Raw genomic sequence first — 41,494 nt, forward strand, 5'->3', positions numbered from 1 at the left:
CCCCAGCTCCGGCGGAAGCGCCGGCCGCGGAACCGGCGCCCGTCGTGGACCCGGCACCGGCAGCCCCCGACTCCGCCTCGACCACCGACCCGGCCACCGAGTCCGTCGCGCCCCCCGCGGTCGAAGACCCTGCGACCGCCGACGTGGCGGCCGAGGATCCGGCAGCGGCGCAGCCGGCCGCGCCCGAGGCATCCCTCACCGTCACCGCGCTGGCCGCCGCCACCCCGTGGTCGATCTCGATCGCGGGCGCTGTCACCGTCACGGTCGACGGCACGGACCTCGTGATCGGCGCGGAGCGGCGCGCCCTCGACACGATCAGCGCCCTCGCGATCGTCGGCTCGGGCGGCGACGACACCGTCGTGTTCTCCGCGGCGGCGCTGGCGGCGCTCGCCGGCATCGGGATCACGTTCGACGGTGGCGCGGGAAGCGACACCGTCACCGGTCCCGTGGGCAGTGTGCAGTGGACCCTCACCGGCCCCGGAGCCGGCGTGCTCTCGGCCGGTGCCGCCTCGGTCGCCTTCACCGGCGTGGAGCGCCTGCAGGGCGCCGGCACCGACAGCCTCGCGGGCGGCGCCGCCGACACGCAGTGGGTCATCGACGGGCCGGGCACCGGATTCACGGGTGACATCTCGTTCAGCGGCATCGACACCGTGGTCGGCGGCTCGGGTGCCGACGCGTTCGCGATGCGCAGCACCGGGTCGATCGGCTCGATCGCGGGCGGCGGCGGCGCGAACACGCTCGTCGGCCCCGACGCCGCGAACACCTGGACCGTCTCGGGAGCGGATGCCGGAACCCTCGGCACGACGTCGTTCACCGGTATCGGCACCCTCGTAGGCGGCAACGCCGACGACACCTTCAAGGTCTTGGCGGGCGGCGCGCTCTCGGGCGGCGTCGAAGGCGGTGCGGTCGCGGACGCTGCGGCGGCGCCCGTCGACGTGCTCGACTTCTCGGCGCGCGGCGGCCAGATCGTCGTCATCCTCGCCGGCGGCGCGGTCGACATCGCGACCGCGTTCTCCGCCGCCACCGCGGGCGCACCCGCGGCCGGGACGGTGCGGCTCAACACCCCGGATCAGAACCAGGCGACCCAGGTCGTCATCAGCACCACGGACGCGGCGGGGGCGTCGGTCGCGGCATCCATCGATCGCATCGACACCTCGCAGAGCGGCGGCCAGCTGCTGATCTCGAGTGCGGACGACCCGTCGGCCTGGATCCTGTTCCGGCTGCTCGGGATCTCGGCGCCGGGCCTGCCGGGCGAGTCGCGCACCGTGAGCGTGCAGGTCATCGCGGCCAGTGCCGCGTCGCCGTTCGCCGGAGGCATCGACGTGACGCTGTCGTACGTCCCGCCCGTCAACGTGGTCGTCGGCTTCGGCACCTTCTCGGGCATCGACAGGCTGGTGGGTTCCGCGAGCAGCTCCGACTCGATCCGCGGTCCTCCCGACGCGAGCGTGCGCTGGACGATCGACGGCGCGAACTCCGGCACGGTCGCCGGTATCGCCTTCTCGTCCATCGAGAACCTCGTGGGCACCGCGAACAACGCCGACGTGTTCGACGTCGTCGGCACCGGCTCCATCGGATCGGTGGCCGGCGGCAGCGGCGGCACCGACATCCTCGTCATCTCCTGCGTCGTCCTGTGCGGCAGCATCAGCGGCGCGCTCTACAACATCAGCGGAACGGATGCTGCGGGAACCGCGTCGCTCTACGGCCGGGTGATCGCCTACACCGGCCTCGACCAGCAGACCCCCTTCCTCACCGTCGGCGGCGACACGGTGCGCATCACCGGCACCGCGTCGAACGACACCATCACCATCTCGGCTCACCCCACCGATCCGAACCGGATGCGCGTCGACTACGGCTCGCACGGCTGGTACGACCCGATCACCCAGGTCGTGACCACCGTGATCGAGTTCGCGGTGCCGAGCACGTCGCTCGTGGTCGAGGGCCTCGACGGCGCCGACACCATCGTCGTCACCGGCCTCGCGGCCGGCTGGGTGAGCGAAGCCACGTTCATCGTCTACGGCAACCGCCGGCTCAGCGACGACATGCCGATCTTCGTCGACGACCCCGAGGCCGACAGCGTCACCTTCACGGGGGACGTCTGGACCAACGACGGCGTGATGGAGATCTACGCCGCGCACATCACGGTGAACGCGAACGTCGCGATCGACACCGGGGCCGGCTGGGTCACCTTCCGCGCCCGGCAGATCGGCAGCGCGTTCGCCGAGAATCTCTCACCCGTCTTCGCGACCGACCGGAACGTGTCGATCACCGTCGGCGACGGCGCGACCATCCACGCGACGGGCATCTTCTTCATCGCGCAGGCCGAGGACCGCAGCCTCGCCGAGTATCTCGGCGTCGCGCGCGAGGTCGGCAGCTACGTGCTCGACCCGCTCACAGGCCTCCTCGGCAGCATCATCGCCCTCCCGGTCAAGCTGCTCCTCAAGAAGTCCACCGCCACGATCACGATCGGCGTCGGCGCCCAGCTCATCGGCGACGACACCGTCGGCATGTACGCCACGGCGGCGGCCGTCGCGAACGGCACCGCACGCGGCAGCCTCGTGAGCGCCGGCTTCGTGCAGGCCACGGCGACCGCCACGGTGATCATCAAGAAGGACGCGCTCATCACGAGCACCGCCGCGATCGTCATCACCGCCACCGCCAACGCCGGCGCCTCGATCAGTGCCTCGACCGAACGTGAGATCAAGAGTCTCGCGAACCCGGGCGGCACGCAGGTGGCCATCGCCGTCGCAGTGAGCAACGCGGTGGCGAACGCGCACATCGACGTCGCCGCGGGCGCCGTCATCGAGGCAGGGAAGACGGCCAACCTCGTCGCCGGCGGCACGGTCGAGTCCGAGGCCGAGGCCGAATCGGGCATGTACGCCGACGGGTCGGCCGGGCTCGCCTTCAGCATCGAGCTGTCGAAGGCGGATGTCACGACGGTCGTGAACGGCACGGTGATCGCGCACATGACCCCGTGCGAAGACCTCACCGGAACGCTCACCGGGTGCTCGACCGTGAAGATCGAGATCGACCCCCTCGTCGCGAACATCACGGACGTCGGCTACGTCGACTACGCGTACGACCGCATCCACGTCGGCATGCACGGCCTCGTCACCGAGGACACCGTCACCTACAGTCCGCGCCGCGGCAGCAACATCGGCGGGCTCGTCGGGGGACGCACGTACTTCGTCGTGTGGATGGCCGACGACCCGACCACCCTCGACCTCAACGAATCGGAATTCATCGCGCTGGCCTCGTCGGAGCAGGCCGCGGTGCGCGCCGCGACCTGCAGCGCCGCCGGCGACGACCACGCCGCGTACCTGGCTTACCTCGTGTGCCTGCAGCAGTTCACCGTGGACCTCACACAGGCCGGGTTCCCCGCGACGACGAACAACACGCGCGACTTCAGCGCGGCCGACGTCGACGCCGCGGCCAACACGGTGACGCTGCACTGGACCGGCGGTGTGTTCAACACGTTCGAGCTCGGCCAGGCGGTGGTGTACCACCAGAAGGGCGACGCGAAGATCGACGGCCTCGTCGACGGCGCCACCTACTACGTCGTCGCGAGCACCAACCAGACCAACCTGCAGGGCAACACGCGCTTCACCGACGCGCAGGTGATCGGGCTCGCCGAGACCGAGAACGAAGCCCGCGCCGGCGTGCTCATCGACATCGGCCCGGCGCAGGCGGGCGGCTACCACTTCGCCGCCAAGCACGTGCTCGACACCGGGTTCGCGACGGGCGTCGGCATCCTCGCCAAGCTCGAGGCGAAGGACTCCTCGAGCGCTGCCGCCGGCCTCGCCGACGCCGGCCACCCGGTGACGTGGTGGGCCCGGCTCAAAGAGTCCTTCGCGGGCAACGCCGTCAACCAGCTGTTCGATGCCGCGGCGTTCGCGTTCGGGGCGCACGCCCCCGCTGCCGGGCTGGGGTCTCCGCCGCCACTGGCTGTCGCCGGGGCGCTGGCCGTCATCGACGCAGACCACCACGTCGAGACGACGATCGGGTCCACCGCCGTCGTGAAGTCGGGCGAAGACCTCGAGATCAAGGCCACGATCGCGCAGGGCTACACGATCAGCGCCAACAGCAGCATCGAGCCTCAGACGGACGCGGCCGGCGGCCTGGCCGGCTCGAGCGCCGACACGGCCATCAGCGTCGCGGTGTCGGTCGGAAACTTCGACAACACGGCGATCGCCACCGTGAAGACGGGGGCGAAGGTCGACGGGCTGCGCGCCACGCGCGTGATCTCCGACGTGAGCTACCCGTTCCTGGTGCGGTTCGACGAGTACATCCCGCTGTCGTGGAGCGAGTTCATCGACCGCCTGCGCAGCGAGGGTCCCGACGCGGTGCTCAAGTACCTCAACACCACCCTCGGCCTCCAGGGCATGTTCAACGCGTGGACGACGTCCACCGCGACCGCCGACAAGATCGCGCTCGCCGGCTCGCTCGCTGTGCTGGTGCTCACCAACATCTCGACGGCGACCGTGCAGGGCGGCGCCTGGATCAACCAGGACGAGAAGTGGCGCTCGACCGACGCCGCCGACCCCGAGGCGATCAACGCGACGCACATCAACAACACCGGCGAGCAGACGGTGTCGGTCGAGGCGACGAACTACCAGCAGCTGCTGTCGATGACCGGCAACTTCTCGCTTCCCGACCTCGATCTCGACACCGCCGACGTGAAGATCAAGGAACGGCTCGAGACGCCGTCCGTGAGCGGGGGCGGCGAGAAGGGCGGCGCGGGAGGCGCGTTCCTCATCTTCGTGCAGGACAACACCACCCACGCGATCGTGCAGGACGGCGCCCGCATCTTCAGCGGCACCGACGGCGGCTTCAACATGAAGGCCGAAGAGGCGCTGTTCCACATCGACCTCGTGCAGTCCGGCAGCAACGGGGGCGCGTTCACGATCTCGGGCTCGGTCGCCTACATCGGCCAGCGCAGCGACACGCTGGTGCAGCTCGGTGCGAACGCCATCGTGACGGGTCGCGACGTGCGCCTGTACGCGGGTGACCTGATGACCCAGGTCACGTGGGTCGGCGCCGTCGCATTCGGCACCGGGCTCGGTGTCGGGTTCTCCCTGGCGATCAACGACCTGCACCGCACGACCAAGGCCGTGATCGGGAATCCGGATGCCTCGGCCACCAGCACCGCGACGGCCCGGCCGAACGCGAACATCACGGTGACCGGCGTCGTCGACGTGCTGGCGAAGCTCGACGGCGACCTGTGGGCCTTCACGGTGGCGGGTGCCTTCTCCGGACCCGCGGCGCCACAGCCCACGCCGCCCGCGGGCGCATCGCCCAAGGCGCTGCAGCTCCTCGGCGGCAGCGCCCAGCCGGCGACGCAGTCGCAGGCCGCCGTCGCTGCGGCGATCGCGGTGAACGTCGTGGTCGACACCACGCAGGCGTCGATCGCCGACGCGGGCCATCTCACCGCGGGAAGCATCACCGTCACCGCGCTCGACGACTTCTGGCAGCGGGCGATCACCGGAGGCGCCGCGCTCGTGGCGGGCGCGAAGACGAATGCCGCGGCGCTCGCCGGCGCGCTCAGCGTGAACCTCATCGATGCGACGACCCGGGCCTTCATCGTCGCCACCGACCTCACCACGACCGACGGATCGCTCGTCGTGCAGGCAGCCCGCACCGGTGACCTGATCAGCGTCTCGGCCGGCATGGCCGCCGCGGCCGGCACCCAGTCGGTCTCGGTCGCAGGCTCGTTCTCGTTCAACACCGTCTACGGCACCACCGAGGCTGTCGTGCAGAACGTGCGCGGGGTCATCGCATCCGACGTGGTGGTGGCCGGTCGCGACGGCACGCGCATCGTCGCCGTCGGCGGCGGCATCGGGTTCGGCGGCGCGGTGGGCATCGGCCTGGGCATCGCGCTCAACCTGCTCGGCACCGAGGCGCGACCCCTCATCTCGAGCGCGCGCATCTCGGGCTCGACGCTCACGATCGGCGGCAAGGTGCTGTCGGTCACGGCGAAGAGCCTCAACGACGACACCGGTCAGCGCATCTACGCGATCGGCGCCGGGGTCGGCCTCGCCGCCGACGCCCAGGCGCACATCGGGGGCGCCTTCCACTTCGCGGTCAACCTCCTCGTCTACCGCACGATCGCCGAGATCACCCGCAGCACGATCCTCCGAGCGACGAGTTCCACGAACACGCTCGACGTCACGGTCGCTGCCACCGACGACTCCGGCATCGTCGCCCTGGGCGGCGCGATCGCGGTCACGACAGGCAGCGCGATCGGCGCCGCCGTCGGGTACAACGAGATCCAGGGAGACGTCGAAGCGCGACTCGACGACGTCGACCTCACCACGGACGGCAAGGTCACGGTCGAGTCGACCTCGAAGGCCGAGATCGGCGGTGTCGCGGTCGGCGTCACCGCCTCGGCGTCCACCGGCAACAGCATCGCCGCGTCGGGCTCGCTCCTCATCAACATCATCGACAACCGGATCATCGCCGAGATCGTCGACACCGTGTCGTCGTCGCCGATCGGCGCCTCGGTCATCGACGCTCAGGGCCCGGTGTCGGTGACCGCGACCGATGCCTCGGTGATCGCGTCGCTGTCGGGCGGCGTCGCTCTGGCCACCAGCGGCCCCGCCGTCGGCGCCGCCATCAGCTACAACCTCATCTCGAACGTGATCTCGGCCCGCATCGACGGGGTGTCGGTGTTCGCGCGGGGTGCGGCATCCGACATCACGGTCGCCGCGCGCTCGACGGCCACGCTCGTCGCGATCGCGGTGGGTGGCGCGCTCGCCGGTGACAACGGGTTCGCGATCGGCGGGTCCGTCACCGTCAACTCGATCGCCAACACCCTCACCGCGGTCGTCGCGCACAGCCCCGCGGTGCAGGCCGGGCGCGACGTGCTCGTCACGGCCGCCGAGTCGGTGACCCTCGTCGTCGTCGCCGGCGGCGTCGGCATCGCGTTCGGCGGCGTCGCGGTCGGCGCATCGTTCGCGTACAACTTCATCGGCGGCAGCTTCGACCCGGCCAACCCCGACCACACCAACAGCGACACCGCCACCGTCGACGGCGAGCTCGACCAGATCATCGCTGCGATCGACGACGCGCAGGTCTCGGCCGGCCGCAACATCGTCGTGACGGCGGGCTACCTGCCGGCGAACACCGGGGTGCCCGGCGCGGTGTCCCTCGACACCGGCACGGGCAGCGCGCTCGTCATCGGCATCCCGGGCGACCCCAGCACCGAGGGCAGCCCGGCGTTCACCGCCACCATCGTCAGCGTCACGGTGGGCGCCGCGGGAGGCAACGACCTCGCTGTCGGCGGCTCGATCTCGATCAACGTGATCATGCACGACATCGTGGCGCGCATCACCGGCAGCCGCCCCGTCAGCGCGGGCGGCAGCATCCTGGTCGCCGCAGCGGACGACCTCACCGCCGTGGCCGTCGCGGGCGGCATCGCTGTCGGCGACAACGCCGCCGGGGTGGCGGTGCCGCTGCAGATCGACGTGAGCACCGTGCACGCCTACATCGGCGACGGCGCGGTCGTGGACGCCCGCGGCAACGCGGCCCTCACGGTGCCGGACGGCCGGGGCCAGACGGTGCTCCGGCGCGGTGTCGCGGTGGTCGCCACGGCGACCGAGGATGTCGTCACCGTGGGCATCGGGCTCGCGGGCGCCGGCGAGGTCGCCGGTGCCGGCGGCGGAGCGGTCACCGTGATCGACCGCGAGACCCACGCGTGGATCGGCGCGCGCGCCCGCATCAACACGACGGCCGGCGCCGAGAACAACGCGCAGGACGTCTTCGTCCTCGCCTCCGACCGCACCGTGCACGTCACGGCGGCCGGCGCGGCGGCGGGGTCCGGCAGCGTCGGCATCGGCGCGGGTCTCACCGTCGGCGTGCTCGCCAAAGACACACAGGCGTGGATCGGCGCGGGCGCCGAGGTGCAGGCGCAGGGCGATGTGCGGGTGATCGCCGTCTCGACCGAGCTCGTCGTGGGAGTCGCGATCGCGGGGGCCGTGAGCGGCGACGTCGCGGTCGCGGGAACGGTCGGGGTGTACGTCATCGACGTCACCACGAAGGCCACGATCGCCGGGACCCCGGCAGCGGTGACCCCGACGACGGTGCGGGCCGACGGGAGCGTGCAGGTCGCCGCATCCTCCGCCCTGCGGGTCGAGGTGGTGTCGGGCAACCTCGCGATCGGCATCGAGATCGGCGGAGTCGGGGGCGCGCTGGTCGTGCCGGTCGTGACGAAGACGACGGAGGCCGTGATCGGTGCGCGCGCGGTGGTCGTCGGCCGGGCTCTCCGCCCCGGCATCACGGTCGAGGACGGACTGTCGGAGCTGCTCGCGGCGAACGCCTGCAACGGGGGCACGCGCGACCCGCACCAGGTGACGGCGCCGTGCCTCACCGACCAGGACGTCGGGTACGACCAATCCCAGCACGGCGGCGACACCTCGCAGAACCCGCTCACCTCGCCGCAGCTCACCCAGGACCGCACCGTCACGGAGAACGCGCGCACCGGCTTCACCGGCGTCGCCGTCACCGCGCTGAGCCGCGACGACATCGGCATGTACGGCATCGGGGCGTCGGGCGGCCTCTTCTTCGGCGTCCAGATCTCCGCCCTCGTGCACGTCCTGAACGCCACGACGAACGCCGAGGTCGACGACCTCGCGCAGCTCTCGTCCGGTGACGACGTGCTCATCATCGCCGCCGACGACTACCAGCTGCTCGGCATCGCCGGCGGAGCGTCGGGCGGCGGGGTCGCTGCGACCCCCGGCATCCAGGTGGCCGTCGTCACCGCCCAGACCACCGCACGCATCGGCAAGAACGCGGTGGTGACCGCGGCAGGCGACGTGATCGTGCGCGCCGACGCGAACGAGGAGACGCTCGTCATCGTCGTGGCCATGGGGGTCGGCGCGGTCGGCTTCGGCGGCGCGGTGGGCGTGCTCGTCATCGACTCCACGACGTGGGCTTCGATCGACGACGGGGCCGCCGTCACGGCGGGCGGCAGCGTGCTGGTCGCCGCGTTCGACGCCACCGACATCGACCTCATCACGATCGGCGCCGGCATCGGCGCGGGCGGAGCCGGCGCCGGAGCGGGCGTCGGTGTGACGGTGCTCACCAAGTCGACGCGGGCCTGGATCGGCGCCGCCACCGTCGACGCCTCCGGCAACGGCGCGGCCGTCGACGTCCACGACGGCACGCTCGCCGGCGACGGGGCCTTCGGCCACACCACCGCGACCGGCGTGATCGTCACCGCCGTCAGCCGCGAGGATGTCGTGTCGGTCGCGGTCGCCGCCGGCGCCGGCTTCTCCGCCGGCATCGCCGGAGCGGTGACCGTCGAGGTGATCAACGCCGACACGCGGGCGTACATCGCCGGCGGCGCGCGCATCAACACCGCCACCCCGAACGCCTCCGCCACGCAGGACGTGCGCGTCGTCGCCGTCGACGACCTCACGGTGCTCGTCATCGCCGGCGGACTCGCGATCGGCATGATCGGGCTCGCAGGCGGCGTCGACGTCGGCGTCGTGAACAGCGACACCACCGCGTGGATCGCCGGCAGCGACGTGCGGGCCCGGCGCGACATCGCCGTGGCCGCCCTCGCCGACCGCTACATCCGCACCTTCGCGCTGAGCGCCGCAGGCGGTGCGGCCGCGCTCGGTGCGGCGATCTCGGTGTGGGTCATCGCCGGCGACCTCGTGGGCACGTACAGCTACGCCGACCAGGACGAGAACGGCAACGCGACCAACCCGACCTACGACGCACTGGGCGCCCAGGGCGCGGGCAAGACGCTGACGAACGCCGACACGCTCATCGGCGGCGGCTCCGCCTCGACCGAGATCGGCAAGGTCGGCGGCGCCGGTCACGGCCGCGCGAACGCGGGAGTGCTGCAGGATGCCGCGACCTCGGCCAACGGCTCGCTCGGCGCTGCATCCCCCGCGGGCGTGATCGCCGGGTCGCGCACGGCACCTCCCCAGGAGGCCGGCATCCCGGCCGGGACGGCGGCGTTCGTCGGTCGGGGCGCCACGCTCAGCGCCGGCCACGACATCCGCATCGACGCCCGCAGCCGCCTCGACTTCACGCAGGTGACCGGCGGCTTCGGGTTCGGCGCCTTCGGCGGGGGCGTCTCGGTGTCGGTGGCGACGGTGAACGAGAACGTCTCGGCCTTCGTCGGCTCGGGGGCGACCCTCACCGCCGGCCACGACGTCGCGATCGCCGCGAATCTGCGCGACGAGCTGGACGTGCTCGCGATCACGACGGGCCTCTCTCTCCTCGTCGGGATCGGCGTGACCGTCGCGGTCGTCTACGACGGCGGCACCGCGGCCGCGTACCTCGAAGACGGGGCCGTCACCGGCGCGACGATCCTCGCCGGCGGGGCCGTGACCCTCACCGCGGTCAAGCAGTTCCTGCTCACGATCTCGGCCTATGCGATCGGCAGCTCCTTCATCGTCGGCGTCGGCGCGGGTGCGGGCATCGTCGTCGTCACCGACGGCGGCGGCGCCACCGCCGCCCTCGGAACGAACTCGCGCGTGGGCCAGCCCGGCAGCCCCGTCGGATCGGTGTCGCTCTCGGCGACCCACACGGCGAGCGTCCACGAGTTCGCGAACGCCTCGGTCAACGTGCTCGCGCTCGGAAACGGCGGCGCCGGCGTGGGCATCGCCGCCGGCGTGCTCGTCATCACGATCGGTGCATCTGCCGCCTCGGTCGCGTCGGCGGAGGTGCGTCGCGGCACGCTGATCTATGCGACCGGCACGGTGCGGGTCGCTTCGACGTTCACCCCGACGGTCGTCGCGCACGCCGCGGGCGGCGCCGGTGGCCTGGTGATCGCCGTCGGCGCGGTCGTCGTGCACATCGCGATCGCGGGGCTCGTGCTCGCGGCCGTCCGCGACGCGGTGCGGATCGAGGCGGGTTCGCTCGAGATCGCAGCATCCGACACCGTCGATGCGACCGCAGAGCTCGTCGCCGTCGCGATCGGCCTCTTCGGCGGATCCGGCGCCCGCATCGACGTCGACGTCGACGTCCACACGCGTGCCTTCGTCGGATCGACCGCCGGCGTCACCACGACCCTCGCGACGGGCGGCTCGATCTCACTCCTGGCCACCTCCTCCCGCACGCTCTCGGCCTACTCGCACGGCGGTGCCGGCGGCGCGGCAGCGGTCAGCTTCCTGATCGCGAGTGCGAACCAGACGGGATCGACCGAAGCCGGGATCCTGGGCAACACCGCCATCCTGCGCGCTCTCGGGGTGTCCGTCACGGCCGACCTGCTCTCGGCGACGAGCACCGCGACCGTCGTCGTCGGCTCGGGCGGTCTCATCGGAGTGCGCGGCACCGAGGCCGCCGCCACCACCAAGCCGGTCGTGAAGGCGTGGATCGGCGACGGCGTCGTGATCGGCGACGTCAGCGTCCCGTCGGCGCCGGTGCCGATCACCGGCGGCGTCACCGTCACCGCCCGCGCGCGCGCCGAGGCCGACGCGACCGGCAACGCCTACGGCGGCGGCGGGGTCGATGTCGGCGTCCCGTACGCTCACGCGGCGATCGGTCCGGATCTCGACGCGTACATCGGCACCGCGGGGGCCACCGCGCGCACGGTGATCCACGCCGGCGGCACGGTGCGCGTGGAGGCGGTGCTCAAGGACGACGGCGGTTCGGCGCAGCCGGTGTCCGACCAGATCGCAGCGGTCAGCGCGTCGAGCGACACGGTGACCTTCACCTACCCGGGCATCGGCGAGGGCACCGTCGTCACCTATCAGGCGACCGGGGGCGGCATCCTCGGCCTCCACAAGGGCGCGCGCTACACAGTCATCGACACGGGCGTGGCCGGGCAGATCCGCCTCGGCGCCATCTTCAACGCATCGACCGTCGATCCCGCCACCGAGATCATCACGTTCGGATCGGCCCACGGGTTCGTGAGCGGCGACTGCGTCGTCTACGACGCGCGCGGCGGCGCGTCGATCATCGCGAGCGCGGGCGCCGCCACCGGCACGTGCGCACAGCCGGGAAGCACCACGTTCTACGTGCGCAGGATCGACGATTACCGCATCAAGCTCATGACGACCTCCGCGGCGGCGACGGCCTCGACCGAGACGCCGCTCGCCCCCGCCGTCACGGACGGGCGTCTGCAGGACGGCACGCTGAGCGCCCTGCCCAACGGAACCGCGGTCGAGTACCGGGCGCCGTACGTCGCCGACTTCATCGCCGGGGCGGTCGATGTCACGCTGCACCTCGTCGACAAGCCCGAGGGCGGCGGCCAGGTCTGGGTGCCCGAGACCACGACGGTGAACGGCAAGACCGTCGTGGCGCACAGCAACGGCGCGAACAACATCTTCCTGGGCACCGAGCTGACCGGCACCCTGCACTCCGGCGACGCGCTCGTCTACTACGGCACCGGCATCGCGGGCCTGGTGAACGGACGCACGTATTACGTCATCGTGCAGGCGAACGGCCTCATCCAGCTCGCCGACACCTTCTGCCACGCCGTCGGGTGCACGAACGACCCGGCCCAGGCGCTCGCCATCTCGCCCGGTTCCGACGAGAGCGTCACGGCCTCGCTGCAGAGGGCGCTGCCCGGCCTCCGCGACGGGTACACCTATTACACGGTCGGGCGCGCAGCCGACGGCACGAGCGTGGCGCTGGCCGCCACGATCGGCGGAAGCGCCATCGCCCTCGGCGACGCGGCCGCCGGCGTCCACCGGTTCGGCCTCGTGCAGGTCGACCTGAAGGCCGGTTCCGGCAGCCAGGTGATCTACGCGCGGCTCACGAGCCCGTCGCTGCCGGCCGGCACCCACACGCTCGGCGGCCCGGGCGGCGAGGTGCTCGCAGACCTCGCGCCCGCCGCCGGCGACGGCGCGACCGGCGCGACCGTGAACGGCGGATCGGCCGGCATCATCGTCGGCATCGACGTGCCGAGCGCGCGTGTCGATGGAACCCCCACGGTGAACGCGGCCCTCGGCACCGTGACGGTGCGCGCGGGGCAGTCCGTCCAGGTCGTCGCGTCGAGCCGCACCCGGTCGGTCGCGTACGCGAACAGTGCGGGCGGCGGCGGGGTCGCCGTCGGCGAGGCGCACGCCGACACCGTGTTCGACACCGCCACCACCGACGTCGCGATCGGCGGGGGTTCGGACATCGCCGCCGGCGCGGACGTGCTCCTGTCGGCAGCATCCGACCACCGCATCTCTGCCACCGCCTCGTCGAAGGGCGGCGGCGCGATCTCGGCGAAGATCGCCGAGACGACCGCCCGCATCGACAACGACACAACCGCGACGATCGGCGCGAACGCCGTGATCGCCGCCGGCCACCACGTCATCGTGCGCACCGACCTCGCCACGAACGGGCGGACACTGTCCGACACCGAGTCCTGGGGGATCGGGGCCGGTGCGGATTCCGACAACACCAACGACGACCGGGGGGTGAGGATCGGATCGAGAACGGATGCCTCGACCTCGCGCGTCGTCGTCGGCACGGGCGTGCGCCTGACCGGCGAGACGGTGAACCTCGACGCGTTCGTGTCGCGCATCCTCGCGAATGCGACTGCGAAGGCACTGGGCGTCAACCCGATCCTGCTCGGCGTCGCGACGGCGTTCGCCAACGCGGAGGTCGACGTCTTCCTCACCGTCGCGGTCGAGATCGCCGGCGGCGGCACGATCATCCGCGGCGACCGCGGCGTCGACCTCAAGGCGCACACCGCGAACATCGTCATCGAGCGCAACGCGATGCGGCTCGCCGTCGCCCTCATCCCGCCGCAGCGCGCCGAGAACAACGGCGAGGGCCGCATCGACACCACCGTCGACACCGCAAAGGGCGCGCTCGTCATCGCGGGAGCCCGCCGCACCGACCCGGCGTCGGGGCTGGATGCGGCGTCCGATCCGGGTCAGGTCGCGCTGTACGTGCTCTCGACCAACGCGAGCGTGACCTACCCCGACATGCCCACGGACTCCGACCGCTACCGCGACGACGGCGGCTCGCCGTTCATGCAGGCGCGCCGCATCTCCTGGGATGCCGACGTCATCGTGCTGGGCGGGCTCAACGGAGCGCCCCTGCTCGTCGTCGGCGCCGACGGCAGGGTCGTCGCGGTCAACGCGATCACCATCAACGGCGGGCGCGCCCCCGTCATCGGCGAAGAGGTCGACCCCGATGGCGACGGCGCCTACGTCATCGATCCGATCCGCAACGACGGCTACGCGAACGTGCTCTTCGAGGCGCAGTGCACACCGACCGACCAGGTGTCGTGCGCGATCGACAACGGCGACGGGTACGCCTCGAGCGTCGACGGCCGGGCGAGCGACCCGTGGCCGACGTTCGAGTTCCGCGACACGCTCGAGTCGGTGACGATCGTGGACCGCTCCGGCAAGCGGGTCACCGTGAGCGGCATCGACGTCGTCAACACGTTCGGCTCGTGGCCCCGTGTCGTGCTGCGCTCGTCGGGCGGCCCGCTCGACTCGCACGTGACACTCGAGTTCGACCTGCGCCACGCGGCCGCCCCGAGTGTCGTCGACATCGAGAAGCGCGGCGACGACGACGTGCTGCTGAACGGCCGCATCAACAACCCGGTCGGCCTCACGCGCATCGTGAACCTGTTCGGCGACATCCTGGCGTCGTCGCCGAGCACGATCATCGTGACCAACCTGCTCGACATCGAGGCGACGCAGGGCTCGATCGGGTCGGCAGAGCGCCGCCTCGCCGTCGACCTGGTGCGCTTCACCGCCCGCCTGCGGCTCGACGCCCCCACCGCCTCGGGCCCGCGCGATCCGCGCCTGGCCGCCGTCGCCGGCGTCGACGCGCACCTGAGCCTGCGGGGCGTCGACCGCACCGTGCCCGCGGCCGGTCAGCCCGCGGTGACGGTGATCGAGGTCACCCTCGACCTGGTGCGCGCCGGCCGCGACGTCGACCTCGAGCTGCGCACCGGCATCCGCCAGGGCGCCTCCGCCCGCACCGCCGACGTGAACGTGGTCGTGCCCGGCGAGCAGTCGATCTGGTCGGTGCCGCGCCCGCACCGCCACCACTTCCGCGGGGTGAACGACGTCAACGGCGCCTACGACCCCGCCCGCGCCGGCGTCTCCGCCTTCGTCGATCCGGCGATCGACCCCGCAGGCGCCGACGTCGAGATCGACAGCGTCTACCGCCTGCTCGCGCGCAACGCTCCGCGCCCGCGCACCGAGGTCACGGTGGGCGGCTCGAGTGACACCATGTTCCTCGCCGAGATCGTCGGCGGCTGGTTCGTGATCTTCGCCGCCGCCCCGCTCCCGGCGGGTGCGCCCGGCGTGGTGGCGGGCGATCACCTCCGCATCCGCGACACCGAGGCGCTCGCGAACGGACCCGACGCCGTGGACGGCGGGACCGCGCCGCAGATCGACGTCGTCGGCTTCATCGATCTCACGGCGCCGTCCGCGGCAGGCACGGGCTCCGGCTGGGTCGACGTCGACATCGACGGATCCGTCACGCTCGAGGAGGTCCAGGACGACTTCCGCATCGGCCTCATCCGCTCGCGCACGTCCGACGTCGCCCTCGTCGCCGCGGTGAGCATGCTCGACGGCGACCCGGGCGACGCGGCCACCAACCCGGCCGACCCGCGCGACGTCGAGGGCGTGAACATCACGCTCACCGCGAGGACCGGCTCGATCGGCACCGAGAGCGACTTCCTCGAGATCAACCTGCTCGACACCGTGGGCCTCGCGCGCACGCCGGTGAGCGGCATCCTGAACGCCACGGCCGCTCTGGGCGTGCACCTGTTCGAGACCATCGGCGACCTGCGCGTCGGACTCGTCACCTCGAACCAGCTCGACACGACCAAGGTCACCGACGTGGCTCTCGTCACGGGCGCCGGCTCGATTCTGGACGGACAGACGGATGCTGCCGCCGACGTGGTCGCCGAGCGCATCGACCTGCGGGCGACCGGTGGCGGCATCGGCGCGCTCCTGGACGACCTCGACGTGAACACGTCGTCGATCACCGGTGCGGGCGGGCGCCTCTACGCCTCCGCCGATGCGAGCGTGTTCGTCACCGAGACCGACGGCGATCTGCGCCTGCTCGCGGCGACGTCGCGGACCGGCGACGTGCGCGTCACGGTCCCCGACACGAACGGCGTGAGGGGACCCCCGTCGACGGGCACGCAGAACCTCATCCTCCTCGTCAGCGGCACGAGCCTGGTCAGCCAGGCGCAGCCTCGAAGCACGACCCCCGGCGCCGCCGACACCGCGACCACGACGCGCAGCGGCATCTGGGCCAAGGTCGACATCTCCCTCTGGGTGGGCGACGACCTGCTCGCCCCCGCGGGCTCCGACATCGTCGCCGGCCGCACCATCTACATCCACGGCGACGCCGACCGCGGACCCGCCACCCCGACGGCCGCCGATCCCGACCCGCTGGGGACGCCTGTCGCCGCGAACGCCGACACGCACGCGAGCGCGGCCACGGCACCTGCCGGCTTCGGCACGACGATGACGTTCGCCGGACGCCTGGGCGGCGTCTTCGACCTCGACGGCGGAGCCGACCGCACGAACGGGGCGCTGATCTTCGGCCACATCGACGCCGACCACTTCGACTTCATGTCGACGCTCCTCGGCACCGCCGTGCACGTCTACGGCAGCCAGAACCTGTCGGCGACCGACCGCACCATCTGCGCTCCCGCAGTGCTCCAGGTCGGGTGCGGCGACGGCGAGGACGCGTTCCGCGTGCTGGCGCTGCGCACCCCCGACGACCCGGCCGCGCACACCCTCACGCTCGACGGGCAGCAGGGCACCGACTCCTACCGCGTCGAGACGACGACGGATGCCTCGCGCACCTACATCGTCAACCTCCTCGACTCGGGCGCACCGAACGACGGCGCGGACGTCGCGACGATCGTCGGCACCGACGGCGCGGACGTCTTCCTCCTGCGCCGGGTGACCTCGATCCCCGGCGAGAACGCCCACAGCCCCGCGTTCGTCGCCCTCGTGCACGGCACCGTCGAGGGCCTGCGCTCCTCGCCCGCTCTCGGCACCGGCGTCGAGCGGATCACCTACGACGCCGCGCTCAACGGCCGGCTCAGCGTCGAGTCGGGACTCGGCGACGACTTCTTCGCCGTCGACGACACCGCGACGACCATCACCCTCGACGCGGGCGCCGGCGACGACGAGTTCCAGCTCGGCCAGCTGTACGGCACCCCGCGAGACGCCTCCGCCGGCCTCGCGCCCGCCGATGTCTTCCCGCTCCTCATCCCGACGACGCGCGGCTACCTGAGCCCCGGCGTGAGCGCGCCGCTCGTCGCCCTCGGTGGCGCCGGCGACGACCGGTTCACGGTCCACGCGAACCGCGCCGAGCTGCGCCTCGAGGGCGAGGTCGGCAACGACCTCTTCGTGGTCCGCGCCTTCGCGCTCGCGCGGACGGATGCCGCGGGGCACATCCTGATGGCGAACGGCACAGCGGTCCCGGCGATCGGGCTCTCGACGGGTCGTCCGCTCGACATCCGCACCGGCGGGGGTGACGACGAGGTGCAGTACACGATGAACGCGCCGGTGTCGGTCGACGGCGGAGCGGGCTACGACAAGCTCGTGATCCTCGGCACCGAGTTCCCCGACGACATCGTGATCACGGCATCCGCGATCTACGGCGCGGGCGTGAGCGTCCGGTACACGACCGTGGAGTCGGTCGAGATCGACGGCCTCGAGGGCGCGGACGAGTTCTTCGTGCAGTCGACCGCCGGGGGCGTCTCGTACCGCGTGATCGGCGGCCTCGGCAGCGACCGCATCAACATCGCGGGCGACATCTCGACCGACATCGTGGTGCGCGACATCGAGGGGGCGAGCGGATCGGTCGACCACCTCGTCACGTCGGGCGACATCCGGTATGACGGGATCGTCGCGCCGGGCATCGATCTGCACGTCGCGGGCGTGAACGAGGGGCTCGTGGTCATCACCGAGTCCGGCGGCGGCACCTCCGTCGCCGAGGGCGGTGGCGTGGGCTCGTTCGACTCGTACACCGTGAAGCTCTCGCGTCAGCCGGTCGGCAAGGTGTACGTCACGGTCTCGGCCGCCTCGCCCGGCGTCGCCGAGCGTCTCGGCGTGACCCCCGGCGACTCCGTGTGGCTCTGCGCCGGCACCGCCGCGCAGTGCGACGACGCGTTCGCCGACTTCCGCCGGCACCTCGTCGAGATGGGCGGCGTCATCGACCCCGCGCAGCGCGCGGTCGTCCTCGTCTTCGACGGCTCGGACTGGAACGTGCCGCAGACCATCCACGTCTACGCCGTCGACGACCTGCGCGGCGAGGGCGACCGCGTGGTCGCCATCAGCCACACGACGATCGCGACGGACGCCGCCGACATCGCCGCGGGGTTCGACGGTGCGATCGTCCGCAACGTCGAGGCGCTCGTGCGCGACAACGACGTGCCCGGGGTCGTCATCGTCGAGGTCACGCCCGGCACGTCGAACGAGGACCGCTCGACCGTGGTGCTCGAGGGCGCGAACGGCATCACCGACGAGATCCTCGTGGGGCTGGCCGCACCCGCCGCCGGCACCGTCGTCATCCGGCTCGACCTGCCGGACGGCCGGATCCGCCTCGAGAGCTCGGACTCGCGGTTCGACGCCGCGACCCGCACGATCACGTTCGCGGCGGGCGACGTCGCGCCGGTGCGCATCCGCATCGTCGCGATCGACGACGCCGCGCGCCAGGACCCGACCTGGGTGCGCCTCATCGCCCACCTGGTGTCGGCGCCGGCCGGCTACGCGTTCGCCGACCGCACGCTCTACGCAGACGTCCGCGACGACGACTCCGCGGGCGTCATCGTGACGCAGAGCGGCGGCTCGACGACCGTCGTCCGCGTCGGCACGGGCGACGACTACACGATCCGCCTCACCACGCCGCCGACCGCCGATGTGCACATCGCGATCCTCACCGACGGGCTCACTGACGTCGTCCTCGGCGGCCGCGTCACGATGCGCGCCATCGGCACCGCGGGCGCGGGCCTGTTCAGCGGCGGCGTCACGATCGACCCGGGAACGCGCCGCATCACGCGCACCGACGGCGGCAGCTTCCTCGCGGACGGCTTCCTCGAGGGCATGCGCATCTCGCTCGACGGCGGCGCGACCTCCTACAAGATCGCGGTCATCCGCGGCACGAACGCGACGTTCGACAACGTGATCGAGCTGACCGCCGAAGGCGCGCTGGGCGCGTTCGCCGGCACGATGACGCTGCGCCGGGTGGCAGCATCCATCACCTTCACGGCTGCGAACTGGGCGACGCCGGTCACGGTATCGCTGCGGGCCGACGCCCTGTTCGACGTGCCGCTCGTGCGCGAGGGCGTCAAGACGTTCGCCGCACAGCCGCACCTGCTGTCGCAGCTCGTGGGTCCGGTCCAGATCGAGGGCGGCACGACTCGCGCCGATCGGTCGCTGCGGGGCGGCATCAAGCTGCCGGGCGAGACCGACGGGCCCCTGCTCGGCATCGGGAACGCGGCATCCGTTCCCGAGGGGCAGAACGTCGACATCGTGAGCATCTACGACGACTCGAGCGTGCAGGACCACGTCCGCACGCTGACCTCCACCAGCCTCACCGGAACGGGACTGCCCGCCGGGTTCACCGTCGACGGCGCGACCGCGTTCGGTGAGCCCGCCGTGGTGCCCGGCGGCATCTCGTGGGGCCGCGTCGAGTTCGCGACCGGCGGCGACGGCACGGTGACGGGGATCACGACGGATGCCTCGCTCTCGACGATCGAGGTGCTGAACCTGCTGCTCGGCACGGGCAACGACCGCCTGACGATCACCGGCACGCTGCAGCGGGCGCCCGAGGACGACGGCGACCCGGCCACCATCGTGAACCCGCCCGCCGCGCACGGATCGCTCACCGTCGTGCACGGCGGCGGCAACCAGCTCGTGGGCGGCGTGGTCGGCGGCGACACGATCATCATCACCGGCGGCGGCGGTCCCGCCTCGCCGCTGGTCGTCTACGGCGACACGTCGCAGGACAGCGTCTGGTACTCGGGCCGCCCGGCCGGCCAGGACGCGGGAGACTTCGGCGCACAGCCGTTCGACTCCTTCCCGGGGATCCCCGACGAGGACGAACGCTTCTGGCTGCCGCTGGCGAACCCGTTCGCGCACGCCGGCAACGATGTGATCGACGCGAGCGCGCTGTTCACCGGGGTGCCCGCCGGGGCCCTGCCCACCGTCGGCGTCGTGATCTACGGCGGCGAGGGCGACGACACGATCATCGGCAGCCAGGCGCACGACTACCTCGCCGGCGGTTCGGGCGACGACCTCATCCTCGGCCAGCGCGGCAGCGACCAGATCTACGGCGACTCGGGCGTGAACGTCGATATCGTCACGCGCCGCCTCGACGTCCCGACGGCCGACGCCGGCACGCATCCCATGGCCGACGGCCTCGTTCCCGGAGACGACGAGCTGCACGGCGAAGGGGCCGGAAGCGCCGCGGGCGCCGCGGGCGACGACGACGACGTCATCTTCGGCGATCACGGCGTCGTGACGCAGGCCGTCACCCTCGAGCGCACCGACCTGCTCGGCGGACCGGTGTTCGTGCGGATCCAGACGGCGCGCCTCGTGACCGCCATCGCGACCGCCGAGCCCGCCGTGGGCGGCGACGACGTCATCTCGGGTGACGCGGGCGATGACCGGATCGCCGGCGGCAACGGCGCCGACGCCATCACCGGCGACGCCGGACGCGACACGATCTTCGGCGACCACGGCCGCATCCAGTACGCCTCGCCCGACGGCCTGCGCCACCTGGTGACGACGACCGACCCGCTCGTGGCGGCCGGTGGCGACGTGATCTCCGGCGGCGACGATCGTGACGTCATCCTGGGCGGCAACGGCGCAGACACGATCCGCGGCGACGCGGAAGCCGACATCATGCTCGGCGACCACGGTCTCGTGCGCGACGGCGCGACGCCGGCCGCGGCGGACGGCACGTGGGACCTCATCACGACGACAGACCCGAACCAGGGCGCGGGTGACGTCATCTTCGGCGGCACCGCCAACGACATCGTCTTCGGCGGCACGGGCGCCGACACCGTGGCGGGCGACGACGCCAACGACCTCATCTTCGGCGACCACGGCAAGGTCGAGTCCACCGTCCCGTACAACGGCGTGCTCGGCATCTTCCTCGAGCTGCTCCCGCTCAACATGCCGCTCGCGGCACACCCGTTCCGGTGGACGTCGATCGACACGCTCGCCGCCCACGGCGGCGCGGGCGACCTGCTGCGCGGCAACGCCGGCGAGGACGTCATCATCGGCGGTCAGGGCGCCGACCGCATCACCGGCGGCGACGGCGACGACGACCTCATCGGCGGCCACAACGTCGCGGGCGGCAGCGACGGTGCTGATCCCGCTGGATGGGGCGACGTGATCGACGGCGGTCAGGGCGACGACGCCATCGCCGGCGACAACGCGAACCTGCTGCGCACCGGCGACATCTCGAGCCGGCGCTTCCAGGTGCTCACCGGAAGCGGTATCTACGCGCAGGACACCGGATGCGCCAACATCGTCAGCGGTGCCGGCGGCGCCTGCGGCACCAACCCGGCGAACTCGTACGACGACCCGCGCGGCGCCAAGGAGCGCGACATCGTGCTCTTCGACCACGACACGTCGACACAGCCCGGGCTGTACGCCGGCGACGTGATCGCCGGCGGCGCCGAGGACGACCTCATCTTCGGCCAGCTCGGCGACGACTGGATCCAGGGCGACGGCTCGGCGATCGACGACACCGGCGCGATCACCGTCGATGTGCGCACCACGCGCCAGTCGGCCGAGGACTGGGCGGGACCCGGCCGCGACGGCGACGACTACATCGAGGGCAACGGTGGGAACGACGTCCTCTTCGGCGGCCTCGGCCGCGACGACCTCATCGGCGGCAGCTCCGAGCTCTTCAGTCTCACGACGGCCGCGCGCCGGCCGGACGGCGCCGACACGATCTTCGGCGGTGCCGGCATCCGTCTCGTCCGCAATAACTACGGCGACCTCGAAGAGGGCGGCCACGCCGCGGACAGCGACGTGATCCTGGGCGACAACGGCAACATCCACCGCCTCGTGCGGATGGTGGCCACCGCGGCGGACGCCGACCCGTACACGCCCGGCACCGCGTTCCTCACCTTCACCTACGACACCTACGCCGGGGCCGTGCGCCTGCTGCCGCGGGCGTACACCTTCCTCGACTACACACAGGGGTCGGGCGCAGGCATCGGCGCGGCCGACGTCGTGCACGGCGAGGACGGCGACGACACGATCCACGGCCAGCTCGGCGACGACGTGCTCTTCGGCGAAGGCCAGGATGACGACATCTACGGCGGCTGGGGCAACGACCGCATCTACGGCGGCACCGGCGTCGACGGCATCATGGGCGACGACGGCAAGCTGCAGACCAGCCGCAACGGGCTCACCGAGCCGCTCAACAACCTGAACACCGCCGACGCCGCCCAGTTCGTCGAGCTGCCCGGGCCGTTCACGGGCGCCGAGATCTACGTCCTCGGGGAGCTGCTCAAGCGCGCCGACTTCGCCACCTGGGTCGACGGTGCGGTCAACCACGACGTGCTCTACGGCGGCCTCGGCGACGACTTCATGCACGGCGGCGAAGGCAGCGACTCCATGTCCGGCGCCGAGGCGATGCAGGAGTTCTACAACCGCGACCTGCGGATCGGGGCGCTCACGCGCCTGGCGACGGAGCTTCCGACGGTCGACACCAACCCGCTGCACTACAACGCCGACACGACGATGTTCGCAGACTACGACGCCGACGACCCGCGGTCGATCATCCCCGGGTTCCTCCTGAACTTCGACGCGTACGTGCTCGACGAGGCGACGGGGCTGCCGATCGACATCGACGGCATGAAGGTCAAGAGCGACGACGGCCGCGACCGCATGTACGGCGACCTGTGGCACGACTGGCTCGTCGGCGGCACGAACTGCGACTGGCTGTTCGGCGGCTTCGGCGACGACCTCCTCCAGCTCGACGACAACCTCGAGACCGCCGGCGGCGCGAACACCGACCCCGAGAACGACGACCCGCGCTTCCGCGACGGCGACTTCGCCTTCGGCGGCGCCGGGCGCGACGTGCTCATCGCCAACACCGCGCAGGACCGCATGTTCGACTGGGGCGGCGAGTTCAACAGTTACCTCGTGCCGTTCAGCCCGTTCGGCTCGCCGACCGTCAACCGTGGCTTCAGCCCGCACATCCGCGACTTCATCCGCGCCCTGTCGGTCGCCGGCGGCTCCGACGAGGGTCCGGGCGTCCCTCCGGGCGAGCCGTTCGACGAGGAGGCGCTCGTCGAGCCGAGCGACGGCCAGCTGTGGAACGACCAGCACGGCGGCCCCCGCGACCCGCAGCCGGGCAACATCGGCGGCACCGGGCGCGACGATGTGGGTGGCCAGAACCTGCACTGCCCGTGCGACCCGCAGACGATCCTCCGCGTCGTGAAGTACGTGAACGGGCAGGATGCGAACGAGTCGGGTCCGACGGTCCCCGTCGGGTCGACCGTGGTCTGGACGTACGAGGTCACCGTCGCGGGCACGATCTCGATCCGCCTGACCCGGCTCCTCGACGACGCCGGCACGCCCGCCGATCCGAGCGACGACTTCGCGCCCGTGTACCTCGGCGGCGACACGAACGGCAACGGGCTCGTCGACCCCGGTGAGATCTGGCGCTTCAGCGCGACCGGCATCGCGCGCGCCGGCCGGTACATGAACGTGGTGACGGCGGAGGGCGTCGGCACGAACGGCCAGGCCCGGCGCGACAGCGACCCCGCCGTGTACATCGGCATCTCGGGCCCCGACGACGTGCTCCTCTTCGTCGAGAAGGCCGTGAACGCCGTAGACCCGCTGCACCCGACCCCCGCCGAGGACGCCGACACCGCGACCGGTCCCCTCGTCACCGCCGGCTCGCAGGTGGTCTTCACCTACCTCGTGACCTCCCTGAACGGCTCGGTCTCGGGCGTCACGCTGATCGACGACAACGGCACACCGGGCAACCCGAACGACGACTTCGCCCCGACCTATGTCTCAGGCGACACCAACCAGAACGGCTCCCTGGACCTCGGCGAGATCTGGATCTTCCGCGCCATGCGCGCCGCGATCCTCGGTCAGTACACGAACATCGCGACGGTGCGCGGCACCGGCGCCGGGCGCGCACTGGTGGGCACCGACGCGGCCAACTACTTCGGCATCCCGGTCGACGAGACGGTGCTGTTCGTGGAGAAGGCCGTGAACGCGGTGGATCCGCTGCACCCGACGCTCGCCGAGGACGCCGACTCGCCGACGGGTCCGCGCGTGGCGGTCGGGTCGCAGGTGGTCTTCACCTACCTCGTCACCGCCGTCGGCGGTCCCGTCTCGACGCTCACGCTGCGCGACGACAACGGCACGCCGTTCGATCCGAGTGACGACTTCACACCTGTGTACGTGTCGGGAGACACGAATGGCGACGGCATCCTCGATCCCGGCGAGATCTGGTACTTCCGGGCCGTCCGCGCGGCGATCCTCGGCCAGTACACGAACATCGCGACCGCGCGCGGCGCCGCCGGCGACGCGCCGCTGGTGGCCACCGACGCCGCGAACTACGTCGGGGTGCCTGTGGAAGGCACCGAGCTGTTCGTCGAGAAGGCGGTCAACGCCGTCGACCCGCTCCACCCTACCTCGGCCGAGGACGCCGACCTCGCGACCGGGCCCACCCTGATCGTCGGTTCGCAGGTCGTGTTCACGTACTTGGTGTCGGCCGTCGGCGGCCCGGTGTCGGACGTCACGCTCCGCGACGACAACGGCACGCCCGGCAACCCGAACGACGACTTCACGCCCGTGTTCATCTCGGGCGACACCAACGGCAACGGCATCCTCGACCTCGGCGAACTGTGGCTGTTCCGTGCGATCCGCACCGCGGTCCTCGGCCAGTACACGAACACCGCGACCGTCCGCGGCACCGCCGGCGGGGTCAGCCTCGACGCCACCGACATCGCGAACTACCTCGGCATCCCGGTGGGCCTGGTCTCGATCGACAAGGCCGTGAACGCGGCATCCCCGCTCGCGCCGACCGCCCAGGACGACGCCGACACGGCGGTCCTCGCCAAGCCCATCGGCGTCGGCACCACCGTCGTGTGGACGTACCTGGTCCGCAGCCTCACGGCGTTCAGCCTCCACGGCGTCACCGTTGTCGACGACAACGGCACCCCCGACGACGCCAGCGACGACTTCACCGCGGCGTACGTCTCGGGCGACGCCGACGGCAACGGTCTGCTCGATCCCGGTGAGGTGTGGCTCTTCACGTCGCTCGGCGTCCGCGTCTTCGCGGCGATCGCGGGGCTCTACGGCAACACCGCGACAGTGACCGCCTACGACGAGGCGAACGCGCCGGCCACGGCACGCGACGCCGCCTACCACTTCGGCGCGATCGCGCTTCCCGAGATCGTGAAGTACGTGAACGGACAGGATGCTGCGACCGCACCGGGCATCGAGCTTCCGGTGGGCGGCCCCGTGACGTGGACGTACGAGGTGCGGAACCTCGGCAACATCGCGCTCGCCGTCACCGTGATCGACGACAACGGGACGCCTGCGAACCCCGCGGACGACTTCACCCCCGCGTACGTGTCGGGCGATGCGAACGGCAACGGGCTGGTCGACCCCGGCGAGCTGTGGCTCTACCGGGCGACCGGCTCCGTGACGGAGGGCGCGTACGTCAACGTCGCGACGGTCGTGGGCACCGTCCCGGGAACGGCGATCACGGGCCGCGACACCGATGACGCGCACCATGTCGGAGTGGTCGTCCCGCCGACAGGGGTCGTGGTCGTCAAGCGCGCCGACGGACAGGATGCCGACACCGCCGCCGCGGCCGTGCGCGTGATCCCCGGCTCGACGATCGAGTGGACGTTCGAGGTGCGCCTCATCGACGGTTCGCTGCCGCTGGGGGGCATCGTGCTGGTCGACGATCGCGGCACGGCCGATACCGCCGACGACGTGACGCTGACGCTCGTGAGCGGCGATGTGAACGGCAACGGGATCCTCGAGACGGGCGAGGTCTGGCTCTACCGCTGGACGACGATCGCGACCGTCGGCGCCTTCCGCAACGTCGCGACCGTCGTCGGCGCCGACCGGTTCGGCCGCGTCTTCACCGACGACGACCCGGCGCACGTCTACGGCGCCGTCGTCGGGATCGACGTCGAGAAGGCGATCAACGCGGTCGACCCGTGGCACCCGAACGGCCTCGAAGACGCCGACACGAGCGGCCCGCAGCTGCTCGCGGGCAATGCCATCGTGTGGACGTACCTGGTGCGCAACACCGGGAACACGCCGATCTCGGTGAGCCTCGTCGACGACAACGGCACGCCGGGCAACACCGCCGACGACTTCACCCCCGCGTACGTGTCGGGCGACACCAATGGCAACGGCCTGCTCGACCCCGACGAGATCTGGCTGTACAGCTACAGCAGCACGGTCCGCACCGTCGACTACACGAACACCGCGACCGCGACCGGCACCGACGCCGTCACCGGGCAGACCGCGACCGACAGCGACGCCGCCGCATACCGCGCCGTGGCCGCGGGCGGCGCCGAGGGCCACACGCCCGGCTTCTGGAAGACGAACGCGACCAACTGGGGTGCGATCGCGTGGCCGCGCCTGCCCGACGGCTCGCTGCTGTACCGCCCCGACCAGACCGTCGGCAGCGTGTTCACAGCGGCCACCGGCGCGTACGCGTCGCAGACGCTGCTGCAGGCGCTGAGCGCGGGCGGTGGTGGCGTGACCGCCCTGCTGCGCCACGCGGTGTCGGCCCTGCTGTCGTCGGCGCACCCCGAGATCCCCTATCCGTACACGACGGCCCAGGTCATCGCCCGCGTGAACGCCGCGCTCGCCGGCGGCAGCAGCGCCCAGATCAACGCCCTCGCCACCGAGCTCGACCGCTACAACAACTACGGCTCCGATCTCGACCAGCACGGCGTGGGCACCGGGACGCGGCTGGCCGACCCGGTGGAGCCCGCGGCGCCGGCGACCCTTCCCGCCCTGACCATCTCCGACACGTCGGTCACCGAGGGCAGCAAGGGATCCGGCACCACCGCGAGCCTCAGGATCACGCTGTCCGCAGCATCCACCGTCGACATCACCGTGACCGTCTCGGTGATCGGGGGCACCGCGACCAGCGGCACCGACTACAAGGGGGCGACCACGGTCACCCTCACGATCAAGGCCGGGCAGACGTCGGGCACGTTCTCGCTCACGATCGTGGCCGACAAGGCCGATGAGGCCGACGAGACGATCATCGTCGGGCTGAGCAGCGTGAGCGCCGGTGCGACCATCGCCGACGGCACCGGGGTGATCACGATCGTGGACGACGACTGACCCGCCCGTCTCGGTGGGTCCCGTCCGCGCGGATAGGCTCGATGTCATGCTCAACATGGCCGAGGGCATCGCGCGCCTCGGCGCGCTCGCCGAGTCCCCCGTCGTCTCCACGCTCGCCCGCGCCTTCTCCGACGCCGGCTTCGACCTCGCGATCGTGGGCGGCCCGGTGCGCGACGCGCTGCTCGGCCGCCCGACGAACGACCTCGACTTCACGACGAACGCGCGCCCCGACGACATCCTCAGGATCGTCAAGCCCATCTCGTCCGCGCGGTGGGACATCGGCCGCGCGTTCGGCACGATCGGCGCCCGCGTCCGCGGCGAGCAGGTCGAGATCACGACGTACCGCGCCGACAGCTACGACGGCGTGACCCGCAAGCCCACCGTCGAGTTCGGCGACACCATCGAGGGCGACCTCGTGCGGCGGGACTTCACGGTGAACGCGATGGCGCTGCGCATACCCGGGCAGACGCTGGTCGATCCCACCGGCGGTGTCGAGGACCTCGTCCGCGGCGTGCTCCGCACCCCGACCGACCCGGCGGTGAGCTTCGGCGACGATCCGCTGCGGATGCTGCGCGCCGCCCGCTTCGCGTCTCAGCTCGGCTTCGCCGTGGACCCCGCCACCGAGGCCGCGATGCAAGAGCTCCGCGCGACGCTCGGGATCGTGAGCCCCGAGCGCATCCAGGGTGAGCTCGTGAAGCTGCTCGCGACCGACGACCCTGTGCGAGGCATCCGCCTGCTCGTCGAGACGGGACTCATGGGCGAGTTCCTTCCCGAGATCCCCGCGCTGCAGCTCGAGGTCGATGAGCACCACCACCACAAGGACGTCTACGAGCACTCCCTCACGGTGCTGCGGCAGGCGATCCAGCTCGAGAAGAGCCGGAATCCGGATGCTGCCCCCGACGTCGCGCTCCGTCTCGCGTCGCTGCTGCACGACATCGGCAAGCCGGCGACCCGTCGGCTCGAGCCCGGCGGCGGCGTCACGTTCTACCACCACGACCTCAAGGGCGCGCGGCTGGCGCGCAAGCGCCTGCAGGAGCTGCGCTTCGACTCGGCGACCATCGCGACCGTGAGCCGGCTCATCGAGCTGCACCTGCGCTTCTTCGGGTACTCCGAAGGCGCCTGGACCGACTCGGCGGTGCGCCGGTACGTGCGCGACGCCGATGCCGAGCTCGATCGCCTGCACATCCTCACGCGCGCCGATGTCACGACCCGCAACGTCAAGAAGGCCACGCGCCTCGCGCGTGCCTACGACGACATCGAGCGCCGCATCGCCGAGCTCGCGGCCCAGGAGCAGCTCGACGCGATGCGCCCCGAGCTCGACGGCAACCGCATCCAGGAGGTGCTGGGCCTGAAGCCCGGCCGCGAGGTGGGCGAGGCGTACAAGTTCCTCCTCGACCTCCGCCTCGACGAGGGCGTGGTCGGCGAGGACGAGGCGGAGCGGCGCCTGCGGGAGTGGTGGACCGCGCGCGCCTGAGCCCCTGACACGGGCGAAGCGACATCGGACGCGCGGCGGCGCAGCACCGCCCGCGCCTACACTGGACGCACGCTCCACCGACGTCGATCGGAGCCGCCGTGTCATCATCCTGGTCGCAGCGCCGCGAGGTGTCGCCTGAGACCTCCCGTCTGCTGATCGAGCGCGCCCACGAGGAGCTCGTGGCGGGCAACTCCGCAGATGAGCGATTGCGCGACGTCCGGCTGCTGGTGCGCGACTCGTGGCGCCGCTCGCTCGACAGCCTCGTCGGTGCCGAAGCGCTGCCGCCGCTCGACCTGACGGCCGAGGAGCTCGAGGCGTACCGGCGCGCCCACCCGCTCGCCGCGGTGATCGACATGGTGCGCGGTCTGCTGCTCCCGGGCGAGGCATCCGAATCCGGGGTCGTCGTCGCGGTGGGCGACGCCGCCGGGCGCCTGCTGTGGGTGGAGGGCGACCGCAACGTGCGGCGTCTCACCGGTGACATGGGGTTCGTCGAAGGCGCGAACTGGTCGGAGGACGCGGTCGGCACCGCCGCCCCCGGCACCGCGATCACGCTCGACCGGTCCGTGCAGATCACCGGCGCCGAGCACTTCAACCGGCTCGTGCAGCCGTGGTCGTGCAGCGCCGCGCCGGTGCACGACCCCGAGACGCGGCGCATCCTCGGCGTGATCGACGTGACCGGGGGCCTCGAGGCCGTCACCCCTCAAGCGCAGCTGCTGGTGGATGCCACGGCCCGGGCGATCGAGGGAGAGCTCCTCGTCGCGCGCCTCCGAGCCCGCGCCGAGCCGCCGCGACCCGCGCGTCGTGCGCCCGCCCGGCGGGTGGAGCCGACGCGCGCGACCCTGCGGGTGCTGGGCCGCGACCGTGCCCAGCTCGAGGTGGCGGGCGAGGGCGTCGAGACCGTGTCGGAGCTCGGTCCGCGCCACGCCGAGCTGCTGCTCATGCTCGCGGTGCATCGCCAGGGCCTGTCTGCCGAGCGGCTCGGCGACCTCGTGTACGGCGAATCGGCGGGGGACGCAGCATCGGTCACCCTCCGCGCCGAGATGGTGCGCCTCAGGAAGGCGCTGACGACCGCGGCCCCCGCGCTCGTTCCCGAATCCCGGCCGTACCGGCTCGGCGTCGAGGTCGAGACCGATGCGCACCAGGTGCTGTCGCTCCTCGACCGGGGCGCGCACCGCGTCGCACTGGCCGCCTACCGCGGCGACGTGCTGCCCGACTCGGTCGCGCCCGGGGTGGAGGAGTTCCGCGACACCGTCCGGGTCGCGCTGCGCGAAGCGCTCATGGCCGAGGCATCCGTCGACGTCCTCCTCGCCTTCGCCGAGACGGATGCCGCCGCCGACGACGTCGAGCTGCTCCGGCTGTGCCTGTCGATGCTGCCCGCCCGCTCGCCCCGCCGCGCCGGCCTCGTGACTCGCATCGAGAGGCTCGAAGCGGAGCTCTGATCGCGGACCGGATCTGTCCGCATTGGACGGGAAGATGGTTCCACCACAGAGAGGGAGCGCCATGCTCAACGGATTCGCCACCCAGAACGTCTACTCCACCGACCTCGACGCCGCCGCCGACTGGTACGCCGACGTCTTCGGCATCGAGCCGTACTTCCGTCGTCCGGGCTACGTCGAGTTCCGCGTCGGCCCCTACGAGCACGAGTTCGGCATCATCGACGCGGCGTACCGGCCCGACGCGCCGGCCGCGCCCGGCGGGCCGATCCTCTACTGGCAGGTGGACGACGTCGCGGCGGCCCATGAGGCGCTCCTCGCGAAGGGGGCCGGCGGCTTCCAGCCGGTGATGGTCCGCGGCGAGGGCTTCGTGACGGCTTCCGTCGTCGACCCGTTCGGCAACCTGCTCGGGGTCATGGAGAACGCCCACTTCGTCGCCACCCGCGACCGCCTCGGCGCCTGACGGGACCCATCCCGACGGCCGCGCAACTTCCTGCAACGTTGCGCGGCCTACCTTCGACGCAACGCGACGACGACCGTCGCGGACAGCGTCGAAGGAGACCAGCAATGACCATCGTCGAAGAGGGCGTCTCGAGCGTCTACGCCGCACCCGGGCAGCGAGGATCGATCGCCGACTACCGTCCCCGCTACGGGCACTACATCGGCGGCGAGTTCGTCGAGCCCATCAAGGGCCAGTACTTCGAGAACATCACCCCGGTCACGGGGAAGCCTTTCACCGAGGTCGGCCGCGGCACCGTCGAAGACGTCGACCGCGCCGTCGACGTCGCGTGGAAGGCGTTCGAATCGTGGAAGCGCACGACGCCCGCCGAGCGCGCGGTGATCCTCAACAAGATCGCCGACCGCATCGAGCAGAACCTCGAGCGCATCGCCGTCGCCGAGACGTGGGAGAACGGCAAGCCGGTCCGCGAGACGCTGGCCGCCGACATCCCGCTCGCTGTAGACCACTTCCGCTACTTCGCGGGCGTGCTGCGCGGCCAGGAGGGCTCGCTCAGCCAGCTCGACGAAGACACGGTGGCGTACCACTTCCACGAGCCGCTGGGCGTGGTCGGTCAGATCATCCCGTGGAACTTCCCGATCCTCATGGCCACGTGGAAGCTCGCTCCGGCGCTCGCCGCCGGCAACTGCGTCGTCCTGAAGCCTGCCGAGCAGACGCCCGCGTCGATCCTCTTCCTCTTCGAGATCATCGGCGACCTCCTCCCGGCGGGTGTCGTGAACATCGTCAACGGCTTCGGCATCGAGGCAGGCGCGCCGCTCGCGCAGCACAAGCGCATCCGCAAGGTCGCGTTCACGGGCGAGACCACCACCGGCCGCCTCATCATGCAGTACGCGTCGCAGAACCTCATCCCGGTGACGCTCGAGCTCGGGGGCAAGAGCGCCAACGTCTTCTTCGAGGATGTCGCGCGCTCGACCGACGACTCCTACTACGACAAGGCGCTCGAGGGCTTCACGCTGTTCGCCCTCAACCAGGGCGAGGTCTGCACCTGCCCGTCGCGCGCGCTCATCCAGCGCTCGATCTACGACGGGTTCCTCGGCGACGCGCTCGGCCGTGTCGGCAAGATCGTGCAGGGCAATCCGCTGGATCCCGCGACGATGATCGGCGCGCAGGCGTCGAACGACCAGCTCGAGAAGATCCTGAGCTACATCGAGATCGGCAAGGCGGGCGGCGCGAAGCTGCTCGCCGGCGGTGAGCGCGTCGATCTCGGCGGCGAGCTGTCGGGCGGCTACTACGTCGCGCCGACGGTCTTCGAGGGCACGAACGACATGCGGATCTTCCAGGAGGAGATCTTCGGACCCGTCGTCTCGGTCACCTCGTTCGACGACTTCGACGACGCCATCTCGATCGCCAACGACACGCTCTACGGCCTCGGCGCCGGCGTCTGGAGCCGCTCGGGCGACACCGCGTACCGCGCCGGCCGGGCGATCGAGGCGGGCCGCGTCTGGACGAACACGTATCACCAGTACCCCGCGCACGCGGCGTTCGGCGGCTACAAGCAGTCCGGCATCGGCCGCGAGAACCACCTCAAGATGCTCGACCACTACCAGCAGACCAAGAACCTGCTGGTGTCGTACGCCGACGGAGCCATGGGCTTCTTCTGAGCCGACGCATGTCAGACACGACGTACTACAGCAGGGTGGCCGTGACGGATGCTGCGGCCGCCCTGCTGTGGCAGCTGACGGTGCAGCACGGTCCGCTGATGTTCCACCAGTCCGGCGGCTGCTGCGACGGCAGCGCCCCGATGTGCTTCCCGATCGGCATGTTCATCGTCGGTCCCTCCGACGTGCGGCTGGGCGACCTCGACGTCGGCCTGGACGACCCGATCGAGGTGTTCATCTCGCAGGCCCAGTTCGAGTACTGGAAGTACACGCACCTCACCATCGACGTCGTTCCCGGCAGGGGCGCGGGCTTCAGCGTGGAGGGTCCGACGGGCAGCCGGTTCATCATCCGCAGCCGCATGCTCGACGACGCAGAGCTCGTGCATTTCGGCCTCGGGCCAGGCGCGTCAGGGGGCACCTCGCCCCGCTGAACGGGCATCCGGCTCGATCGCGAGCGGGCAGGCGACCCGCGACGAGCGACCTGGTGGGCCGGGCGGGTGTTCGCGCCCCGCCCGGCGGTCACATCATGTGTTCTCGCCGAGATCACACGTTCGGCGCGTGAACGACGTGTGATCTCGGCGAGAACACGTGTTCTGAACGGGAGGCGGCGTCAGGCCCCGTCGCGGATGTCGCGCGCGAACCCCTCGGCGTGCGCGCGGAGCGCCTCGATGCGCCGCCGGCGCGCGGCGATCACATCGAAGCCGAGGTACGCCGGCGGCATCGGGCGCCGCGCGTTGGCCGAGCACTCGAACTTCTCGCACAGCAGGGTGCCGACGGTGTCGCCGTTGCGACCGGCCTTGCCGGCCCGCTTCGCAGCGAAGAGCACGACGTCGTTCGGCAGCGTGACGTCCTCGCACCAGGAGCACTGTGCACGGGTGCGCGTGCGCTGTTCGGTCTGTCGCAGCAGGATGCCGACGGCCTCGCCGTCGACCGGCACCACGATGAAGCCGGCGAGCGGCTGCTTCGGGTCGCGCCAGCCGAAGTAGTCGAGTCCGTCCCAGTCCACCTGGGCGAGGTCGGGGACGATGAGGGAGTTGCGCTCGCGCAGCGAGGCGTTGACGAAGGACGCGCGGATGTCCTTCTCGGTGAATGCGTGCATGATTCCTTGATTCACGGAAGAGATCGCCGAAGCGGCGACGAAAGGATGCTGCGGGCCGGCGGCGCGCAGATGATGCGGGCTGCACCACCCGAGGTCAGGGACCCCGGCGGCGCGCGCGGCTACCTCCGCTCGGCGCGTGGAGCGCCGAGTACCCCCTCACGCCCGCCGGGCGTCGTGAACGTCGAATGCACGCCCGACAGCATACGCTCGTCGGCCTGCGCGTCGGCCTCGCGTTCAGCGGAGGAAGGCCGGCCCGATCTGGGTCAGGATCCAGAACAGCACCATCACCCCGCCGACGATGATCGGCAGCCACGGCACGCCGCGCTGGAGGCGACGGCCCGCCGGGGCGACGCCCGGCGGCGGGCGCAGTGCGTCGAGGGGCGGAGTGAACGGGACGGATGCTGCGCCTCCCCGTTCTGCGCCGGCCCCGGCCGCTGCGGAGCCGAGGGCGGCAGCATCCGTCATCGCCGCAGCCGCAGCCGCAGCCAGTCGTTCGTCGCGCCACCGCGCCCACTGCGCGAACTTGTCGAGCAGGGCTCCGACGACGGAGAAGAGCCACGCCCAGGTCTGCGGGTCGAGCGTGGAGAAGTCGCGCTTGGCGTAGAGGAACAGCCAGTCGTCGACGATCTCGACGTCCAGCGCAGCGGCGTTGTCGATGAAGCGCGCCATGATGTCGGGCGTGAAGAGGTAGAGAGCGTCGCGCTCGTAGTCTGCGGGGCAGTACAGCGAGAAGTACTCGTCGAAGTCGCCCTCGAGGCTGAGGCGCTGATCCTTGTCGAACGTGAGGGGCAGGTTCGAGCCGAACAGGCCGTTGTTGCTCGTCGCGTCGAGCACGATGTGCGGGAGGGGCGTGTCGAGCTTCACCGCGACGTAGCCCCAGTGATGCGTCTGCCGGTTCTTGCCCGAGCCGGTCGTATAGCGGTAGTTCGCGAACTCCACGAAGCGAGGACGATCGCCGCGCACGAGATCGCTCGAAGCGCGGCCGCTGCCGAGCGAGAAGATCATGCCCGGCAGCCCCGGGGCGTCCAGCCGCGGCTCGTAGTGCATCCCGTTCGCGCGCGCGAAGCGGTCCAGGCGGTACATGCGGTCGCTGCTGCTGCGCGCACCCCGCACGGAGAGGGTGACCCCCACCGCGACGATGATGCCGATGACGACGAGCGGCAGGAAGCCGAACAGGACGGCGAGCCCGCCGTCGTCGGCGCCGGCGGTCGCCGCGCTGACGATGCTCGTGACGAGGGTGATCGCGACGGAGCCGAACAGCACGACGACCACGAAGACGATGACGACGATCACGAGCACGCCGAAGGCGGGAGAGCCTGTGATGCGGCCCGTCCGGCGCAGCTCCTGCACGAACGCGCGCGCGGCGCCCGGTGCGATGGGCTCGACCAGCGGGCGCGCGTCGAACGGGGAGGAGCTCTGCCCGGCCGGAGGAACACTCACCCGACCACGCTACCCGCGCCGGTTCTGCGCGTGGCGGGCGATTGCGGGCATGATCGAGTGGTGTCGGCGCGAGCGCGCGCCCGACCGATTCTGCGCGAGGAGGCGCCGTGACCGATGCCCGCCGTGACCCCGACGATCTCGCCGCGCTGCGCGAGGCATCCGATGTGCTCGGCATCGATGCGCAGCTGAGCCCCGACGAGCGGGCCACCCGCGACCGGGTGCGCGCGTTCGTCGACACAGAGCTGCGCCCCCACATCGCGGACTGGTTCGACCGGGCGCACTTCCCCGTCGAGCTGGCACCCGCGCTCGGACGCCTCGGAGTGCTCGGGATGGAGCTGGACGGATACGGATGCCCCGGCCGCAGCGCCGTCGAGTACGGCCTGGCCGCGCTCGAGCTCGAGGCCGGCGACTCGGGCATCCGCACGTTCGTCTCGGTGCAGGGCTCGCTCGCGATGGGCTCGATCCACCGCTGGGGCACCGAGGAGCAGAAGCAGCAGTGGCTGGCGCCCATGGCCGCAGGCGACGTGATCGGCGCGTTCGGGCTCACGGAGCCGGGCGCCGGGTCCGACCCGTCGAGCATGACGACGTTCGCCCGCCGCGATGGCGATGACTGGGTGATCACGGGCGCGAAGCGCTGGATCGGCCTCGCGTCGGTCGCGCAGCTCGCGGTGGTGTGGGCGCAGACCGACGACGGCGTCCGCGGTTTCATCGTGCCCACCGATGCGCCCGGTTTCGGGATCACGGTCCTCGAGCCGAAGGGCTCGATGCGGGCATCGGTGCAGACTGCGCTGCACTTCGACGAGGTGAGAGTGCCGGCATCCGCTCTCCTTCCCGGAGCGCGAGGACTGCGCGGGCCGTTCTCGGCCTTGAACGACGCGCGATACGGGATCGTCTGGGGCGCGCTCGGCGCCGGGCGCGACAGCTACGAGGCGGCGCTGCGCCACGCCCTGCGGCGCGAGCAGTTCGGCAGGCCGATCGCGGGATTCCAGCTCACGCAGCGCAAACTCGTCGACATGGTCGTCGAGCTGCAGAAGGGCGCCCTCCTGGCGCTGCAGATCGGGCGCGCGAAGGATGCCGGAACCCTGACGCCCACCCAGATCTCGCTCGGCAAGCTCAACAACGTGCGCGAGGCGATCGAGATCGCACGCGAGGCCCGCACGATCCTGGGCGGCGAAGGCGTGCTGCTCGAGAACTCGCCGATCCGGCACGCGGCGAATCTCGAGTCGGTGCGCACCTATGAGGGCACGGACGAGGTGCACACCCTGATCCTCGGTCAGCATCTGACCGGGCTCGGCGCGTTCCGATGAGCGCGGAGCGCAGCGACGAGACGAGACGCCCCGGCCCGCTCGCGGGCCTCCTCGTCGCGGACTTCTCCCGCGTGCTCGCGGGGCCGTACTGCACGATGCTGCTGGCCGACCTCGGCGCGACGGTCGTCAAGGTCGAGGGCCCGTCGGGCGATGAGACGCGGCACTGGATGCCGCCGTCGCGCGACGGCGAGGCCACCTACTATCTGTCGATCAACCGCGGCAAGCGCGCCATCACGCTCGACTTCGACGACGCCGAAGACCTCGTCGTCGCCCGCGCGCTCGCCCACCGCGCCGATGTCGTGATCGCGAACTTCAAGCCCGGCGGACTCACGCGCTTCGGCCTCGACTACGACGCCGTGCACGCCGCGAACCCCCGCGCCGTGTACGTCTCGATCACCGGCTTCGGCGCCGACTCGGCCCTTCCCGGCTACGACGTGCTCGGCCAGGCGCTCTCGGGACTCATGAGCGTCACCGGGGCGCCCGACGGTGAGCCGACGAAGACCGGGGTCGCGATCGTCGACGTCGTGACCGGCCTCCACGCGGGTCTCGGCGCGCTCGCCGCGCTCCGGCACCGCGATGCCACCGGTGAGGGGCAGCACGTCGAGGTCAATCTCCTGTCGTCGGCGCTGTCGGCGCTCGTCAACCAGTCGGGTGCGTACGCCGTCGCCGGAGTGGTGCCCGAGAGGCTCGGCAACGACCATCCGAGCGTGTACCCGTACGGCCCGTTCCCGACGGCCGACGGCGAACTCGTCCTCGCGGTCGGCAACGACGGCCAGTTCCAGCGGCTCTGCCTGGTGCTCGAGATCCCGGATGCCGCGACCGACCCCCGCTTCCTGCGCAATGCCGATCGCAGCACGGGTCGCGAGGCGCTGCGCCCGGTGCTCGAGCGGGCGCTCGCCGCGCATCCGGCGACGGAGTGGGAGGCCCGGCTCACGACGGCCGGGGTCCCCTGTGCCCCGATCCTCGCGATGGACGCCGCCTTCGCACGTGCCCGGGCGCTCGGCCTCGACCCCGTCGCCCACGCCGGCGCGCAGCGCGTGCCGGGGGTGCGGCATCCGATCTCCTTCTCCGCCACGCCGCCCGCGTACCCGCTCGCGCCGCCCGCGGCGGACGCCGACCGGGCCTGGGTTCGGCGTCTGCTCGACGATCCGGTACCATAGGAGGGTTGTCCGCACGCGCACCCATGCGCGGCGAGTCGGACGACGTGCTACACACCCTCCTGCTGCCGGGAAATGCCCGGCAGCCGTTCTAGTCCGAAGGAGGTGGGTTAGTGACGCACCAGTACGAACTCATGGTCATCCTGAACCCCGAGATCGACGAGCGCCAGGTCGGCGCCAACCTCGACAAGTTCCTGAAGGTCATCACGACCGACGGCGGCACCATCGAGAACATCGACATCTGGGGCAAGCGCCGTCTTGCTTACGAGATCCAGAAGAAGAACGAGGGCATCTACGCCGTCGTCAACTTCACCGCCACGGCTGCGACCACGCAGGAGCTCGACCGCCAGCTCAACCTGAGCGAGCAGATCATGCGCACCAAGGTCCTGCGCGCCGAGGAAGCGATCGCCATGATCGCCTCGGAGAAGCAGCGTGCCGACGAGCGCGCCGCCCGCAAGACCGCCAAGGCTGCGAAGGCGTAAGGACGATGGCCGGCGAGACGATCATCACCGTCGTGGGCAACCTCACGGCTGATCCCGAACTGCGGTACACGCAGAACGGTCTCCCCGTCGCGAACTTCACGATCGCGTCGACGCCTCGCAACTTCGACCGTCAGGCGAACGAGTGGAAGGACGGCGAAGCGCTGTTCCTCCGCGCGAGCGTGTGGCGCGAGTTCGCCGAGCACGTGGCCGGCTCGCTGACGAAGGGCATGCGGGTCATCGCGACCGGCCGCCTCAAGCAGCGCAGCTACCAGGACCGCGAGGGCAACAACCGCACCGCGATCGAGCTCGAGGTCGATGAGATCGGCCCGTCGCTGCGCTACGCGACCGCACAGGTCACCCGCGCCGCGGGCGGCTCCGGCGGTGGCGGCGGCAGCTTCGGCGGCGGCGGTCAGTCGCGTCCGCAGGTCGCCGACGAGCCGTGGTCGACGCCCGGTTCGCAGAACGCCGGCGGCGCCGGTGGCGGCGACGCGTGGGCTGCCCCGGGCGCCTACGGCGACGACACCCCGTTCTGATCGGTCAGATCTCACAACAGGTTCCGGATGCCTCGTCACGAGGCATCCGATCAGCAAAACGTAAAGGAAACACCATGGCTGGAAAGGCAACCGGCGACCGCCGGAAGCCGCGGAAGGGCGCGAAGAACGCAGCCCCCGCGAAGGCGATCCGTGTCGGTCTCATCGACTACAAGGACGTCGCGACGCTTCGCAAGTTCATCTCGGAGCGCGGGAAGATCCGCGCCCGTCGTATCACCGGTGTCTCGGTGCAGGAGCAGCGTCTGATCGCCAAGGCGATCAAGAACGCGCGCGAAATGGCGCTCCTGCCTTACGCCGGCGCTGGCCGCTAAGGAGTACCCACATGGCAAAGCTCATTCTCACGAACGAGGTCGCCGGGCTCGGTAGCGCCGGTGACGTGGTCGAGGTCAAGAACGGGTTCGCCCGCAACTACCTCATCCCCCAGGGCTTCGCGGTCGCGTGGACCCGCGGTGGCGAGAAGCAGGTGGCGTCGATCCGCGCCGCCCGCGAGGCGCGCGCGATCCACGACCACGAAGAGGCCGTGGCCCTGAAGAACAACCTCGAGACCAACAAGGTCCGCCTGGCCGTCAAGGCCGGCGCCGAGGGTCGCCTGTTCGGTGCGGTCAAGACCGTCGACGTGGCGGACGCCGTCAAGGCCGCAGGCCTCGGCGAGCTCGACAAGCGCAAGATCCACATCACCTCCCCGATCAAGTCGGTGGGCGAGCACGAGGCGACCGTTCGCCTGCGCGACGACCTCACCGCCGTGATCACCCTGCAGGTGGTCGCCGCCAAGTAACCCCTCGGGTTACCGCGAAACGGATGCCGCAGACCTTCGGGTCTGCGGCATCCGTCGTCTTCGGGCTCAGAAGATCCAGTTCGCGCCGGCCGCGACCGGCCATGACCACGCGGCCGAGGCCGCGCGCAGCGCCTCGGGGGTGCGCACCTCGATGAGCCCCGCCTGCGCGAGCGAGCTGAGCGAGATCGAGCCGAGGTGCGCCGCTCCGAGTTCGCGGACGTCGAGCACGAGGTCGGGTTCGGAATCGGATGCTGCCACCTCCGCGTGCTCCCACGCTGCGGCGCGCACGCGCCACCGGCCCGCGTTCGCGGGCAGCATCGCGTCGGTCACCTCGAGCACCACGTCGACCTCGCCCGCGTACCGCCGCCCGCCGAGCGCCGCCGGCAGGTCGAGGATGCGGATCCACGAGTTGTCCTGGTAGTCGGGCACGGCGGCGCGGATGTCGACGAGCAGCGACACGATGGGGTCGTCGACGGGCAGGTTCGAGATCCTGACGCGGGTGGTGAGGTCGAGGTCGAGCAGCACCGACCACAGGCGGTGGGCCGCGGCCGCGGTCAGCGCGACGGCCTCGCGCACGTGGACGGTTCCCTCCGCGCCGGCGCGCTCCCACGACGTCGCACGCCGGAAGGTCGCGTACGCGAGCGTGTCGTCGTCGGCGTCGCGCACCAGCAGGAGCCGCAGCGACTCCTTGCCGCCGCGGTACGCAGGCGGATCGGCCTCGCGGGCGGTGCGCTGTTGCGGGGTCTCGCGCGTCGCCCACCCCGGGCGACCGAGGCCGGCCGGCAGCCGCGCGTAGTCGCGATGGATCGCGGCGACGAGGTCGCCGTGGATCTCGGCATCCCATTCCTCCAGCTCGACCTCGAGCTCGGCGGCCCCGGCCACCGGACGCAGCGCAGCGCCGCGCGGGATCGTGAGGTCCAGCTGGGTCGAGGCCATGCCGTAGCCGAAGCGGCCGTAGATCGGGGTCTCGGCGGCCATGAGGCCCGAGATCGCTTCGCCGTTGCGGAGGCAGTCGGCGAAGTGGTGCTCGATCATGCCGCGGAGGAGGCCGCGCCGCCGGTGCCCCGGATGCACGCCGACCCAGGTCAGCCAGCCGCACGCGACCTCGGCGCCGGGGACGGGGTAGGCGCGCAGCGGATAAGCGCCGTGGAAGCCGGCGAGCACCTCGTCGTCGTCGACCCGGGCGACCCCGTAGGTGCGATCCCAGCTGAGCGGGTTCGGGAGCTCCCGCAGCGCTTCGACGGAGCGCTCGGTGGGGAAGGCCCAGGTGTCGAGACGGAGGACGTCCTCCAGCCGGTCGGCGTCGACGGGGGCCAGGCGGTAGGGCTCGGGAAGCGGCATCCCTCCACTCTGGCGAGGAGGGCACGGGCGCGCAACGCGTCGGGTGCGCGCGGAACGAGCGGGCATGACGCGGACGGAGATGGTGTGGGACCCCCGATCACGAGGCGCGGTCCAGGCAGAGGCGGCTCTCGTGATCGGGGGCGTCGAGGGCGGGAGGGCCGCTGGGGGACGGCCCTCCCGCGCGCTCACGCGGGTGGGGGCGAGGGACGCCTGGGGTACGTCGACCCGCCCCGTCGACTCACGCGGAGCGCCGCCGCGACGCGCGTGCGATGGCGCCCGCTGCGAGCAGCGAGAGCGCGAGCAGCAGGAACGGCATCACACCCGTCCCTCCCGTCGTGGCGAGCTGAGTGGCGGTGCCGGCCGTAGCCGCCGAGCCGGTCATCGCGGCCGCCGAGCCGGTCGTGGCCGCGCTCCCGTCGGTGCCCGGCGTCCCGTTGTCCCCCGGTGCGGTGGGGTTCGTCGGATCGGTCGGGTCGACCGGATCGGTCGGGTCGACCGGATCGGTCGGGTCGCCCGGGTCGACCGGGTCCGTCGGATCGGTCGGCACGACGGCATCCACCGTCGTGCTGTCGCCGATCACCGAGACCGCGTTGCCGCCGATGGTGATGGGCAGCGAGATCGGCGCGAGGATCTGCGTCCCGCCGAGGATCGAGCCCGATCCGCCGGTGCTCCCGGTCGTTCCGCCCGCGCCCGCCCCCGGCGCCGCGACGGCACCCGTCGAGGTACTGTCGCCCACGCCCGAGATCGCGTTGCCGACGACCGTGACAGGCACGGCGATCGGTGCGAGCACCTGGGTGCCGCCGAGGATGGCGTCCTCGCCGGTCGTGGTGCCCGTCGGGCCGCCGGCGGAGCCGGTGGAGGGAGCCGCGCCGGCGCCCGTGCTCGAGCTGTCGCCGAGGACGGAGACGGCGTTGCCGACAGCGGTGACCGGTGCGGTGACGGGGGCGACGACCTGGGTGCCGCCGAGGACCGAGCCCCCGCCGTCGGTCCAGGCGTCGCCGCCGGCGGAGCCGGTGGAGGGAGCCGCGCCGGCGCCCGTGCTCGAGCTGTCGCCGAGGACGGAGACGGCGTTGCC

15 protein-coding genes and 1 pseudogene are annotated in these 41,494 nt (G+C 71.6%); 12 read left to right on the forward strand and 4 right to left on the reverse strand.

The annotated features are described in order from the left end of the window. Positions 1–44: 44 nt before the first annotated feature. The 6 genes from AC3A46_RS11985 to AC3A46_RS12010 all read left to right on the forward strand — a co-directional run bounded on the left by AC3A46_RS11985 (position 45) and on the right by AC3A46_RS12010 (position 32,698). Positions 45–27,245 (forward strand): hypothetical protein, encoded by a 27,201-nt coding sequence (locus AC3A46_RS11985; protein WP_487665386.1) that lies wholly within the window; start codon positions 45–47, stop codon positions 27,243–27,245. Positions 27,246–27,291: 46 nt separating this feature from the next. Beyond that, positions 27,292–28,719 (forward strand): CCA tRNA nucleotidyltransferase, encoded by a 1,428-nt coding sequence (locus AC3A46_RS11990; RefSeq protein WP_487665387.1) that lies wholly within the window; start codon positions 27,292–27,294, stop codon positions 28,717–28,719. A 98-nt stretch (positions 28,720–28,817) separates the two neighbouring features. Then, the gene (locus AC3A46_RS11995) at positions 28,818–30,158 is read left to right on the forward strand and encodes a sigma-54-dependent transcriptional regulator family protein (protein ID WP_487665388.1); all 1,341 of its coding nucleotides are present in this window, start codon (positions 28,818–28,820) and stop codon (positions 30,156–30,158) included. A gap of 61 nt (positions 30,159–30,219) precedes the next feature. Next, entirely contained in the window at positions 30,220–30,615 is a 396-nt protein-coding gene (locus AC3A46_RS12000) for a VOC family protein (RefSeq protein WP_487665389.1), read from the forward strand. Between the two features lie 104 nt (positions 30,616–30,719). Beyond that, positions 30,720–32,270, forward strand: a complete 1,551-nt coding sequence (exaC, locus tag AC3A46_RS12005) for an acetaldehyde dehydrogenase ExaC (protein WP_056365621.1) — start codon at positions 30,720–30,722, stop codon at positions 32,268–32,270. An 8-nt stretch (positions 32,271–32,278) separates the two neighbouring features. Then, a complete protein-coding gene (locus AC3A46_RS12010; protein WP_487665390.1) occupies positions 32,279–32,698 on the forward strand; it encodes a DUF779 domain-containing protein in 420 nt (139 codons plus the stop codon). Positions 32,699–32,877: 179 nt separating this feature from the next. Here AC3A46_RS12010 and AC3A46_RS12015 read toward each other — a convergent pair whose 3' ends face one another. Together AC3A46_RS12015 and AC3A46_RS12020 are read right to left on the reverse strand one after the other, a co-directional pair. Continuing rightward, positions 32,878–33,366, reverse strand: a complete 489-nt coding sequence (locus AC3A46_RS12015; protein ID WP_487665391.1) for an FBP domain-containing protein — start codon at positions 33,364–33,366, stop codon at positions 32,878–32,880. Between the two features lie 234 nt (positions 33,367–33,600). Then, positions 33,601–34,806 (reverse strand): hypothetical protein, encoded by a 1,206-nt coding sequence (locus AC3A46_RS12020; protein ID WP_487665392.1) that lies wholly within the window; start codon positions 34,804–34,806, stop codon positions 33,601–33,603. A gap of 107 nt (positions 34,807–34,913) precedes the next feature. On the opposite strand from AC3A46_RS12020, the gene AC3A46_RS12025 reads away from it, so the two are divergent. The 6 genes from AC3A46_RS12025 to rplI all read left to right on the forward strand — a co-directional run bounded on the left by AC3A46_RS12025 (position 34,914) and on the right by rplI (position 39,078). Further along, positions 34,914–36,113: an acyl-CoA dehydrogenase family protein gene (locus tag AC3A46_RS12025; RefSeq protein WP_487665393.1), complete on the forward strand. Its 1,200-nt coding sequence runs from the start codon at positions 34,914–34,916 to the stop codon at positions 36,111–36,113. After that, complete coding sequence (locus tag AC3A46_RS12030; RefSeq protein WP_487665394.1) at positions 36,110–37,273, forward strand: CaiB/BaiF CoA transferase family protein; 1,164 nt, start codon at positions 36,110–36,112, stop codon at positions 37,271–37,273. The genes AC3A46_RS12025 and AC3A46_RS12030 overlap by 4 nt, the downstream gene beginning before the upstream one ends. A 110-nt stretch (positions 37,274–37,383) precedes the next feature. Next, on the forward strand, positions 37,384–37,752 hold the full coding sequence (gene rpsF, locus AC3A46_RS12035; protein WP_045301900.1) for a 30S ribosomal protein S6: 369 nt from the start codon (positions 37,384–37,386) through the stop codon (positions 37,750–37,752). 5 nt (positions 37,753–37,757) lie between these two features. Then, positions 37,758–38,285, forward strand: coding sequence for a single-stranded DNA-binding protein (locus tag AC3A46_RS12040; protein ID WP_487665395.1), 528 nt, complete (start codon positions 37,758–37,760; stop codon positions 38,283–38,285). A 74-nt stretch (positions 38,286–38,359) separates the two neighbouring features. Then, positions 38,360–38,614, forward strand: coding sequence for a 30S ribosomal protein S18 (gene rpsR, locus AC3A46_RS12045; protein ID WP_045301896.1), 255 nt, complete (start codon positions 38,360–38,362; stop codon positions 38,612–38,614). Positions 38,615–38,625: 11 nt separating this feature from the next. Next, entirely contained in the window at positions 38,626–39,078 is a 453-nt protein-coding gene (gene rplI / locus AC3A46_RS12050) for a 50S ribosomal protein L9 (RefSeq protein WP_387142420.1), read from the forward strand. Between the two features lie 66 nt (positions 39,079–39,144). Here rplI and AC3A46_RS12055 read toward each other — a convergent pair whose 3' ends face one another. Both AC3A46_RS12055 and AC3A46_RS12060 read right to left on the reverse strand, forming a co-directional pair. Next, positions 39,145–40,419, reverse strand: a complete 1,275-nt coding sequence (locus AC3A46_RS12055) for a GNAT family N-acetyltransferase (protein ID WP_487665396.1) — start codon at positions 40,417–40,419, stop codon at positions 39,145–39,147. A gap of 238 nt (positions 40,420–40,657) precedes the next feature. Next, positions 40,658–41,494 (reverse strand): annotated as a pseudogene (locus AC3A46_RS12060) (hypothetical protein); the annotation flags it as partial.

This window comes from Microbacterium sp. Soil_C_42 (assembly GCF_057656735.1).

What these genes read in the sequence shown, in the direction of transcription:
- AC3A46_RS12030 (WP_487665394.1), top strand. Translation starts at nt 36,110, where the DNA reads ATGAGCGCGGAGCGCAGCGACGAGACGAGACGCCCCGGCCCGCTCGCG.
- AC3A46_RS12040 (WP_487665395.1), top strand. Translation starts at nt 37,758, where the DNA reads ATGGCCGGCGAGACGATCATCACCGTCGTGGGCAACCTCACGGCTGAT.
- AC3A46_RS11990 (WP_487665387.1), top strand. Translation starts at nt 27,292, where the DNA reads ATGCTCAACATGGCCGAGGGCATCGCGCGCCTCGGCGCGCTCGCCGAG.
- rplI (WP_387142420.1), top strand. Translation starts at nt 38,626, where the DNA reads ATGGCAAAGCTCATTCTCACGAACGAGGTCGCCGGGCTCGGTAGCGCC.
- AC3A46_RS12010 (WP_487665390.1), top strand. Translation starts at nt 32,279, where the DNA reads ATGTCAGACACGACGTACTACAGCAGGGTGGCCGTGACGGATGCTGCG.
- rpsR (WP_045301896.1), top strand. Translation starts at nt 38,360, where the DNA reads ATGGCTGGAAAGGCAACCGGCGACCGCCGGAAGCCGCGGAAGGGCGCG.
- exaC (WP_056365621.1), top strand. Translation starts at nt 30,720, where the DNA reads ATGACCATCGTCGAAGAGGGCGTCTCGAGCGTCTACGCCGCACCCGGG.
- AC3A46_RS12015 (WP_487665391.1), bottom strand. Translation starts at nt 33,366, where the DNA reads ATGCACGCATTCACCGAGAAGGACATCCGCGCGTCCTTCGTCAACGCC.
- AC3A46_RS12000 (WP_487665389.1), top strand. Translation starts at nt 30,220, where the DNA reads ATGCTCAACGGATTCGCCACCCAGAACGTCTACTCCACCGACCTCGAC.
- AC3A46_RS12055 (WP_487665396.1), bottom strand. Translation starts at nt 40,419, where the DNA reads ATGCCGCTTCCCGAGCCCTACCGCCTGGCCCCCGTCGACGCCGACCGG.